The sequence below is a fragment of the Seonamhaeicola algicola genome, assembly GCF_007997385.1.
In the GTDB taxonomy this organism is placed as follows: Bacteria; Bacteroidota; Bacteroidia; order Flavobacteriales; family Flavobacteriaceae; genus Seonamhaeicola; species Seonamhaeicola algicola.
This window is the reverse complement of sequence record NZ_VOSC01000019.1, coordinates 144,025-201,695: the sequence shown is the minus strand read 5'-3', so window position 1 is coordinate 201,695 and position 57,671 is coordinate 144,025. Positions and strand designations below refer to the sequence as shown.

Annotated in this window: 50 protein-coding genes (1 of these 50 running past the window's edge); 23 read left to right on the top strand and 27 right to left on the bottom strand. The window is 33.9% G+C overall.

Annotated features, from left to right (window positions below; all coding sequences use genetic code 11):
• The 4 genes from FUA26_RS06265 to FUA26_RS06250 form a co-directional block, all read right to left on the bottom strand.
• Positions 1-688: the 5' portion of a phenylacetate--CoA ligase family protein gene (locus tag FUA26_RS06265; RefSeq protein ID WP_147133148.1), read on the bottom strand. The gene continues 593 nt to the left of window position 1, outside the view; 688 of the gene's 1,281 nt are visible here — the first part of the coding sequence; it begins with the start codon at positions 686-688; its stop codon lies beyond the left edge, outside the window.
• A 25-nt stretch (positions 689-713) separates the two neighbouring features.
• Positions 714-1,997: a GNAT family N-acetyltransferase gene (locus tag FUA26_RS06260; RefSeq protein ID WP_147133146.1), complete on the bottom strand. Its 1,284-nt coding sequence runs from the start codon at positions 1,995-1,997 to the stop codon at positions 714-716.
• Positions 1,958-3,103, bottom strand: a complete 1,146-nt coding sequence (locus FUA26_RS06255; protein WP_147133143.1) for a glycosyltransferase family 4 protein — start codon at positions 3,101-3,103, stop codon at positions 1,958-1,960. The genes FUA26_RS06260 and FUA26_RS06255 overlap by 40 nt, the downstream gene beginning before the upstream one ends.
• Before the next feature lie 590 nt (positions 3,104-3,693).
• A complete protein-coding gene (locus tag FUA26_RS06250; RefSeq protein ID WP_246109090.1) occupies positions 3,694-4,173 on the bottom strand; it encodes an HU family DNA-binding protein in 480 nt (159 codons plus the stop codon).
• Between the two features lie 506 nt (positions 4,174-4,679).
• On the opposite strand from FUA26_RS06250, the gene FUA26_RS06245 reads away from it, so the two are divergent.
• Entirely contained in the window at positions 4,680-6,755 is a 2,076-nt protein-coding gene (locus tag FUA26_RS06245; RefSeq protein ID WP_147133140.1) for a right-handed parallel beta-helix repeat-containing protein, read from the top strand.
• A 52-nt stretch (positions 6,756-6,807) separates the two neighbouring features.
• On the opposite strand, the gene FUA26_RS06240 is transcribed toward FUA26_RS06245, so the two are convergent.
• The 14 genes from FUA26_RS06240 to FUA26_RS06175 form a co-directional block, all read right to left on the bottom strand.
• Positions 6,808-7,896 (bottom strand): glycosyltransferase, encoded by a 1,089-nt coding sequence (locus FUA26_RS06240; RefSeq protein ID WP_147133137.1) that lies wholly within the window; start codon positions 7,894-7,896, stop codon positions 6,808-6,810.
• The gene (locus FUA26_RS06235; protein ID WP_147133135.1) at positions 7,893-8,783 is read right to left on the bottom strand and encodes a glycosyltransferase family 2 protein; all 891 of its coding nucleotides are present in this window, start codon (positions 8,781-8,783) and stop codon (positions 7,893-7,895) included. Before FUA26_RS06235 ends, FUA26_RS06240 begins: the two co-directional genes overlap by 4 nt.
• A 4-nt stretch (positions 8,784-8,787) precedes the next feature.
• On the bottom strand, positions 8,788-9,882 hold the full coding sequence (locus FUA26_RS06230; protein ID WP_147133132.1) for an EpsG family protein: 1,095 nt from the start codon (positions 9,880-9,882) through the stop codon (positions 8,788-8,790).
• Between the two features lie 27 nt (positions 9,883-9,909).
• Positions 9,910-10,479 (bottom strand): serine acetyltransferase, encoded by a 570-nt coding sequence (locus FUA26_RS06225; RefSeq protein WP_246109088.1) that lies wholly within the window; start codon positions 10,477-10,479, stop codon positions 9,910-9,912.
• Between the two features lie 2 nt (positions 10,480-10,481).
• A complete protein-coding gene (locus tag FUA26_RS06220; protein WP_147133129.1) occupies positions 10,482-11,603 on the bottom strand; it encodes a glycosyltransferase family 4 protein in 1,122 nt (373 codons plus the stop codon).
• Between the two features lies 1 nt (position 11,604).
• Entirely contained in the window at positions 11,605-12,708 is a 1,104-nt protein-coding gene (locus FUA26_RS06215; RefSeq protein ID WP_147133126.1) for a glycosyltransferase family 4 protein, read from the bottom strand.
• Positions 12,701-13,813 carry a polysaccharide pyruvyl transferase family protein gene (locus FUA26_RS06210; protein WP_147133123.1) on the bottom strand — a complete coding sequence of 371 codons (1,113 nt, stop codon included), beginning with the start codon at positions 13,811-13,813 and terminating at the stop codon, positions 12,701-12,703. Before FUA26_RS06210 ends, FUA26_RS06215 begins: the two co-directional genes overlap by 8 nt.
• Before the next feature lie 8 nt (positions 13,814-13,821).
• The gene (locus tag FUA26_RS06205) at positions 13,822-14,985 is read right to left on the bottom strand and encodes a glycosyltransferase (RefSeq protein WP_186826871.1); all 1,164 of its coding nucleotides are present in this window, start codon (positions 14,983-14,985) and stop codon (positions 13,822-13,824) included.
• Positions 14,986-15,018: 33 nt separating this feature from the next.
• Positions 15,019-15,660 carry a CatB-related O-acetyltransferase gene (locus FUA26_RS06200; RefSeq protein WP_147133117.1) on the bottom strand — a complete coding sequence of 214 codons (642 nt, stop codon included), beginning with the start codon at positions 15,658-15,660 and terminating at the stop codon, positions 15,019-15,021.
• Positions 15,657-17,162 carry a lipopolysaccharide biosynthesis protein gene (locus FUA26_RS06195; protein WP_147133114.1) on the bottom strand — a complete coding sequence of 502 codons (1,506 nt, stop codon included), beginning with the start codon at positions 17,160-17,162 and terminating at the stop codon, positions 15,657-15,659. Before FUA26_RS06195 ends, FUA26_RS06200 begins: the two co-directional genes overlap by 4 nt.
• Before the next feature lie 12 nt (positions 17,163-17,174).
• Positions 17,175-18,542: a nucleotide sugar dehydrogenase gene (locus FUA26_RS06190; RefSeq protein ID WP_147133111.1), complete on the bottom strand. Its 1,368-nt coding sequence runs from the start codon at positions 18,540-18,542 to the stop codon at positions 17,175-17,177.
• A gap of 12 nt (positions 18,543-18,554) precedes the next feature.
• Positions 18,555-19,934: a nucleotide sugar dehydrogenase gene (locus FUA26_RS06185; protein ID WP_147133108.1), complete on the bottom strand. Its 1,380-nt coding sequence runs from the start codon at positions 19,932-19,934 to the stop codon at positions 18,555-18,557.
• A 15-nt stretch (positions 19,935-19,949) separates the two neighbouring features.
• Positions 19,950-20,933, bottom strand: a complete 984-nt coding sequence (locus FUA26_RS06180; protein ID WP_147133105.1) for an SDR family oxidoreductase — start codon at positions 20,931-20,933, stop codon at positions 19,950-19,952.
• A gap of 109 nt (positions 20,934-21,042) precedes the next feature.
• A complete protein-coding gene (locus FUA26_RS06175; RefSeq protein WP_147133102.1) occupies positions 21,043-22,071 on the bottom strand; it encodes an NAD-dependent epimerase in 1,029 nt (342 codons plus the stop codon).
• A 530-nt stretch (positions 22,072-22,601) separates the two neighbouring features.
• Between FUA26_RS06175 and FUA26_RS06170 the strand changes: the two genes are divergently transcribed.
• The 4 genes from FUA26_RS06170 to FUA26_RS06155 all read left to right on the top strand — a co-directional run bounded on the left by FUA26_RS06170 (position 22,602) and on the right by FUA26_RS06155 (position 28,896).
• Positions 22,602-23,735, top strand: coding sequence for a DegT/DnrJ/EryC1/StrS family aminotransferase (locus FUA26_RS06170; RefSeq protein WP_147133099.1), 1,134 nt, complete (start codon positions 22,602-22,604; stop codon positions 23,733-23,735).
• Positions 23,732-25,693 carry a polysaccharide biosynthesis protein gene (locus FUA26_RS06165; protein ID WP_147133096.1) on the top strand — a complete coding sequence of 654 codons (1,962 nt, stop codon included), beginning with the start codon at positions 23,732-23,734 and terminating at the stop codon, positions 25,691-25,693. The genes FUA26_RS06170 and FUA26_RS06165 overlap by 4 nt, the downstream gene beginning before the upstream one ends.
• 128 nt (positions 25,694-25,821) lie before the next feature.
• Positions 25,822-26,508: a polysaccharide biosynthesis/export family protein gene (locus FUA26_RS06160; RefSeq protein ID WP_246109087.1), complete on the top strand. Its 687-nt coding sequence runs from the start codon at positions 25,822-25,824 to the stop codon at positions 26,506-26,508.
• A 15-nt stretch (positions 26,509-26,523) separates the two neighbouring features.
• Complete coding sequence (locus FUA26_RS06155) at positions 26,524-28,896, top strand: GumC family protein (protein WP_147133090.1); 2,373 nt, start codon at positions 26,524-26,526, stop codon at positions 28,894-28,896.
• Between the two features lie 120 nt (positions 28,897-29,016).
• Here the strand turns inward: FUA26_RS06155 and aroB are convergent, their stop codons facing one another.
• Complete coding sequence (aroB, locus tag FUA26_RS06150; protein ID WP_147133087.1) at positions 29,017-30,084, bottom strand: 3-dehydroquinate synthase; 1,068 nt, start codon at positions 30,082-30,084, stop codon at positions 29,017-29,019.
• A gap of 96 nt (positions 30,085-30,180) precedes the next feature.
• On the opposite strand from aroB, the gene FUA26_RS06145 reads away from it, so the two are divergent.
• Complete coding sequence (locus FUA26_RS06145) at positions 30,181-31,356, top strand: proline dehydrogenase family protein (RefSeq protein ID WP_147133085.1); 1,176 nt, start codon at positions 30,181-30,183, stop codon at positions 31,354-31,356.
• A gap of 28 nt (positions 31,357-31,384) precedes the next feature.
• Here FUA26_RS06145 and FUA26_RS06140 read toward each other — a convergent pair whose 3' ends face one another.
• The 4 genes from FUA26_RS06140 to FUA26_RS06125 all read right to left on the bottom strand — a co-directional run bounded on the left by FUA26_RS06140 (position 31,385) and on the right by FUA26_RS06125 (position 34,807).
• Complete coding sequence (locus FUA26_RS06140; RefSeq protein WP_147133082.1) at positions 31,385-32,449, bottom strand: SDR family NAD(P)-dependent oxidoreductase; 1,065 nt, start codon at positions 32,447-32,449, stop codon at positions 31,385-31,387.
• A 180-nt stretch (positions 32,450-32,629) separates the two neighbouring features.
• Positions 32,630-33,223, bottom strand: a complete 594-nt coding sequence (locus tag FUA26_RS06135; RefSeq protein WP_147133079.1) for a sugar transferase — start codon at positions 33,221-33,223, stop codon at positions 32,630-32,632.
• A 1-nt stretch (position 33,224) separates the two neighbouring features.
• On the bottom strand, positions 33,225-33,578 hold the full coding sequence (locus FUA26_RS06130) for a hypothetical protein (protein ID WP_147133076.1): 354 nt from the start codon (positions 33,576-33,578) through the stop codon (positions 33,225-33,227).
• Positions 33,579-33,607: 29 nt separating this feature from the next.
• Entirely contained in the window at positions 33,608-34,807 is a 1,200-nt protein-coding gene (locus tag FUA26_RS06125; protein WP_147133073.1) for an alanine dehydrogenase, read from the bottom strand.
• A gap of 184 nt (positions 34,808-34,991) precedes the next feature.
• Here FUA26_RS06125 and FUA26_RS06120 point away from each other — a divergent pair, with 184 nt between their 5' ends.
• Positions 34,992-37,418, top strand: a complete 2,427-nt coding sequence (locus FUA26_RS06120; protein WP_147133070.1) for a TonB-dependent receptor domain-containing protein — start codon at positions 34,992-34,994, stop codon at positions 37,416-37,418.
• A gap of 1 nt (position 37,419) precedes the next feature.
• Here the strand turns inward: FUA26_RS06120 and FUA26_RS06115 are convergent, their stop codons facing one another.
• The 4 genes from FUA26_RS06115 to porX form a co-directional block, all read right to left on the bottom strand.
• Positions 37,420-37,941: a hypothetical protein gene (locus FUA26_RS06115; protein ID WP_246109086.1), complete on the bottom strand. Its 522-nt coding sequence runs from the start codon at positions 37,939-37,941 to the stop codon at positions 37,420-37,422.
• The gene (locus FUA26_RS15675; protein ID WP_186826870.1) at positions 37,904-38,047 is read right to left on the bottom strand and encodes a hypothetical protein; all 144 of its coding nucleotides are present in this window, start codon (positions 38,045-38,047) and stop codon (positions 37,904-37,906) included. The genes FUA26_RS06115 and FUA26_RS15675 overlap by 38 nt, the downstream gene beginning before the upstream one ends.
• 207 nt (positions 38,048-38,254) lie before the next feature.
• Positions 38,255-38,671 carry a tRNA (adenosine(37)-N6)-threonylcarbamoyltransferase complex ATPase subunit type 1 TsaE gene (gene tsaE / locus FUA26_RS06110; RefSeq protein WP_394344912.1) on the bottom strand — a complete coding sequence of 139 codons (417 nt, stop codon included), beginning with the start codon at positions 38,669-38,671 and terminating at the stop codon, positions 38,255-38,257.
• A gap of 82 nt (positions 38,672-38,753) precedes the next feature.
• A complete protein-coding gene (gene porX, locus FUA26_RS06105) occupies positions 38,754-40,307 on the bottom strand; it encodes a T9SS response regulator signal transducer PorX (protein WP_147133061.1) in 1,554 nt (517 codons plus the stop codon).
• A gap of 69 nt (positions 40,308-40,376) precedes the next feature.
• Between porX and FUA26_RS06100 the strand changes: the two genes are divergently transcribed.
• From FUA26_RS06100 to hisA, 16 genes are all read left to right on the top strand, one after another.
• Positions 40,377-41,600 carry an HD domain-containing protein gene (locus FUA26_RS06100; protein ID WP_147133058.1) on the top strand — a complete coding sequence of 408 codons (1,224 nt, stop codon included), beginning with the start codon at positions 40,377-40,379 and terminating at the stop codon, positions 41,598-41,600.
• Between the two features lie 96 nt (positions 41,601-41,696).
• A complete protein-coding gene (gene lpxD / locus FUA26_RS06095) occupies positions 41,697-42,707 on the top strand; it encodes a UDP-3-O-(3-hydroxymyristoyl)glucosamine N-acyltransferase (RefSeq protein ID WP_147133055.1) in 1,011 nt (336 codons plus the stop codon).
• A gap of 2 nt (positions 42,708-42,709) precedes the next feature.
• Entirely contained in the window at positions 42,710-44,116 is a 1,407-nt protein-coding gene (locus tag FUA26_RS06090) for a bifunctional UDP-3-O-[3-hydroxymyristoyl] N-acetylglucosamine deacetylase/3-hydroxyacyl-ACP dehydratase (protein ID WP_147133052.1), read from the top strand.
• A 57-nt stretch (positions 44,117-44,173) separates the two neighbouring features.
• Positions 44,174-44,959 (top strand): acyl-ACP--UDP-N-acetylglucosamine O-acyltransferase, encoded by a 786-nt coding sequence (gene lpxA / locus FUA26_RS06085; RefSeq protein WP_147133049.1) that lies wholly within the window; start codon positions 44,174-44,176, stop codon positions 44,957-44,959.
• A 4-nt stretch (positions 44,960-44,963) separates the two neighbouring features.
• Positions 44,964-45,530, top strand: coding sequence for an elongation factor P (efp, locus tag FUA26_RS06080; protein WP_147133047.1), 567 nt, complete (start codon positions 44,964-44,966; stop codon positions 45,528-45,530).
• Between the two features lie 77 nt (positions 45,531-45,607).
• The gene (locus tag FUA26_RS06075) at positions 45,608-46,552 is read left to right on the top strand and encodes a UDP-3-O-(3-hydroxymyristoyl)glucosamine N-acyltransferase (RefSeq protein WP_147133044.1); all 945 of its coding nucleotides are present in this window, start codon (positions 45,608-45,610) and stop codon (positions 46,550-46,552) included.
• Between the two features lie 94 nt (positions 46,553-46,646).
• Positions 46,647-47,519 (top strand): succinate--CoA ligase subunit alpha, encoded by an 873-nt coding sequence (sucD, locus tag FUA26_RS06070; RefSeq protein ID WP_147133041.1) that lies wholly within the window; start codon positions 46,647-46,649, stop codon positions 47,517-47,519.
• Positions 47,520-47,682: 163 nt separating this feature from the next.
• Entirely contained in the window at positions 47,683-48,429 is a 747-nt protein-coding gene (gene fabG, locus FUA26_RS06065) for a 3-oxoacyl-[acyl-carrier-protein] reductase (protein ID WP_147133038.1), read from the top strand.
• Positions 48,430-48,510: 81 nt separating this feature from the next.
• On the top strand, positions 48,511-50,547 hold the full coding sequence (locus FUA26_RS06060; protein WP_147133036.1) for a VWA domain-containing protein: 2,037 nt from the start codon (positions 48,511-48,513) through the stop codon (positions 50,545-50,547).
• 10 nt (positions 50,548-50,557) lie between these two features.
• Positions 50,558-51,373, top strand: a complete 816-nt coding sequence (locus FUA26_RS06055) for a prohibitin family protein (RefSeq protein WP_147133033.1) — start codon at positions 50,558-50,560, stop codon at positions 51,371-51,373.
• Positions 51,374-51,695: 322 nt separating this feature from the next.
• Positions 51,696-52,553, top strand: coding sequence for an ATP phosphoribosyltransferase (gene hisG / locus FUA26_RS06050; RefSeq protein WP_147133030.1), 858 nt, complete (start codon positions 51,696-51,698; stop codon positions 52,551-52,553).
• 99 nt (positions 52,554-52,652) lie between these two features.
• Complete coding sequence (gene hisD, locus FUA26_RS06045; protein ID WP_147133027.1) at positions 52,653-53,936, top strand: histidinol dehydrogenase; 1,284 nt, start codon at positions 52,653-52,655, stop codon at positions 53,934-53,936.
• Between the two features lie 78 nt (positions 53,937-54,014).
• Positions 54,015-55,061 (top strand): histidinol-phosphate transaminase, encoded by a 1,047-nt coding sequence (hisC, locus tag FUA26_RS06040; protein WP_147133024.1) that lies wholly within the window; start codon positions 54,015-54,017, stop codon positions 55,059-55,061.
• Between the two features lies 1 nt (position 55,062).
• Positions 55,063-56,205 (top strand): bifunctional histidinol-phosphatase/imidazoleglycerol-phosphate dehydratase HisB, encoded by a 1,143-nt coding sequence (gene hisB / locus FUA26_RS06035; RefSeq protein ID WP_147133021.1) that lies wholly within the window; start codon positions 55,063-55,065, stop codon positions 56,203-56,205.
• A gap of 78 nt (positions 56,206-56,283) precedes the next feature.
• The gene (gene hisH / locus FUA26_RS06030) at positions 56,284-56,877 is read left to right on the top strand and encodes an imidazole glycerol phosphate synthase subunit HisH (protein WP_147133018.1); all 594 of its coding nucleotides are present in this window, start codon (positions 56,284-56,286) and stop codon (positions 56,875-56,877) included.
• A gap of 15 nt (positions 56,878-56,892) precedes the next feature.
• Positions 56,893-57,648 (top strand): 1-(5-phosphoribosyl)-5-[(5-phosphoribosylamino)methylideneamino]imidazole-4-carboxamide isomerase, encoded by a 756-nt coding sequence (gene hisA / locus FUA26_RS06025; RefSeq protein ID WP_147133015.1) that lies wholly within the window; start codon positions 56,893-56,895, stop codon positions 57,646-57,648.
• Positions 57,649-57,671 lie beyond the last annotated feature (23 nt).

Here is a 57,671-nt window from a genome sequence, read left to right as displayed (position 1 = left end):
TGTAGGGGTTTAGGCTTTCAGACATGGTGATGATGCCCTTTAAGCGCGGTATTTGTATGGGGGTTGCTTTGGTACGGTCTAAATAACGTACCACCATATCAAAAGCCGATGCGTAACCCTGCCATATTTTAGGGCTCGGGTCATTTTTAAGCTGTGTTAAACGTTGTGCTATATGCGCATCGTTAAGGTCTAAAACTTCAATGGGCACTATATTTTGAAGTTTGTACGCCCAAGCTGGTTTTTTATAATGGTCTAGCCAATGCCGCATATAATACAAGCGGTCGCCCACCATATACTGTATTTTACGGGCATAATATAAGGTATCGGCCGTATTACGTTGTACTTTTTTGCGGTTATGGGTTATTTGTAAAGGCGTCCCCGTAGAGCCGCTGGTTTTTACCGTTTTTAGTGTTTTATTTACAAAATTACACGCTTTAAAATCGGATAGCTGGTTGCGAACCGTATTCTTGGTAATAACCGGAAATGCTGATAAAGGTTTGTTTATATACGGGGCGTAAAATGCCGTGTTACTGCAAGCCTGCTGTAATAAAGCTGTTAGGGCTGTATTGTTAGGGGGGTACTGTTGTGTGGTTTGTATATGGTGCAAATGGGTTGCAATACAGTTGTTTAACAGGCGGTCTTTCAGCCAAAAACTTCGGCGTCTTAAAACGTTTAATAGGGTGTACATGTGGGTACTTAGGGTGTTTAGGTTTTTAAACAACCTGTATATGTAGGTAGGTTGTTTGCGCTTGTAATATAAAGCTTTTTTTACTGTGTTTGGTTTTAAAAACTGTTAAAGCCGTTTCGGGTGTGCACCCTGCAAACAAGGTGTTGTATATAGTCGGTTTTAAAAAAGCGTAGGCCGTGTCATTATAATCAATAGGTAGTAATGTGTTTGGGTTGGGTAAGGCCTCTAATGGGGTTACGTGTAGCTGTGGTTGTGGTGTTTTTTTATGTTTTAGTGTAAACATCCATTTGTTAAATACCTGGTCTATATGTTGTTCGCGCAACCATTGCTTGCAGCGGTATGTAGTAGCTATGATACCTGCTAGTAAGCGCGATGTGATAGCTGTTTTATTGTAAATAATATGGTGGTAAAAGAGGTATGGAGCATCTGCCAACCGTTTTTTATAGTTGTAATGCCCTTTGGAAAAATCGAAGGTCTCTATATGGTTATCTATACACCACGCTAGTTGTTTTAAAAATCCGATATAGCCTAGGTTGAATTTTTCAAAATCGGTATCAAACACAGGTGCTCCCAATATCATACGGGTATTGCTCAGATAGTTAAAGGTTACACTAATGGGGGTATGTTGTTTGTATATTACAAATACAATGGCTTTATGGTCTTTAAGTAACGTCCATAGAAGCTCTTTTAAAAACGCTTTTTTATGGGGCAATAGCCAATGGTTAAAACGCTGTTGCTGCAGTGTCCGTTTTTCTAATAAGCTATAATAACTCTCAAATAGCTGTATAAAGGTACTTTCTGTAATAGCATGACCTTTAAGGGCTTCATAGCGTATATTAAAACAGGTTTCTAAACGTTTTTGGGCCCGTTTCAATTTCCAACGGCTTTTGCTACGCATGCGGGTATGCATGTACTGCTGTATAGATGCATAGTTAGCTACCTCTACAACATACCCGGGGTATTGTTTAATTTTTTTTAGCCCTATATGTTTTGTGGGTGCTGTTTCTGGTATTGGGGCGTGTTCTGGTACATCGTATACCACATGCACCTGCTTGTTTTGTGGTGCGTAGTTGGCTGTTATACCATAGCTAACCCCGTGGGTAAGCGTAGCGCCGGTATTTTTTAATAGGGGCAGGCGGGTAGGTTTAAAAAAAAACAGCCCTGTAATACCGGGTACCTGTATGTTTGGGCGGTTGTTATTAAAATGCCTGTTCCAAACGTTTAAAAACGGAGCTGTTGTAAATAGTGCGTTAGTAGGTGTATGCGGCATTATGTTAACTGTTGGTATTCTTCTAAAATAGCATCCCATACCTTTTGGCGTTGGTAACGGTCTACAATTAACTGGCGGCACTTTGCGGTGGTGTATTGGTTAGGGCGTATGTAAAACGCTTTCATTTTTTCATACAGTAGCGTACTATCTTTTACGGGTATAATTGTGCCGTTTTCACCCTCAATAATAATTTCGTTACAGCCGTTAATATTGGTTACAATGGCAGGTAAGCCCATAGCGCCTGCTTGCATCACCACATTAGGGAAGCCTTCGCGGTAACTGGGGAAGGTTAGTATATTGGCAATAGCAAAGTAGGGGCGTACATCGTTTACCCATCCGGTGCTAATAATATGAGGGTTGGTATTAATAATGTCTAAGGTTTCGGGTAATAGCGGATCTAATGCAGTTTCATAATCGCCCACCAGTAACAGTTTGGTATTGCTATGTAAGCCTTGTAATCGGTTAAAAGCGGTTACTAATTCATTCACGCCTTTATCGGCTACCATACGGCCAACAAACACATATACCACATCATCATCTTGAATATTTAATTGGGCGCGGGTGGCTTGTTTGGTCGCGTTAGTGTATAAGGCAGGGTCAAAGTGGTTGGTATCAATACCGTTAGAACTACCACTAGCCAATACCTTTAACTTGCCCTTATGGGTAAATTTGTTTTCTAGAATAATAGCAACCAAGCCATAGGCGTTGGGATAAATTTTAGTAGCGCAGGCATACGTTATTTTTTCAACAAGGTTTAGCAACCGCCTTTTGTTACCAGTAGCCTCTACTAAGGGTAAGCCAGCTATGGTGTGTAACCGGTGGGGTACCCCTGCCAATTTAGCAGCTATCATACCTAAAGTACCCGCTTTTGGGGTGTGCGAATGTACAATAAACGGTTGTTCTTTTTTAAATAGTTTGTAGAGTTGATATACGGCTTTAAGGTCTTTAAGCGGCGTTATTTTTCGGGTCATAGGCACGGGTATGGTAGCTACACCCTCTTGTTGGCCTACCTGTTGTAGTTTATTATCAAGGCCAGGGTCTGCAACGCCTAATACCCTGTAATGCTGTGTCATAAATTGCAATTGGCCCTTTAGTAATCCGCCTAAGGAGTTTGGTATGGTCGTAATTCTAATGAGTGTTTTCATAGTTTTTGCTGTGTCAACCGGTTAATAGCAGCGCAAATATAGAAAAGTAATACGGTAAACCGCCTTAAAAATTAGTGCTATGGTACACTTTTTTAGACCAATGGTGGTAGGCTGTGTATGTCTGTTGGTAGCCCGTATTTTGTATTTTTTTATGTTAAAATTACATATATAGCTTGCTATATTAGTAATTTGCATGTATTTTTGATGTAGCTATGACAGCTATCGAGTAGGTGAGACTATTCAAGACCTTAATACAAACAGCTCAAAAAACCGCGGGATTCTAAGCAAATTTTTGAGCTTTTTTTATGTTTTTTTGCCAAACATCACGGGTTTTTTCAGGTTTTTTTGTAAGATAACACTTCTTTTTAAAAGCGTTTTTATGCTAATTTGGGAGTGTTTTTCAGGTATTTGTGGGTGTTTAAAATCATCAGGACGGTTATTTTGAACGATGCGGACGCTTTAAACGGTTCATGCGGACGGTTGATTTTATTCGTACGGACGGTTTTTTGGGGCTAAACCCCATAAAAAAAGGCCTTACGTGGTGAGACACGCAAGACCTTAATACTAAAAATTCAAAAAACCGCGGGATTCTAACTACGGGCTTTTCTAAAGGACAAGTTTTTAAGTAACTGTCTAAAACTTTTACCGGGGCGGAACAAAATACGGGCTTTTGTAATAGCCGATGCATCCAGTTCTTCAGCTGTATCGCGCCCTTGCGAGCTAATACCTACTTGAAAATTGCCCAAGTGGCCTAATTTAACAATGCGTCCTTGTTTTAAGGCATCTACAATGTTGCGTTCTAGGGCCATAAGTACCGCATAACAATCGGGTTGTGTTATGGTACATTGGTAGGCAATTTGCTCCGCGAGCGTTTCCATGTCTACACTGCCATCTCCTATGGCAGCTGCGTAAAACTTCTCAGGTAACGTGATGTCCTGAGGGTTTCTTCTTTGCAATACTCTAAACAATATTGACATAAAAAAAAAAATTAAAAATTTATAAATTAAGTTTTGCGTAGTACACTGTATGTCAGTGCCTATATGCCTTACAAAGTTGCTTATAATTTTCATTAGTTTTACAATTATTTTAAAAACCTTTTCAACAAGTATTTAACAATTGAGTACGCTTTAACTTACATTTTTAGTCTTATTTACTTATTTTAATTTATATATATCATAACGTATTGATTATGAGTGTTTTTTAATTTAATAGCGTTCATCACATTAATTTTTTGTTACCTACCTATTACCAAGGTGTTACCCCTGTAGTTATTAACAAGCATTGTTAACAACTCCTGCTTAATTAGCCCCAATTAAGTACTTAAACCACAGGACGTTTTACGTATTTTTACGGCGCTAAAAAAAAATAGGGGATTACAACGTCTAAATTTTGCATTTGGTCGTATATAAAAGCATTTGTAACCTTTTAAATTGTAAAGAACTGTTAAAATTGTATTTCATCGACTACAAAACCATGGAAATCATGTATTTAATCGAAAACTTTTGTCGTTTTAACGATACTTTTAAAAAAACACATACTTTTAAACCATTAATGAATGCCCCAAAAATTTAGAACCATGAAAAAGACATTTGTATTATTACCCCTATTAGCCTTATGCGTGTTTAGTTTTAATGTGGTTTCTTGCAACAATGAAGAATTGTTTGTTGAAGAAACCCTTATTGAAGAGACCCCCGAAGAAGAAGCCGAAGAGACCCCAGAAGATACTGAGGAAGATCCTACAGAAGACGATACTGACACTACTGAAGAAACGGTGGCTGCAGACCCTACCCAACCTTGTGATTTTACCTTAACCAATTTAGCGCCCAACAGTACCGTTATTATTAATTGTATTATGGATTTAGAAGGTGCCACGGTTGATATTCCTGCAGGTGTTACTATTGTGTATGAAGGTGGAGACATCATTAACGGAACGCTTAACTTTTTAGGCGATGCCGAAATAGGCGGTGAGCTGCTCAATGATACTTTTACCATTACAGGAACCACCCCACAAGTGAAAGCCGATTATTTTCAATTAATTCCGGAACGTTGGGGGATTGTAGAAGGTAAGGTGAATGATGAGGTTGCTAGAAATAATAGAGATATATTAGAGGCCACCTTTTTTAAATTGCACGATTTAGGTATTGCTACGGTTAAAATTGATGCAATGGATGCCTATTTTAAAGTTGATGGTTACCTAAACGAAGGAGTACCAGAAGTACATGCTGTTAATTTACCTTCAGATTTTACCCTCGAAATGACAGATAATACACATTTACGCATGCAGCCAAATGGTCATTTTAGAGCAAGTTTAATGGCTATTTATGATGAAAAGAATATTACTGTAAGAGGAGGGTTTCTTCATGGAGAACGTAATGAGCATAATTATAATTCTGGCTTTGTTGATTCTGATGGAACTACAAGTGGAAGTCATGAATGGGTTCATACTATGGCTATTAAAGGGGGTGAAAATATAGTTATAGATGGTGTTACTTTTCAAGATGCCACTGGAGATGGTATATCGATATCAAGTATTTATTTTTATTTTGATTCAAGACATATTCGTTCAAAAAACATTAGAATCATAAATAATAAATTTTTAAGAGCGCGACGTATCAACCTAACGTTGGTTAATTGTGAAGATATATATATTGAAAACAATGAATTCATAGATGGAGGTGTTGATACACCTAACTCTAAAGGAACAGCACCTTCTTGTCAATTTAATATTGAACCTGTAAGGCATTGGGATAATGGTACTTTAGTAGAATATGAGCGCGTAAGTGATGTGTATATGCGTAATAATAAAGGTATTTTAACAGGAGCTACAGGAGGTGGATTTAATATATCTCATGGTAATGGTCCTATTATATTTGAGAATAATACTATTGATTCTTCAGTGTCCTATACAACTGCAGAAGGCGTTATTATTAGAAATAATGTTGTAAATAAATATATAAAAGCAGGTAATCCATCCAATTATAACCGAACTGATTTTGTGTTCGGAAATAAAGTATATGGAAATAAAGTATATGGCGGTATTGTTGTTGGAGGGAACGGTGTCGATATTTATGATAATGATATTGAAGGAGATATAGGTATTTATCTAGGCGCAGGGGCTAAAGATAGCAGCTTGGGCGTTTCTAATACCACAATTACCAATAACAGCATAAAAGCTAAAAGCCGAGGTATTATGGCTATTAATGCAACTAATAACACATTAATTGAAGGCAATACTATAGAAATGTTAGAAGGTAGTACATTTGCTTTAAATTTGTATAACACTTGGTCTGAAAATAGTAGCTCTAATTTTGTAGTAAATAATAATATTGTTACTGGAACTAGAACAAATGAAAGTGGAGCACACACAAGTCTTATTGGTGCTAATTCCATTCGTGTGACCAATAATAAATTAGGTTGTACTATAATTACAGGCGGGCAAAATACTGTTTTTACAGGTAACGTTATTGATGCAGAAATTAATAAAGATGGTTTGGTTTTTAATGAGGATTGTCCTAATTCTTCTTTTACTGATAATACGATTATTTTGTACACATCAAAAACACCTTTAAAAATAAAACCTATAAATTATAAGGACGGCTTAACGTTATCTACTTCTGTACAGATATCCAATAATGAAGTTGTTGAAAAATAGAATACATTATTATAGAGTATAAAAAAAGGCTTAATTTTAAGCCTTTTTTTTATTAATTTAATCTTTTATAAAGTTGGATATGTTCTTGAATCATTTTATGTATATCAAAATCTGCCGCTCGTTTTAAGCAATTGGCTACGGTTTGTGTATACAGTGCTGGGTTATCTAGCAAGGTTGTAATATGGTTGGCTAAGGCTTCAGCATCGGCATCAGGAAATACCAAACCATGGTGTTTTACAATGGCACCTAAGCCGGGGGTATCACTGGCAATAAAAGGAGCGCCCGATGCCATCCCTTCAATGCAGGATAATGATAAACCTTCGTAATGTGAAGCTAATACCACCACATCGGCTGTTTTTAAAAGCTGCGGCACGTCATCACGTACGCCTAAAAAGTGTACCCGTGCCGTTAGGTTTAAGGCGTGTACCTGGGCTTGCGCCGCTTGCAGTAAAGGGCCTGTACCTACCAAAGCTAATTTTATATGCGCAGGTACTAGTGTGAGCGCTTTAATGGCGGTGGCTTGGTCTTTTTGCGCGGTAAAGCTAGCCACTTGTATAACCAGTACATCGGTTGCAGCTAGCCCTAGAGCTGTTTTGGTATAGGGTTGGGCATTGGTAAATGCAGCCACATCTACACCGTTATATATTTTAGTGATTTTTGGATGAAATGCTGCGCCTAAGTGTGTTTTTAAGCTGCTATCAACCGCATCCGATATACTAATGATACTATCAAATTGCTTGTAAATATAACGGTCTAATAGTTTGAATACGGTTAACTTGCGGCGTCTGTTGGTGGTGTTATGTTCCGTATAAAGTAGTTTGATGTTTGTATGGCCCCATAATTTTGCCAAGGCTAGCCAATAGGCGGTGGGGAATAAGTGCGCATGTACTAACGGAAAGGGTTTTAACAGCCGCCTTAACTTTAGTATGTTTAAGGGGTTGTAAATACTTTTACCTACAGCATTAATACTGAGTATGGGTATGTTATGCGCCCGTAGCTTAGTATGTAAAGGCGTAGGCGTGGGGTCTAGTACCAATATAGCCACGTCTATCCCTGCGTTTTTATAGTGTATGCTGGTATTGGCTACCAAAGTTTCAGCGCCTCCAGCTCCCAATGAATTTATAACTTGTAAGAGTCTCACTTTTTTAGTTTGTTTATATGTAACACATATAGGTGTAATAAAATACCAAAAGGGATCATGGCCACGGTTAGTAAAGGCTTGGGTGATTTTCGTATGCAGTTAGCATCCCGTAATTGGATGCTATGCGATATGTAGTGGATGGCATTTTTTACCCGCACTTTAAAAAAGCGGCTGTGTTTTAAGTATAACCTACGGGCGTACTGAAAGCCTTTAGGGTGCCTGTAATACTGTTTAATGATATTGCGTGAGGAGCCGTCTTCCATATATTCCACCACACACAAAACCTCGTTAAGGCATAATAGGGTATAGTCTTGGTCTATCAACAAATACAAGGTACCTAAGGGTACAAAGCGTTCGTTAGGAAATATGGGGTAGGGCGGGTATTGCTTAACCACGGCGGTACGCAATACTAATTTTTTATCGCCCGTCACCTTATGGATATTGTGCAAGGCTTCTAAGGTAGTTTCTGTGCCCTGTTTGGGCAGGCGTTGCCCAATAATAGTACCATCTTTATAGGCATCTAAGCCAATAAAACCAGCAATGGTGTCTTTTTTAGGCGTACTGTTCCAAAAACTAATAATATGCTGTACGGCCTCTGGGGGCATAAAATCGTCACTATCAATACACACGTTTAATTCCGTATCAATTAAGCGGTAGGCCGCATTATGCCCCCCGTGCATGCCTTGGTTGTTTTGGTAGTGGTAGCGAATGCTGATCTTGTTGTCGGCTATCCAACCTTCTACCAAGGTTTTGGTGTCATCGGTAGAGCCATCATCAATAATTAACCAGGTAAAATCTTGGTTGGTTTGGGCAACCAAACTGTTATAACATTGGTGCAAGCAATAGGCACGGTTATAAGTAGGAGTAAAAACGGTGAGTGTTTTCATAAGGTTAGCGTTTATCGGCGTAATAAATAAAGAACATTAAAAAGGTAAACATAAAATAAGCTATTAATACTTTGGCTAATGTTAAATGATGGTTTTTAAATAGGCGTGTTTTTAAAAAAGGATAAAAAATAACTATTGCCATCATAAACCAAGAGAGGTAGGCAAAACGGTTGGAAAAGTTGGCCCGTATCACCAAAATCCAAAAGGCATTACAAATTAAATAGGTGTTTAATAGTTGGTTATAAAACCTATCCTTAAACTTCTTTTTGAAAATAAAATACCAGCCTGCAAAAACAGCAAAAGAACTATAAAAAATAAAATCCCAACGGAAACTAGTAGTACCAGTTGTGCTTCCTGCTAAATAGCCAGACAATCGGTCATCAAAACCTAAACTTGCAAATATACCAATCCAAACACTACCCATTACTAAAGAAAGAGGTATGGCTACAAACCAAGCTATTAAATAACTTTTAGGGTTATTATATAAATATGTTAATAAATACGCAATAACAGGTAGCGTTATGGTTTTATGAAACATAATGGCCCAAGCAAAAAGTAAAATCATAAGCCATTTTTTATCTTTATAACATAAGCCCCATAAAAATAAAGAACCAGCAACACCATTTCTAACACCATTTACACCATAGGTATAAAAGGAAAATGACACCAAAAATGCAAAAAAACAATAGTACCAATATTCTTTAAAATACGCTTTACTAACTTTATATAATGGGAAAATATAAAGAAAAGCACAAATAGTAAAAAAAGTATGAGCAGTAGTGAAAGTTGCTAATGATTTCATAAATAATTGCCATCCTAAATCTTTAACTTCTTTGATAGGGGCTCCTTTACTAAAAGCGTCAAAAGCTTTATAATAATTGGCTGTATCACCAAAGCCATAGCGCGATGTAATTTCTCTTTGTCCAATAAATAAAATAAAGAAAACTAAAAGGCTGTAACCTACAGTGTTTATGAAGGCAACGTTTTTTAAATCATGAATACGTAAAATGAGGGCATGAATTAGTGTAAATACTAATAAAAATAAACATAAATATATATATGTTTCATAGTGGTATATAGATGGTATTAAATTAGACATAATTACCTTTTACTACTAAATTAATTATTAAACATCATTAGGCTGGAGTAATATTTTGCCAGGGTTACCAACTACTGTAGCATTATCAGGAACATCTTTAATTACAACAGCCCCAGCACCCACTTTTACATTATTACCTATGGTAATACCTCCAATAACAATAGCGCCTGTAAATATAGAAACATTATTACCAATTATGGGCTTTTTTCCATCAACCTCACCAACGGTCACCAAGTGATTTACATAGAAATTTTCACCAATTGAAACCGCATTCAGAATTGTAGCATAAGGATGTCCTGTAAGTATACCACCTCCTAATTTAGTATTAACATCTATTGTAAAGTTTTGCTCACCTTTACAATATAGTTTTAATATGTGTTTTATGGAATTGTTGATTCTAAAATAGAAAATAGTTCTGAAATCTTTAGAGTGTGCTAAAAAATGTAATAATAGTATAGCCTTTACGCCTTTTATTTTTTTTTCTTCACTCCACCTATTTAAATCTAAGTCAATTAAGTATTTATTACGAGATGTATAGTACATTAATAAATGCGGTAACAAGGTCAATTTGAAAATAGCATATAAAATTTTTCGCATATTTAAATATTAGTTAATTGGTTGAACACACTTTTCCATTTGTGCATTATTTTATCTTCACTATAATTTAATGCATTTAACCTAGCAGCTTTACCAAGTGTTTTTCTTAAATCTGGCTTATCAATCAAATTAATAATAGATTTTGAAAAATCTGTTATATGTTCTTGTAAAATTAAAATACCATTTTTATCATTGATTATATTTTGAGGACCATGAGGACAATTGTAGGAAATTATAGGTAAACCACAAGCTTGTGCTTCTAATAGGACCAGTGGAAAACATTCATTCTTAGAAGTCATTAAAAACATTGAAGCATTTAGCATTTTATCTTTTATTTTATTAGTGGCTCCTTTCAGAATTATATTATTATCTAGCTTATAATTGGAAATTTTATATTGTAAATTATCCAATAAACCTTTATCTCCAGTTCCATATATATGTAATTGCCATTCCTTTTTTTCTTTAGCTACTAAATTCCATATTTCAATTAGTTGATCAAATTGTTTAACGGGTGCAATTCTTCCTGCGGCTATTGCAATTTTTGAGGAATGATTTGATATTGTGTCGGGAAAAAAAGTATTAGGATTAGGTATTACAATTGTATTATTTGACTTGTAATATGTAGCTTCGTCTTTATTTAGAACAATAATTTTATCATATTTTTTATCTATGTAATCTGCAAATTTTAAAAAATATCTTTTTTTCGATTTATTACCTTTTGTTCTATAAGGAATTTCTATTGATTTTGAAAAATGATATTCTTTTATTTTAGGAGTTCCCTTTAATAAAAAAGGAACAAAATAAGTATCAACACTGTGACTACAAACAACTACTATATCAGGTTTAAGTTCTTTTAAATACTTACGTAATCTATATATGTGTTTAGGTATTTTTAAAACATTTAAAGGATTAAAATATGATATTTTTCTATCATAATTAATATTTAAATCTTTAAAATTGATGGCTTCATCAAAGTAATAGCATGGTTTTTTACCTTTTTGTTCTGAAGTAATAATGTTTACTTTGTTCGTTTTGTCTGCAGCAAAGTAGTTAGCCTTTATAGATAAAACTCTTTCTATACCTCCATGTAAGTACACCTGATCTATAATAAATACAATGTTCATACTAAATTTTTAATAGAGTTTTAAATAACACATCCCATTTATTTACAATATTTTCAGCCAAATATTTTTTTGTAGATATTCTGGCTTCTTTTCCAAAAGCTATTCTTAAGTTTTGGTTTTTTATAAGTTCTTTAATCTTTTGACTCAATAATGCACAATCTCCATTTGTTACCAAAAATCCGTTAATATTGTTCTCAATTATATCACTAGGTCCATATGGGCAGTCAAATGACACACAAGGGACACCATAAGCCATAGCCTCTGTTAATACCATACCAAATCCTTCATATCTTGAAGACATTACATAGATTGAAGCTTGTTCATATTTCTCAGCAATATTTTTTACTGGATTGTGAAAAGTTACAGTTTTAGAGATATTAAGTTCATTAGCTAATATTTCTAAATTTTGATTTTTGTTTATGGTTCCATAAATATTTAAGCGCCAATCAGGATATTCATCTTGAATAGCTTTCCATGAATGTAATAGTCGATCATAACCTTTTTGAAAACTTTGTTTGCCAACAGCTAATACATTTTTATTTTTAAGAGTGCTTACTTTATTAGGGTAAAAAGATAAAGGATTAGGGATTACTTTTATATTTTTTATATTCCATTCATTTTTGTTTCCATTAGTTAATACTACAAATGTATCGTATTGTTTAGCACCAATATCCATAAGTTTAAATTTTATAGTTTTTATAAGCTTTTGGAATATATTTGGGTTATTTTTTTGTAGTTCTGCATTTTTTGATACATGACGTTCATATATCATTTTACAGGGCTTTCCAATTATAAAAGGTAATAGTAACCCTTTTAAACCATCATCACAAACTAAAATAATTTGCGGGTTTATTTTTTTTATAAGATTTTTTAGACCTTTTCTGTATTCATTGAAGTATTTAATATAATTACCCTGAGCTGAGATATTATGAAATGTAATTTTACTGCTAAAGTTGTAAAAAAGGTCTTGAGAGTATTGATTTAATGTAGCTATATTTACATTATAATTATATTCATCAGCTAATAAACTTGCTTTAATAGAAAGTACACGCTCTAAACCACCAGGGCCGTTAATACCATTGGTAATGTATAACAAGTTAGTCATTTTTTAAAGCCGTTGTTAAAAATTCCTTTGAAGACGTAATTAATTTATTTAATTTATTTTCACTATTACTGTAATTAATGCTATTTATTTGATGAACATCAATCATCTTTTCGTCTGTCATTAATAAATCCAATAAGTCTATCGAATTCAACATATCCCTCATGCGGGTATTAATTTTATATAATCTGTTAAAAACTACAAAATCTTTCTTAAAAATAATAGAGAAAGCAACAGCATGAAAAGAATTAGATATTACAAAGCTGGCATTATAAACTAGATTCAAAAAGATATCAGGTCCTTCTAAATGGAAGTTATTATCGGCATAATTAATATTTGAATTGACTGTGATAATATCCCAATTATGGTCATTTTTTAGTTTGTTAGCCATTTTTTTTATGAGAGGATTAGAGTCAAAATCATAGACAAAGATATAAGGCTTTACGTGTTTATATTCAGCCATAAGTTTTAACCAGTTATCATGATTTAATAAAAAAACAGGGTCTAAAACTTGTTTGGCACTTTTAATGTTTAGCTCTTCTAATATTTTTAAACCAGAAGATTCTCTAACTGAAATAGCATTTAATCTAGATACCTTTTCTTTTACAAACGGTTTTATTGAATCCTCCAATTGATCAATGGCAAAACTAGCAGCATATGATATTTTAAGCTTGTTGTCAGGCACAAAATCAAGGTAAAAAGATGGATCTTTTCCGTTTTCAAAAAATGAATTCCAAATTTGATCACTCCCGCAAATGTAGGCATCTGCCTCAGGTATATCAGATTTTAACTCATCATTATTTTTATATAACTTTTGTGTTGACTTTATATATTTTTTAGAAAAAGCATCAAAATTTCTTTTCCTTCCAAGCATTTTATAGCGTTCAGGAAATTTAATAATAAGATAAATGGCTTTTAAGAATATGTTTTTTTCGAAGCGTGGGTTTGATATACGCCAAAAATTAAAATGATTACTTAAATAGTGGGGTTTATAATGAATAGTTTCTGAGTCATGCCCTAAAGATTCCAAATATTTTAATAAGGCATATTCCTGGAGACTAGCTCCATGATTATAAACTTCGTGACAGGTAATAGTTTTGATTTTCATTCGTCCAATTAATTTTTTAGAAGTAACTCATTAACTTTAGCTAAAGATAGCACCTTATCGTTATTTTTTTGTTTTGATAAGTTTTCTGTAAATTTATTTACAAGCTTAGGGCTTGTAATATATTCTTCAATTGAATTTGCTATGGCATCTGCATTCATGTCACAAATTAATCCAGTTCTTCCATGCTCAATTATTTTACTTGCTGTAGGAAAATTAGTTGTAACAATAGGTTTTTGTAAAATTGAAGCTTCTATTAAAGTAAGCCCTAAGCCTTCAAAAAAAGATGTTTGAGTATATATATTACATGATTTTATATAAGGGTATGGGTTTTCTTTATAACCCAATAGAATAAAATATTTAGATATATCTAACTTGTTTATAAGGTGTTCTAATTCTTTTCTTTTTGGACCTTCACCAATTACATACCATTTTATATTATATTTTTTTTGTCTTAATATATGGCAAGCTTGAATTGCTAAATCTAAACCTTTCGCATCTGCTAGTCTACCAACTGTTAAAATTATTTTGTTGTTTTCTTTATCTGTAAATGGGTATTCTACTTCTTTACTTAATTGATGAATTAAACGGTCATCAACGATATCTTTTATAACTAACGTAGAAATTGTTTGTTGTTTGTTTAGCGATTTTAATAAAGAGTGTCTATTCTCTTCAGACACACACACAACATCATCAAAATTTTTATAAAACTTATAATCAAAATTAATATTATAGTTAGCTTTAATATAATCTGTATTAAGCCATGCAATTTTTTTTCTAGCTTTTATTTTCTCTGACACAAAATAGGTAGCAAATCCTTGATTATAAGCAATTGCAACATCATATAAAGTATTAATTTTACTAAAGTTATTGTTTTTGGATTTCCAAAAAACTTGCGCAGGGTGGTACTTGTTTTTTTTATTTAACTTATTTAGTTTAGTGAGTGCTCTAAATTTTACTGTTTTTAGTATTTGCTTAATGAAGTTTGTTTTATTAATTGTTATTGTTTTTACAGTTACTTCATCAGGGATAAATTTCTGGAATTCACCGTTTGTAAGGAGTAAATATAAACTGACGTTGTATTTGGTGTAATCTAAATTTTGAAGTAATGTAACTAAACTTTTTTCAGCACCACCACAATGTAAAGACTCTATAACAAAAGCTATTTTTTTCAATTTTAAAATTCAGTTTTTTATTTATACTTATTTTTATTTGTACTTACTTATAAACTCTTTTACATTGGTAGAGTAAAAACTACCTATGTTGTCTTTAATTTTAGCTTTATCCCAATTCCACCAAGCAATTTTGTTTAAATTAGATATAGTTTCATCATCATATTTAATTTTAGTTGTTTTAGCAGGAACTCCTGCAACAACATGATAATCAGGTATGTTTTTAGTTACTACAGCGTTAGCTGCAATGGTTACGCCATTGCCTATGGTAACACCAGGCATAATGAAAGCTCCCATGCCAATCCAAACATCATTGCCTATGGTAATACCTTCTTTTTGTTTTATATTGTTTATAATATTATTGGCTAAACCCTCTGATTTGAGAGTAATCTCATCTTTGAATAAATTATTTACCAAAGGAAAGTTGGTAATAGGTGATGCTTTATGATAACCTTCATCTACAATAAAGCGTACATTATTTGCAATACTACAGTAATTACCAATTTTTAAAGGGGCTTTTGTCCAACGAAATACCAAGGCGCCATTGTTATAGGTACCTGTTCCCATGGTAGTATATTTATCTCTTTTTAAAAATACATAGTCATGTATACTTAGTGTGTGATTATAATCAACACCTAAAAGTCTCCATAAGTAATTTCGAATATGAGCTATTATCATTTTCTTTTAAAGGCTTTATTAAAGATATTTTGAAATAATTTTTTTTCGTAATTATTTATTCCAATTTTATAGATAACAACAGAAAAAATAAGAATATATAATGAACATTTTATTATAAAATTAAACCAGCTGTTACCAGGTATAAAATTTAGTATATAACCTAAAATCATTACTATTATAAAAGAAACTAAGGTCTTTCTGAATAGCTCTTTAAAGAATTTAAAGATATTAAGATTTAAAACTTTATGATAAAATATATTCATAACATTCTGAGCTACAAGCCATCCAATTGAAGTCCCAATAATCATACCTATTCCCTTATAATCTAGTGCTGCATAATATCCAATAGTTGTTCCTATAATCATGAACAATAAGTAAGTAAGTGATTTAAAAGCAACTTTATTTTGAGCTTCTATTAATGGCCCTGTAAAACCTTGAACTAGGGGAATTGTGTATACAAACATTATTAATAAAGCAATAACCCAAGATTGATAATAATTTTCTCCTACCCATAAATAGATAAATTGTTTTCCATATAAAGTAAACCCTCCAAGAATAAATAAAAGTACAATTAGTGAAACTCTACCAACTTTTATCATCATTGATGTTAATTCTTCGGAACTAGCTTTATTGATGGTCATTTGAGTAGCACGAGGTAGCAATACTCCTGTTATAGCAGAAGAGAATGCGCCGTAATAACTCCCTAGCATAACTCCGATAGCATAAACAGCAAGAACCTCAGGAGGGCTGATTTTACCAAGAACTATATGACCTGCTTTCCATTGAAATTGAGAAACCATACCATAAACAAAAATCCATATAGAATAATTAAAAATTACTTTTATGTAATTTTTATTTAACTCAATAAGTTTGAAGCGTACATTTAATTTAAAATGAATGTAATAAAATGTTAATAGAATTATTAGAAAGTTAAATATTGTATCTATAATTACAAGAGCTATTGCTTTTCCTCCAGAAAGTAACACTAATACAACTACTAAACATCTTAAAACATACCTAATTATATCTAATGTTTTTGGAAAAACAAATGATTCATAACCAAAACAAATAGCTTTGAAACTTCCACCTGGTATACCTACGGCAAGATTAATTATTAAAAGTATGAATATAGTTTTCGCAACTTTAATTTCGTTATTATCCATTTCTGAGAAATAGGTCTCTAAATGATTGTAAAACAAAAAACCTAATATCAGAATAACTACAGAAATAACTAAATAAATCAGCATTACTGTAGCTAAAAAATTTTCTTCTTTCTGTCTGTTTTTTTCAGCCTTATATTTAGCTACGAATCTAATAATAGTGTTGTTTAAACCAAGATCTAGTAAAGATATAGTTCCAACTAAAGCCCCAATAGCTGTGTATACTCCATATTCTGCTTGCCCTAAAGATTTCAGTATAAAAGGAGTCAGTAATAGACCAACTACATTCGTCAAAATGATAGTTGTGTAATTTAAAACAACTCCTTTTTTAATTTGACTCATGCTATAGCGGTGTTATAACCTTCCGGTAGTTTGTGTGGGGTCTAACACGCCTTTAACATCATATAACACGCCCTTGGGTGTTAACAAGCTGTGTAGGTGCAGGTTTAAATAGTCCTGATGCGCTACGGTGAGTACAATGGCATCGTATGTGGGGTGTTCTTCGGCAGGCTCAGGATGACTTTCGGTAGGCTCATTTTGCGCTTCGACAAGCTCAGCGTGACTATTGGCAGGTTTAGCGTGACCCAGTGTTTGTGTGGTTGTTAAACCGTATTCATGCATGACCTCCTCAGGGTTTGCCCACGGATCGTATATGGTGATGTTAGTACCATAGCTTTGTAATTGTGTGATAACATCTACGGCTTTGGTGTTACGTACATCGGGGCAATTTTCTTTAAAGGTAATGCCCAATACCAATATGTTGGCGTTTTTAATGGTAATATCGTTTTTAATCATCAATTTAATAACCTCAGAGGCTACATAATGCCCCATACCATCATTAACGCGGCGGCCTGCTAATATAATTTCGGGGTGGTAGCCTACTTCTTGAGCTTTTTGTGCTAAGTAATACGGATCTACCCCTATACAGTGGCCTCCTACCAAACCGGGTTTAAAAGGTAAAAAATTCCATTTAGTACCGGCGGCTTCTAATACCGCATGGGTATCAATGCCCATAAGGTTAAAAATTTTAGCCAACTCATTCACAAAGGCTATATTAATATCGCGTTGCGAGTTTTCAATCACTTTAGCTGCTTCAGCTACTTTAATAGTAGGTGCTAAATGGGTACCGGCCGTAATAACGCTGGCATATAAGGCATCTACTTGTTTGCCAATGGCAGGCGTAGAACCTGCGGTTACTTTTAATATTTTTTCAACGGTATGTTCTTTATCACCAGGGTTGATACGCTCTGGTGAGTAGCCTACGTAAAAATCGGTATTGAAGCTAAGGCCGCTAACCTGTTCTAAAATAGGCACACATTCATCTTCTGTAACCCCCGGGTATACCGTAGATTCATAAATAACCACATCGCCTTTTTTTAAGACCTTGCCCACGGTTTCACTGGATTTGTATAAGGGTGTTAAATCGGGGCGGTTATTTTTATCAATAGGCGTAGGGACGGTTACGATGTAATAATTACAGTGTTTTATAGCATCTAACTGTGTGGTACAGTATAAGCCGTTGTTGGTATTGGCTTCGGGTTTAATAACGGCTTGTAATACGCTGTTTTCAACCTCTAAAGTACTATCAACCCCTTGCATAAGTTCTGCAACGCGGGCCTCATTAATATCAAAGCCAACAACAGGGTATTTGGTGGCAAATAAACGGGCTAGGGGCAAGCCCACATAACCCAAACCTATAATAGCAATATGTGGTGTATTCATGGTATGTATGTATTATTGGCCAATGGCATGGTATTCAAAACCAATGGCTTCCATAGTGTGTTTATCTAATATATTACGGCCATCAAAAATAAAGGCCGGTTTTTGCATGGTGCTGTAAACAGCTTCCCAATCTAAGGTTTTAAAGGCATCCCACTCCGTCATAATTGCAATGGCATGGGCGTCTTTAACAGCATCGTAGGCATTGGTATATACGGCTACGTTGTTTTGGTTTTCAGCCTCGGTACGGGTGTTTAGGTAATTGAGGTCGGTATATACTTTTTCTGCAGGCACTTTAGGATCATGTACCGCTATGTGCGCCTGTTCGTTTAATAAATGATCGGTTACGTAAATGGCTGCAGACTCTCGGGTGTCATTGGTGTCTTTTTTAAACGCCCACCCCAGTACGGCAATTTTTTTACCCGATACGGTATTGTATAAGGTTTTTATAAGCCTATCGGCGAACCGGCGTTTTTGATGATCGTTCATAATAATAACCTGTTCCCAATAATTGGCTACTTCATGTAGGTTGTAGGAACGGGCAATATATACCAGGTTTAAAATATCTTTTTGAAAGCATGAGCCCCCAAAACCTACAGAGGCTTTTAAGAATTTAGGGCCTATGCGCGAATCAGTCCCGATGGCTTTGGCTACTTCATCTACATTAGCACCTGTAAGCTCACACAGCTCTGATATGGCGTTGATAGAGGATACGCGTTGCGCTAAAAAGGCATTGGCCGTAAGTTTTGATAACTCTGACGACCATAGGTTGGTTTTTAAGATGCGTGCTTGGGGCACCCAACTTGCATACACGGTGGCTAAACTGTTAATAGCCGCCTCGTTTTCGCCCCCTATAAGGACACGATCGGGCTGTAATAAATCATCAACCGCCGTCCCTTCGGCTAAAAACTCAGGGTTTGATAAAATATGGAAATTAATACCATTGCCTGTATTGTGTAAAATACTTTTAATAGCCTCGGCGGTACGTACCGGTAAGGTTGATTTTTCTACCACTATTTTATCGGTAGTAGCAACTTTAGCAATATTACGAGCACACAATTCAATGTATTTTAAATCGGCCGCTTGCCCTTTGCCTTTACCATAGGTTTTAGTAGGGGTGTTTACGGAGATAAAAATCATATCGGCCGCATCAATAGCTTGGTCTATGTCTGTTGAAAAAAACAGGTTTTTTCCACGGGTAGCGCCTACAATAGCGGCCAACCCTGGTTCATATACTGGTAGTTTGGTAAGGTCGGCATCATTCCATGCGGCAATACGGGCAGCATTAATATCTACAATGGTTACCTTTATGTGTGGGTTTTTTTGCGCAATAACGGCCATGGTAGGGCCTCCTACATAGCCAGCGCCAATACAACAAATGTTTTTAATAGTCATGTAATTATGGTAATATTATAAATGATCCCAATACCAACGTACGGCGGCTTTTAAGCCTTGGCTTACGCTGTATTCTGGATTATAATTAAGTAGTGTTTTTGCTTTTTCTATAGATGCTAACGAGTGCGGAATATCGCCGGCTCTGTTATCACGATGTTTAATAGGTACATCGGCTATTTTTGGATCAAACTCCGATAAATAGTTTTTTAATAGTGTTGTGAGCTCTAAGAGCGTTGTGCGTTCGCCATAGGCGACGTTATACACTTGGTTTAGTGCCGCTTGATTAGACGTAGTAATGGCCTTTAGGTTCATTTGCACCACATTATCAATATACGTGAAATCACGTGAGTAGCTACCATCGCCATTAATATACGGCGATTCATGTTTTACCAATAGCTGCACAAATTTAGGGATTACCGCGGCATAGGCCCCGTTAGGGTCTTGACGTTTACCAAATACATTAAAATAGCGTAACCCTATAGTATCTAGTCCATAGGTTTTATGAAAAATATCGGCATATAATTCATTGACATATTTAGTAATGGCGTAAGGTGAAAGCGGTTTGCCAATGGTGTCTTCTACTTTAGGTAAGGCTTCATGGTCACCGTAGGTAGAGGAGCTGGCGGCATATACAAAGCGTGTTACCTTGGCATCTCTAGCCGCAATAAGCATGTTTAAAAAGCCTGAAATATTCACATCATTGGTGGTAGCCGGATCATTAATAGAGCGAGGTACAGAGCCTAAAGCAGCCTGGTGCAACACAAAATCAACGTCCTTACAGGCGGTGTGGCAGTGGTTGATGTCTCTAATATCACCTTCAATGAGGGTGAAATTAGCATGGTTTAGAAACGGCGCGATATTGGCGCGTTTGCCTGTGGCAAAATTGTCTAAACAAACGGTTTTAATATTGTTGTGTAATAAGGTTTCAATAAGATTTGAGCCTATAAAGCCGGCGCCTCCAGTAACGAGTACAGTTTTGCCTTGTAGTGCTTGTAACATGCAATTTGGGTTTTTTTAATAGCTGCGGCAAATATGTGAAAAAATATTAAACCAGCATACTTATTATGTTAATTATACATTTTTTCCGACGAAATCCCTGTGTTAACATTTAGGTAACATTGTAATACGTTTTATACCAATTAATGAACGCTTTAACGCCATTGCTAATAGGTGTTTGGGGTTTGTAATTGTAATCGCGCATTAAATCTGTAACATCTGCCCAGGTTTGTGCGACATCACCCGGTTGCATAGGGAGCATGTGCTTTTGAGCTGTTGTACCTAAATGTGTTTCAATAGCTTCAATAAAATCTAAAAGTTTTACGGCGTTGTTATTACCTATATTATACACTTTATACAGTTGATTGGTAGTGGTTCTGGGGGTGGTGTCTTTTTCAATAATACGTACAACACCTGCAACAATATCATCTATATAGGTGAAATCGCGTGCCATCTGGCCATTATTAAACACCTTTATGGGTTGCCCTTTTACAATGGCATCTGTAAATAAAAACATGGCCATATCGGGTCTGCCCCAAGGGCCGTAAACGGTAAAAAAGCGTAATCCTGTGGTAGGAAACTTAAATAAATGGCTATAGGTATGCGCCATAAGTTCGTTACTTTTTTTACTAGCGGCATATAAACTGATGGGGGTATCTACCTGATGGTTGGTAGCAAAAGGTATTTGGGTGTTAAGCCCATATACACTAGAGCTGCTGGCGTATACTAAGTGTTTGATGTGGTGATGGCGGCAACACTCTAAAATATTTAAAAAACCTACAATATTAGCATCAATATAGGTTTCAGGGTTTTCAATGCTATAACGTACGCCTGCTTGTGCGGCTAAATTGCATACCACATCAAAATTTTCGGAAGCAAAAAGCTTAGGGAGCGCCTCCCGATCTTCCAAATGCATTTTAACAAAGCTAAAGTGCGGGTAAGTTCGGCTGCTGGTGTGTTTTAAAAATACCGCAGCATCGTCTTTAGAAATACCAAGTTGCTGTAGGCGTGCGTATTTTAATTGCACATCATAATAATCATTGATATTATCTAAACCAACAACGTGGTGTCCTTGTTCTAAAAGGCGGTTACATACGTGAAAGCCTATAAAACCCGCAGCACCTGTAACGAGTATTTTCATAGTGATAGAAGTATTGAGAGTTCAAAGATGCTAAATTGTATTGAGTTATGCTTGCAAAAGCCTAAAAAATAACAATTGTAGTATATTACCTAGTATTATTTAGGCGTTTGTGTGGTGCTTAGCCCATGGTACTATCGACCATCCGCTAAAGAATACCTATCTAACACATGCCTTGATGTATTTAACCGAAATTAATATAGCTTTTGGCGAAATAAGTAAAAACCCTGTTTTGCACATAAAAACTATTACTAAATTTACACCCGGAAACAAACAAGATTGAATTGATTAATAGCAAGTTGATTTAATTGTTTAATACAGTACTTAAAAGTTCTTTTAGATTGAAAAGTCTCTCTAGGTTTATGTTTCATGCTGCAAGCGCGAAGACTTTTTAGGTATTATTAACAGTTATAGATATAAAGATTTGATATTAATTTATTTATGATTAAGAGGGAACATATTACAAGCTTTTATTTTTTACTACCTAGTGAACAGTTGGGTTTACATGTTTTATCTTACAAAAATATATGTAGATGCTAACCAAAACCAGAATTTATTTATCATCACCTCACATGGGCGGCACTGAGCGCCAGTATGTGAATGAGGCTTTTGATACGAATTGGATTGCGCCATTAGGACCTAATGTGAATGGTTTTGAGGATGCTATTAAAGGCTACTTAGGCAACACCAAGCATGTAGCGGCTTTAAGTGCAGGTACCGCAGCTATCCATTTAGCATTACAATTATTAGACGTTGGTGCAGGTGACGAGGTACTATGCCAGAGTTTTACCTTTTCAGCCTCTGCAAACCCTATAGTATACCAAGGGGCTACGCCTATTTTTATTGATAGTGAAGCTGATACTTGGAACATGTGTCCTGCCTTGTTGGAAGCAGCTATAAAAGACCGTTTAGCTCATAATAAAAAACCAAAAGCCATTATAGCGGTGCATTTATATGGTATGCCATACAACGCAGACGCTATTAATGCGGTTGCTAAAGCCTACGATATTCCTGTAATTGAAGATAGTGCTGAAGCTTTAGGTAGTACCTACAAGGGGCAGCCTTGTGGTACCTTGGCCGATATGGGTATATTGTCATTTAACGGTAATAAAATAATAACCACATCGGGTGGCGGTGCTTTAATAACCAATACACAGGCTATGAAAGATAAGGCGGTGTTTTTAGCCACACAAGCCCGCGATGATGCACCACACTACCAGCATTCTGCTATTGGGTATAATTACCGTATGAGTAATGTGGTTGCTGGCATTGGTAGAGGCCAAATGGAAGTTTTAGACGACCGTGTAGCGGCCAGACGCCACAACTATGATGTTTACAAACACCAGTTATCACATTTAGAAAACATAACGTTTTTAGAGGAACCTGCTGGGTTTTTCTCAAACCGTTGGTTAACGTGTATTAAAACCGATAGTTTTGAAACACGCGAAGCCATACGTTTGGCTTTATTGGCAGACGATATAGAATCGAGACCTTTATGGAAACCTATGCACACCCAACCAGTATTTAAAGATTGTGTGCATTATACCAACGGTGTATCTGAAGACCTTTTTGAAAAAGGCCTTTGTTTACCTAGTGGTTCTAATTTAACCCCGAATGATTTAGAACGTATATTACATATTATATTGAAAACCCCTAATTTATCATGATACAAAACTACCTATTTAAGTTATCACAACGCTATGCCTCAAAATGGCTGGTGTTTTTAATTGATTTATCAATTGTATTAGCTACCTTATTTGTAGCGTACGTTATACGCTTTAATTTTACACTAAACTTTGATACGAATCAATTTTTTGTACAATTACCATTTTTAGCCTTTGTAGCTGGTGTGAGCTTTTTAATAGTAGGCTCACATAAAAGTGTGATTAGACATACCGGTTTTACCGATGTGGTTAATGTGTTTAAATCTGTAACACTTATAGCGGCCATTTGTGGTATAAGTGTATTGGTTAATAGAGCGTTTGGTTTGTTACCTAAGTTTACCATTCCTTTAACCATTATTGTGATTCATGCGTTATTAAGCTTTGTAGCATTGGCTGGCAGTAGGTTAGCGTTTAAGTTAATTTACAATACGTTAAAATGTAAGTTTAAAACATCTAAAAATATATTAATTTATGGGGCAGGCGATTCGGGTATTGTTACTTATAACGCCTTATTAAGTGGTACAGATAAAAAGTTTAACATTATTAATTTTATTGATGATGATGCCAAAAAACGTGGTAAATTAATTAATGGTATTAGTATAGTACCTTCAAAAAATGTAGATACCCGTTTTATTAAGAAGCATGCTATTGATGAAATTATTGTAGCGGCGCAAACTATTGAACCCAGACGTATTATACGTTTAGTGGATAGTTTAACCGCTTTAGATGTAGAGGTTAAAAAAGTACCACCAATTGAAAAGTGGATTGATGGCGAGTTTAGTGCCAACCAAATTAAGCAATTCCAGATAGAAGATTTATTAGGGCGTAAACCTATTGAGATAGAAAACCCTAATTTATTAAATGAGTTTAAAGGGGAAACGGTTATTGTAACGGGTGCTGCAGGATCTATTGGTAGTGAGTTGGTTAATCAAATTTCAAACTTTGATGTTAAGCATTTAATTTTAGTAGATCAGGCAGAATCTGCGCTATACGATGTAGAACAAGGTTTAAAACGTGCTGGGAAACATAATTTTACAGCCATAGTAGCCGATATTAGAGATGGGTTACGTATGGATGCTATTTTTCAGTATTACAACCCTACTATGGTGTTTCATGCGGCGGCTTACAAGCATGTGCCTTTAATGGAAAAATCGCCTTATGAGGCTATCAAAATTAATGTGAATGGTACGAAGCTTTTAGCAGATACAGCATCGCGCTATAATGTTAAAAAGTTCGTTTTTGTATCTACTGATAAAGCGGTAAATCCTACCAGCGTTATGGGAGCTACGAAGCGTATGGCTGAAATGTATATTAGCTGTTTACAAAAAGAAAGTAAAACGAAGTTTATTACCACACGTTTTGGTAATGTTTTAGGTTCTAACGGTTCTGTCATTCCATTATTTAAAAAGCAAATTGAACAAGGCGGGCCTTTAACATTAACTCATAAAGATATTACGCGTTATTTTATGACGATACCAGAAGCGTCACAGTTAGTGTTAGAAGCAGGTACTATGGGTAAAGGTGGCGAAATATTTATTTTTGATATGGGTGAGTCTGTTAAAATATTTGACCTAGCCAAAAACATGATAAAACTATCAGGCTTACATTATCCTGATGATATTGATATTAAAATTACGGGCCTAAGACCTGGTGAGAAATTATACGAAGAATTATTAGCGAATGGTGAAAACACGTTATCAACTTACCATAAGAAAATAATGATTAGTAAAACCAGAGATTTAGACTATGCCCAGGTAAAAGCGCAAATAGAGGAGCTGTGTATTACCAATCGTTTCCAAAACAATAATATTGTTTTAAAAATGAAGGAACTTATACCAGAGTATAAATCAAATAACTCAGATTATGAGCGTTTTGATAAGCGTGTGCAAATATACAAGAAAGCTAAAAGTTTAGCGCAAACGCAGGATACCAAAGCAAACAAAACCTCAAAGAGCCTTTAATAACTGGTTTAAAATTATTATTTTCCCCAAATATTTTTAATTGTATGATCACCTATTTTAATAGATGCAAGGTGCTATGCCTTTGCATTGTTATACTAACGCTTACATCGTGCTATACCAAAAAAGATGTGGTGTATTTTCAAAATGCTAAAAATTTTGAAACCATTGTGGATACTGATACCTTTAAAGCCAAATTAAAAATTGGCGATATTTTAAGTATTAATGTATCTACTTTAAACCTTGAAGTCACCAAACCTTATAATTTAGTGGAGGCCACTGGTGGTGATGGTGGAGGCCAGTTAATTGATTATCTTATTGATGCCGATGGTAATATTGATTACCCCGTGTTAGGTAAGATAAAAATGATAGGCCTTACGGTTGAAGAAGCCAAAGCACTTTTGAAAAAGAAATTTGAACAAGGGCAATTATTAAAAGATCCGGTGGTAATTATGCGTATAAAAAATTACCGCGTAAGTATTTTAGGTTGGGTAAATAACCCTGGTGTGTACCCTATAAGTGGTGAACGTATTTCTATATTAGAAGCCATTGCTATGGCAGGCGACCTTAATATAAATGGCAAGCGTAAAGATATTATGGTTATTAGAGACTTTAATGGCACGAAAACTTACACTGAGATAGATTTAACGAGTAAAGAAGTATTTAATTCGCCCGTGTTTTATTTAACACAAAATGATATTGTGTATGTAAAACCAAACAAAGGCGGTATTAGTAGAGCATCTGGAGATTCACGTATTGGCGTTATATCATCAGTGGCCGGTATTATAGTTAGTTTAGCAGTTATACTTACCCGATAAGACAATTACTATTATATGGAACCTTTAAACCAAACACCTAAAGGAAACGGATTTCAAAATTTTGATCTTAAAAAGTTTATAAGCGGATATACCAAACATTGGAAGTGGTTTGCACTTTCGGTATTAATTTGTTTAGTATTAGCCTATTTTCAAATGCGTTCTTTAGTGCCTGAATATACTGCCATGGCTAAAATTATGGTGTTAGACGATGGTGAAAATGAAACCGGAAAAGCGGCTATTAAAGATTTAACTATTTTTTCAGGCGATGATGCTGCTAAAATAGATGACGAAATTCAGGTTATAAAATCTAGAGAATTTTTAAGAAATATTGTTGATAAACTCAATTTAAACATTCAGTATTTTTCAATTGGTCGTGTTAAAGATTACGAATTATACACCAATAAACCGTTTCAAATAAACTTTATAGCTTCTGATTCATTAATTAATGAAGTGGGTTTTACGTTTTATGTTGAAGCGACATCTAATACAAACTTTAATTACAGACTGCATGAGGACGATGCCCCCAAACAACTGGCGTTTGGTGAAAAGGTAGACACGCATTTTGGCGGCATGATTTTAACCCCTAATAATAATATTAGTGGGTATGTTAATCAAATTATTAAAGTAAATATTATACCTGTAGAGCGTGTTGCACAAAGTTTAAAAAATAGAATAGGTGTGTATCCTAGTGGGGAATCATCAAAGGTATTGAATATTACTATGGATGACCCCGTAGAGAAAAAAGCCATTGATATTATTGGGACACTTATTGATGAATATGACACGGCTTCTATTAATAAAAAACGACGACAAGCTATAAATACTGCCAACTTTATTAATGAGCGTGTGCAATCTATTGCCTCTGATCTTGAAAATGTAGATGATAGTATTGTAGGATATAAATCGCGCAACCGTATTGCTGATATTGCAAGTACTTCTGAACAAGCATTTACGTCTAGTGTTCAAAATGAAGAGCTTATTCAAAATGCGAAAACGCAATTACGCTTGTTAGATTATATGGGAGGTGCTTTAGGTGATAACCCGTATGAGAGTATTCCATCAAACATTGGTGGGGGTGATGCCGCTATAAACAATATGGCAAGCCGCTATAATGAGTTACTAGCGCAACGTAGTAATTACCTAAAAAGTGCCGGTGAAAATAATGCCGTTGTGGTTGAGCTAGATAATACGTTGGGACAAATTCGTGGAAATTTAATGCAAAGTATTAATAATACCAAGCAAACCTTAAACATACAATTAGGAGCTTTACAAAGTAGTTCGCGTAAAATAAACTCTAAATTATATTCTGCGCCTAACCAAGAACGTACACTGCGCTCTATACAACGTAAGCAAGGCATTATAGAATCTATGTATATTTTTCTATTAGAAAAACGTGAAGAGGCCCACATATCTATTTCGTCCATTTCACCTAAAATTAAAATAGTTGAAAGTCCGTATAGTTTAGGAAGTTTTATAGCACCACAACCTACGGTGCTTATTTTTGGCGCCTTCTTTTTAGGCTTGTTTATTCCGTTTAGTATTATATATGTGAAAGATTTATTAGATACTAAAATTCATAATAAAGAAGATTTACAGCAGGAAATTTCTAATATGACCGTTTTAGGAGAAATACCAAACTTTGGAAAGAAAGCCAATGGTTTGGTAAGACGAAACGACCGCTCTATCATGTCGGAGTCTTTTAGAATTATTCGTACCAATATTGATTTTATAACTAAAGGCAGACAGGTTAAAGATAACGATAATGTTATTTTTGTTACCTCTACTATTAGTGGTGAAGGGAAATCGTTTGTAAGTTTGAATTTGGCCCTTACCATGGCTAATTCTGGAAAGCGTGTATTGCTAATTGGTGCTGATATTAGAAACCCACAAATTTTTGAAGCTATTAAAAGTAAAGTAAATACAGAAGCGGCTGAAACGGGTTTAACCGATTATTTGGTGGATGATGCTGTAACCATTAAAGATACAGTAAACTCTTACACTATGAATGAGGTTACTATAGATATTATGCTGTCTGGTAAAATACCACCAAACCCTGCAGAGTTGTTAATGAGCAACCGTATGAAAGCATTATTTGAGAATGCATCAAAAGAATACGATTATGTTATTGTTGATACAGCTCCTGCTATGTTAGTTACCGATACGTTGTTGATAAGCCAGTACGCCGGCCATACTATTTATGTTACTAGAGCAGGCTACACTGAAAAGCGTATTTTAAACTTTGCTAAAGAACTGCATGCTGATAATAAGTTAAACGGTATGATGCTTGTAGTGAATGATGTACAAGAATCTAATTTTGGATATGGTGGTAGTTATGGGTATTATGGTACTCCACAAAAGAAAGGCTGGTTTAGAAAAGGGAAGGCTTAAAAGCTAAGGATAATTATAAATAAAAAAACGTCTGTGATTTTATAATTGCAGACGTTTTTTTGATTTTTAAAGTATTGGATTGCTTTACGGTGTTAGTAATGACGACATTATTGTTACTAATTAACTGGCGTAATATTCAAACGCATCAATAATGATATCATTATCAACTTTGCAATCTATTTTTGGTTTACCTATAGCTTCTAACAATACAAAATTGATATTGCCATGGTTGTTCTTTTTATCATATTTAAGAAGCTCCATGATAGGTGCGTATTCATCTTTGTTTATAGTGACTTTTCCGTAGTAACTTATAAACAGTGTTTTTATACTATCAGTTAATGCCTTAGGAAAATTAGTTAATTCGGTAGAAATATAACAGGCTAAAATCATACCTATTACAATAGCTTCACCATGTAAAAGTGTGGTTTTATTGGGGTTGCTTAAAAAATACGACTCTATAGCATGACCAAGTGTATGGCCGTAGTTTAGGGTTTTGCGTATACCATCTTCAAACGGGTCTTCGTCTACTACGTTCTTTTTAATAATTACCGATTCATAAATCAGCATATCTAAATCTGCTAATGTTAATGCCGATAACTCTTGAAATTTTTGCCAATACGCATCACTGCTAATGAGGCCATGTTTTAACATTTCGGCTAAACCAGAACGCATTTGGTTTGCGGGTAATGTATGCAAAAAGTTAGGGTCTATTAGTACCATATCAGGATCACTAATAACACCAATTTGATTTTTTAAGTGCCCTAAATCTACACCCGTTTTACCACCCACCGATGCATCTACCATTGATAATAGGGTAGTAGGTACATTAACATAGGCAATGCCTCTTTTAAAAGTGCATGCTACAAAACCGCCAAGGTCTGTTATAACACCACCGCCAATGTTTATCATTAAACTTTTTCTGTCGGCATCCAAGTCTGATAGTGTGTTCCATACACCCACACAGGTATCTATTGTTTTGTGTATTTCGCCAGATTCTATTTCAATAATTTCAATAGCTATATCAGTATGTAATTGTTCTAAAAATAGTGGTAAACAATGGGTATGGGTGTTTTCATCAACTAAAATGAATATTTTAGAAAAATTATGCTGTTGTATATGCGCATTTATAGCCGTATAACACGTTGTATTGAAATGAATTTTACAATTTTTGTAAGTAATAGAATCCATAAAAAAAGTTAAAATTTTTAAAGCTGTGAAATTACGGCGTTTTTATATAAAATGGTAACATAAGGTTAATTATATTTGCCGAAAATTTTAAAGATAATGCAACAAAACAATCAAATTTTTGATAATACTGAAATTGCTTTTTCATTAAAGAACGATGCGCAATTAGAACGTGCTTATTTTTTGTTTAAAATGATTTCTATTGAACCCTTGGTTAGAATAGGTACAGCGGCTACTAATTTTGCATTAAAAGCCCATTTGCCCATTGAAGGTTTAATACGTTCTACAGTGTTTGATCATTTTTGTGGTGGTGTTAATGAAAACGATTGTTTGCCCGTTATTAATGCTATGTATGATAAAGGGGTGAGTTCTGTTTTAGATTATTCTGTTGAAGGTAAAAACAACGAAGCGCATTTTGATACAACCCTAGAGAAAATACTATACATTATTGAATTCGCTAAAAATTTAGAGGCCATACCCATTGCTGTTTTTAAGCCTACGGCTTTTGGTAAAATTAGTTTATACGAAAAAGTAGGCGCAGGTACCCCCTTAACTGAAGTAGAACAAGAGGAGTGGCAACGTATTGTAAACAGGTTTGATGCTGTTTGTAAAAAAGCGAAAGCTTATGATGTGGCTATTTTAATTGATGCCGAAGAAAGCTGGATGCAAGATGCGGCCGATGGGTTGGTTACACGCATGATGAAAACCTACAACACAGAAAAAGCCCTTATTTTTAATACCTTACAAATGTATAGGCACGACCGTATGGCGTTTCTTAAAAAAGAACATGAAAAAGCTGTTGCCGAAGGCTATTTTTTAGGGTATAAACTGGTACGTGGTGCGTATATGGAAAAGGAAAATGATAGGGCTGAAGACCGTGGTTATACATCACCTATATGCAAAGACAAATTTACAACTGATGAAAATTTTAATGCGGGTTTAAAATACATTATGGAACATATTGATACCATTGCCTTATTTGCGGGTACACATAATGAGAATAGTTCTTATTTACTTATGGATTTAATGAAGGCGCATAATATTGCTAATAACGATCCTAGAGTTTGGTTTGGACAATTATATGGTATGAGTGATCATATTAGCTTTAATTTAGCACACCGTGGTTATAACGTGGCAAAGTATGTACCTTTTGGCCCTGTGAAAGATGTGATGCCGTATTTAATTAGAAGGGCTGAAGAAAACACATCGGTTGCAGGACAAACGGGACGCGAATTGGCGCTGCTAACAAAAGAAAAAAAACGTAGAAAGACCTAATGTAGCGTGGTGATTACTACCTTATAACTTATAAGGATGCTTGTAATAACGCTTTGATACTTTGGGGATTTGTATGGGGTTTTACAGATTTAAACACCGCCATATCAATATTTTTATTGGTTGCTGTGTCTGTTTCAACTTTATAAATTGCCTTGTTTTTGGTAGGTATTAAGGTTTCATTATCAGCAACTAATGTTTCTGAAAATTTTTCACCAGCTCTTAAACCTGTAATGGTAATGTTTCCGTGTATGGTTTTATTGTGAAGCTGTAAAAGCTTGGTAGCAATATCTATAATTTTAATAGGTGCCCCCATATTAAAGCTATATAGTGTATAAGCTTTGTTGTTAAAGCTAGCTATTTGCAAAATACCTGAGCAAGCATCTTGTATAGCTATGAAATAGCGCGTAATATTTTCGTCTGTAAGGGTTAACGGCACACCCAAGGCTATTTGTTGTTTAAATTGGCATACCACCGAACCATTTGAACCAAAAATATTACCAAAACGGGCTGTTGTAAAGCGTGTGCTGCTTTTATGGGATAATGCTTGTATATAATTTTCGGCTATTTTTTTGCTCATACCCATAATACCAGACGGATTTACAGCCTTATCGGTAGATATAAAAACAAAGGTTTGTACCTTGTATGTGTGCGCTACATCGGCTACATGTTTAGTGCCTAAAATATTTACTCTTACAGCGTTGTAAGGAGCGCTTTCCATAAGCGGTACATGCTTATATGCCGCTGTATGAAATACCAGTGTGGGGTTGTGCGTTTTAAATAGGTTTTCTAAGGCTTCGGTATCTAAAATATCTAAAAGCACATACGTTATATGCTTATTTGTAGTATGTTCTAAAGCTTTACTAAGGTTGTATAGTGGCGATTCTGCAATATCAACGGCTATTATTTTTTTTGCATTTGAAGTAGCCAAACGTTTTGTTAACGCACTGCCTATTGTGCCAGCAGCACCTGTTATTAAAATGGTATCTTCAGAAAAATTAAACGTGCTATTTTGTGGAATATTTGGGATTTGTGCAGCACCCTCTTCGCAGGTATTAAAAAGGTGGTCTAAATAATGGGATGTATTTGGGGTCATGTATATTTTAAAATTAAATGGCGCTTGTTAGGATAAATATACGATGTTTTAACTTTAAGTGTGTTGGCTTTGAAAAGAATGTGCTATCTCAAGATGTTATATTCACATGGATTTAACTAGTAATGATTTTTTTACAAACAACGCTACATTATAGTGTTTAAAAAGGGTTTTATTGAAACGCTATTTGGTAACAACGGTTATAATAGTTTGTAAAATGAGCTTTATATCTAATAATAAACTTTGTTGTTTGATATAGGTTTTGTTGTAGCGAAGTTTATCAGGCATAATGGTATGTATAAAATACTGCTCTGGGTTATCGGCGGCCTCTAAAAGTTCTACTTCATTGCGGTATTTTAATGACGCGAGCCCCGTAATACCTGGGCGAACAGCAAAAATTTTCATATCATCTTCACTATAGAAATTAACATAATACCGTAATTCTGGTCGTGGCCCTACAAAACTCATATCGCCTTTTAAAATATTGAATAACTGCGGAAATTCGTCTAATTTATAGCGCCTTAAAATATAGCCTACTTTGGTTATTCTAGTATCATTATTACCAAGCGTTAACAATCCTGAGGTTTCAGAACGTACGCGCATGGTTCTAAATTTATAAATATTAAAGTCTGTATTGTTTTTACCAACACGCTCTTGTATAAATAATATAGGGCCTTTAGAGTCTAATTTTATAAGTAGTGCAATAACAGCTAATAAGGGCGCTGTTACAATGATACCTAGTGCCGAAAAAACAATATCAAAACCACGTTTTAGCATGTTACGGGGCGTGGTTAAAATGCAAAACTGTGGCAGTGCTATCACAGTTTTGTATGGTTAATTCATACATATAATCATTATGCTGGCCTTCAATAAAATAAGTGCCACAAGGTGTTTGCCTTGGGTTGCTTTTTGAAAACACCACGTTGCCTGTATTTAAAACCTGTTTAATAGCTACAGAATCTTTAATAAATGTTGGGGTATAATCTAAAGTTTTTGCATGTATGTTTTTTAAAACACGTGCTTCAGGGCCGTAGCTACATGATGTTTTTTTGCCGCTTAAAAAAAAAGCTAAAATGATTAAACCTACTGAAAAGCCACCCAAATAGTAGCCTAAACGTTGCATTAATTTCATGTATTGTGTATTACTTTTGTAAGCGCTATTTAAAAAATGAGCAAATTGGCATCGTTATAGCTTAAATCAAACCATTCACCAACGGGTTTGCTTGTTAAAATGCCGTGGTAAAAATACAATCCATTTCTTAAACCACGGTCTATTCGCAATGAATTTTCTAAGCCACCATCTTCAGCAATTTGCATTAAATAGGGTGTAAAAATGTTACTTATTGATACTGAGGCTGTTTTTGGGTATCTAGCAGGAATGTTAGGTACGCAATAATGTACAACACCATGTTTTTCAAAGGTAGGATTTTTATGTGATGTTACTTCACTGGTTTCAAAACACCCGCCCATATCAATACTTACATCAATAATAATAGCCCCTTTTTTCATGGTTTGTACCAAGCTTTCAGAAACTACTATAGGCGATCTGTTTTTACCTCTTACAGCTCCAATAACCACATCGCAACGTTTTAAAGCTTTGGTTAAGTTTTTGGGTTGAATGGTAGAGGTGAAAAATGGACGCCCCAAATGTGTTTGAATACAGCGTAGTTTGGTTATAGAATTATCAAAAACCTTAACGTTTGCTCCAAGGCCCATGGCACCTCTTGCTGCAAATTCGCCTACAGTACCAGCGCCTAAAATAACTACTTCTACGGGTGGTACACCACTTATATTGCCAAACATAAGGCCGTTACCTGTATGCGGGTTTGATAATAACTCGGAAGCAATTAATACCGAGGCTGTACCAGCTATTTCACTTAACGATTTTACGGCAGGATATGTGCCGTCAGCATCTTTAATGAATTCAAAAGCAAGTGCCGTAATGCGTTTTGCTGCAAGGGCTTCAAAATATTTTTTCGTTTGTGTTTTTAATTGTAGTGCCGATATTAATATAGTACCTGGGTTTATAAGTTTTATTTGTTCTAACGTAGGTGGTTCTACCTTTAATATCATGGGGCAAGCAAAAACCTTGGCAGTATCTTTGGTTATTTCTGCACCAGCTTCACTATAATCTTTATCAGTAAAACTAGCACCTTCGCCTGCGCCAGCCTCCAACAATACTCGATGCCCATTGTTTACTAAGGCATAAACAGCATCGGGCGTTAAACAAATGCGTTTTTCTTGAAAAGCGGTTTCTTTGGGGATACCAATAAATAAATCACCTTTCTTTTTAAAAATTTCTAGCGTTTCTTCTTGAGGTATAAGCTGTTGCTTAGTAAAAGGCGATAATGGATTTGACATGGTTTAGTTTGTTTATAAAAATCAAATTACAAATAATTTTTTGAATGCTAATTAAAACAAAATATATTTATTTACTAAAAAAATAATAATATGATAAAAGGTATAGTTTAATTGATGTATTCTGTGGTTTTTCCGAAGTGCTTATGTGTTAAATTATGTATTTTTGTAATTAGAATTTAACCTAATGATAAAAAAAATACTACTCCTCTCTATTATCTTTCTTAATAATATAGTGTTTTCTCAAGCATATACAGTAACAGGTAAGGTTCTAGACGAGAAACAAACACCTGTAGCGTTTGCTAATGTTGTTTTAATGCAGGATGCTATTGTTATTAAAGGTACAACGACTCATGAAAATGGTGATTTTGTATTTGAAAACATTAATAAAGGATCATATAAACTTAAAATAAGTTTTTTAGGTTATGAAGCGCACCAAAAAAACCTACAAATATTTAGCACTACTAGTTTAGGTGTTGTTACATTAAAAGATGCTACAGAAGCACTTGAAGGTGTTACAGTGGTGGCTAAAAAACCAACTATAAAGCGTATGGTTGATAGGTTGGTTTTTAATGTTGAAAACTCTACATTATCAAACAATACCATGTTAGATGTGTTAAAGCATACACCCGGTGTTTTGGTGTTTGACGGCCGCATAACTATTAAAAATTCAAACCCCACGGTTTATATAAACGACCGTAAAGTACATTTATCGGCTAGTGAAGTTATGCAGCTTTTAGAGGCTACACCTGCCAATACCATAAAATCTGTTGAAGTTATTACCAATCCGCCCGCAAAATATGAAGCCGAAGGTGGCGCTGTTTTAAATATTGTAACAACTAAAAATTTAGTAGCTGGGTATCATGGTAGTGTTTATGGTAATTACAAACAAGGTTTTCAGTTTCCTAAGTTTTCATACGGTACGAGTCACTTTTTTAAAACAAACAAATTAAACACGTATCTTAATTTTAGCGATAGCCCGCAAAAGGCCTATAGAAACAATGATGAGTTTGTGAATTTTTATACTAATAACACCCTAACAACTTCTTGGGAAACAGACTATAAACGCACCAGGCAATCGGCTAATAAAACAATAAATGCTCATATTGATTATGACATTGATGCTAAAAATAGTTTGAGTTTTAACACAAACCTGCTGATTTCTCCCAGAACACCATCGCAAACAGATGTAGATTCATTTACAGAAGTTTTTGATGCTAATAAAAATTTAGATTCTACATTTCATACAACAAATAATGCTGTGTTAGAGCTTTTTAATATGGCGTTTACGTTAGATTATAAACACCAATTTAATAAAGAAGGCGCACAATTATCGGCTAGTTTGCATCATACTAATTACGATTTTTCAAATTTTCAAGATGTAAATACAGGGTATTTTTTACCCAATGCCATTACTGCTTTTAGAAATAATAAATTCCAAACCTTTTCAAGTCAGGTTATAAAATTAAGTACGGCACAAACTGATTTTGAATGGCCATTACCTAATAATGCCTTGTTTGAAACAGGGGTGAAGGTATCTACTATTGATTCAGAAAGTGTTTTAAATCAGTTTTCATTTGAAAATGATATTAAACAAGACGATATTGATAACTCTGATGTTTTTAATTATGATGAAACAAATTATGCTGCCTATGTAAGTTTTGAAAAAGATTGGAAAACGTGGAGTTTTAAAGCCGGTTTTCGGGGTGAATACACCGATATTTCTAGTGTATCAGCATCACTGCACCAAACGAATACCAATAACTATTTTAAGTTATTTCCATCATTCAACCTTTTACATAGAATACATGAAAACCACGAAGTATATTTTAATTATAAAAAACGGATTTATAGACCAAGATATAACCAATTAAATCCGTTTAAATTCTTTTTGAATGATAACACGTATATAAGTGGAGACCCTAATTTATTACCGCAAATAGACGATGTATATACGTTAGGGTATAATTTAAATAACACATTTACATTTGAATTGTATTACCGTTATGAAAATAATCCTGCTTTAGAAGTGAGTTTTCAAGATAATGATGAAAACCTTATTAAATACATTAGTACTAATATTGATAATAGTGTATCATACGGGTTTGACTTTACAACTTATACACCAATAATTAAAGATTGGAGTGTGTATGTGTTATCTAGTATTTTTTATTATGATAATAAGTTTGTGGCTTTAGAAAGTGATAATGCAGTATTAAATTTTGAAAAGTGGACATATTTAATGCAGATGGTAAATTATTTAAGCTTTTTAAAAGATAAAAGCTTGAGTGCTGAAGCATCATTGTTTTATATCTCGCCAATAGTTGATGGCCCATCGGAAGCAAGCTCTCGATTGGGTGTGGATGTGATTTTTAGAAAAGCCTTTTGGAACAATAAGGCCTCTGTAAGCCTGGGAGTTACTGATATTTTTAATACGCTTAATTTTAATTATAGTACCAATTATTTAAACCAAGATATTTTAACAAAATCTAATATTGAAAATAGACTTTTTACTTTAGGATTTCATTATAAATTTGGTAATACCAAACTAAAAACTAATAAGCGCATTATTGAATTGGAAGAACGTGACCGTTTGGAACGTAATGATAAATAAATTAAAAGTATTGCCTTATTTTTTGCCAGAAATTTTTTGGTGATAATTTTAACTCATCTTCTAATTCTTCTAAAGATTTTTCAGCATCGTTAATTTTATTAAAAATACGTGCTCTAATTAAATATATTGAAGGAATAAAAACAGCCATAACAGGTATTAAATATACAAGTTGGTTAGAATCAAAATATACTTGGTCTTCATTTAGGGTGTTGAATAATTGGTAAGCATACATGGCTATGGGCACTAATAATACATGGTACCACCAATGCCTACACGTAAAAAACCATAAAACAAGTAAAATTAAGGGAATAGATTTACTTGTAATAATCCACATAGCCACATTGGCGTCTTCATAATAACCACTGTTGTATGTAAATAAAAAAGTGTTCCAAACTTTTTCGTTTGGAACACTTTCATATAGGTAGAATAAATAAGGCGTACTAGCTATTATGGTAGCAACAATACTGCCTATTATTAAGCCTTTTTTATCCGTGTGTTGGAACTTTGATTTTTCTTTTGTCAACTTTTGCTGTTTCTGCTCCATTATCGTTAAAAGAATCAGCTGCTTGTGCTAAAAATACCATTCCTCCGAAAATCGCTAAAGCGATTAAATACTTTTTAGTTTTCATGTTTTTAAGGGATTTAAATTAATTAATTATTTACCCCAAAAGTAGCCAAAGACTAAACTTAAGTATGTGTCAAAATGTTAAAGAAATGTTAAAAAGAGGGTTTTTGTATAATTTCACTATGGTTTTTCCGTAAATCAAAAAAAAACACTTTAAAACATTTGGTTTAGCGTAACAAATTCAGCGTTATTCTGCTTTTTTTTTTGTTGGTTAATGTAATTTTAATGTTCTTGAATTGTCAGGATTCATAACAATATCAATTCTATTAAAATGATCATCTATATTTTTTTCTATTAATTCTGGCCATTCAATTAGTTTGTAGTTTTCACTATATAAATAATCTTCAATGCCAAAATTATAGGCTTCTTCAATATCTTTTATTCTGTACAAATCGAAATGATATACTAACGTATCAGTATTTGTTTCATATTCATTAACAATTGAAAACGTAGGACTGCTCACTTCATCATTACTTCCTAAACATTTTACTAAATGTTTTACTAATGTGGTTTTACCCACACCCATGTTACCATATAGTAGTATTGTATTGCTAGTTAAATTGTTAACTACATTTTGTGCTATAGCCGCAATGTTTTCAATGGTGTAATTAATTTCCAAAATGCACATATTTTAATGCAATTATAAGCATATAATTTTAAATTTCCTAGTTAAAATTGTATTTCATCGGATATTTTATGCGTTACATGGATTATTTTGGGTTTAATACTGTAAATGGAATTATCATTTCTTCCATTGAAATACCACCATGTTGATACGTGTTTCTGTAGTAACTTACATAATGGTTGTAGTTATTGGGGTAGGCAAAAAACGAATCGCTTTTAGCAAAAATGAAAGAACTACTCATGGTTATAGACGGTAAATGCAATGCTTTGGGGTTTTTAACTTCAAAAACTTCTTTGGGGTCATAGGTTAAACTTCTTCCGGTTTTGTAGCGTAAATTTAAACTGGTTTCCCTATCGCCAATAACTTTTGATGGGTTTTTAACGTTTATAGTACCGTGGTCTGTTGTTAAAATAAGTTTAAACCCTAATTGTTGCGCTTGCTGTATCATATCTAATAAAGGCGAATTTTTAAACCAACTTTGGGTTAAAGACCTGTAAGCTTTATCATTTGAAGCTAATTCTTTTACAACTTCCATTTCGGTTTTAGCATGCGATAGCATGTCAACAAAATTGTAAACTACCACCGTTAAATCGTTGTTTTTTAAAGCACTGAAGTTTTCTGCTAGTTTTTTTCCGTTTTTTAAATTGGTTATTTTGTGGTATTCATAGTTTAAGTTGTTTAAACCTAGACGTTTCATTTGTGCGTTTAAAAAATCGGCTTCATGTAGGTTTTTGCCTCCATCATCGGTGTCATTTTTCCAAAATTGCGGAAACAAGGTTTCCATATCACTTGGCATTAAACCTGAAAAAATGGCATTTCGCGCATATTGTGTTGCTGATGGTAAAATGCTAAAAAAGGCGTCTTCTTTTTCTTTTTTGTAATAGTTACTTATTATGGGTTCAAATGCTTTCCATTGGTCGTACCGTAAATTGTCAATAACCAACAATAATGTAGGTTGTTTGGGGGTTATTTCGGGCACTACTTTCTCTTTAAATAATGTGTGAGACATTACGGGGGCATTAGTATTAGCCTCAAACCATTTGGGGTAGTTTTTCTCTATAAATTTACCAAATTGTATGTTGGCTTCGTTTTTTTGAGATTCTAAAATTTCAAACATTCCGGTGTCTTCAATATCTTCTAATTGAATTTCCCAGTAAATTAGCTTTCGGTATAATTCCACCCATTCATCATAGGTGTTAACCATGGCCAAATCCATAGCTATTTTTCTAAATTCTTGTTGGTAATTAGACGTTGTTTTTTCAGAAACCAGTCTAGAATGGTCTAAATTCTTTTTTAAACTTAAAAGTATTTGGTTAGGATTCACAGGTTTTATTAAATAGTCTGCTATTTTATTACCAATAGCCTCTTCCATGATGTATTCTTCTTCACTTTTAGTAATCATTACAACGGGTAGGTTGGCTTTTTTTTCTTTAATTTCATTTAAAGTTTCAAGGCCTGTTAACCCGGGCATGTTTTCGTCTAAAAAAACAATATCAAAAGCTGTATCATTTAAAGCATCTAAAGCTTCGGTGCCGCTTTTACATGTGGTAACTTTATAGTGGCGTTGTTCTAAAAAAATAATATGGGGTTTTAGTAAATCTATTTCATCATCAACCCAAAGTATATGTATTGTATTCATTAAAGCTTTCTATTATATGTTATTGTAATAATTATATTTGTAAAATATAACCGCAATTTTTTTAAAAGTTTGAATAAACTTAAAATATTAAACGACCCAATTTACGGATTTATTACCATTCCAAATTCGTTAATTTTTGATTTAATTCAGCATAAATACTTCCAAAGACTTAGGCGAATAACCCAAATGGGTTTATCGTATTTAGTATATCCAGGCGCTCATCATACCAGATTTCATCACGCTATTGGTTGTATGCATTTAATGCAGCAAGCTGTTAATGTGCTTCGTTTTAAGGGTGTTAGCATTTCTGATGACGAAGAAAACGCCCTTTACATAGCCATTTTATTACATGATATTGGCCACGGACCCTTTTCGCATGCCATGGAGCATAGTATTGTAAATAATGTATCGCATGAAGAAATTTCGTTGCTTTTTATGGAGCGTTTAAATGAAGAATTTAACGGAACTTTAACGCTTGCCATAGCTGTTTTTAAAGGCGAATATCATCGTAATTTTTTATGTCAGCTTATTTCAGGACAGTTAGATATGGATAGAGCCGATTATTTAAAGCGCGATAGTTTTTACACAGGCGTTGCCGAAGGAAACATAAACAGTGAACGTTTAATAACCATGCTAAATGTAGTTGATGATGAGTTGGTTGTAGAAGAAAAAGGTATTTACAGTGTTGAAAAATTTATAGTTGCAAGACGTTTAATGTACTGGCAAGTGTATTTACATAAAACTAGTTTAGTGGCCGAACAATTATTAATTAGGGTGTTAAAACGCGCTAAAGAGCTTCATGAAAATGGCCATAAATTATATGCTAGTAAAGCGCTTGTGTATTTTTTAGATACAAAAATAACCAAAACTAATTTCACCACAGAAACATTAGATATTTTTGCGCGTTTAGATGATTACGATATTATTTCGGCAATGAAACAATGGCAATATGAAGATGATTTTGTTTTAAGAAACCTTTGCGAAATGATTATTAATAGAAATCTTTTAAAAATTAAACTTAAAAAGAAACCTGCTAAAATTAATAATTTAGAAAACCACATGCAGGCATTAATGCAAACCTATAATATAACCAGTTATGAAGCTGCTTATTTTGTGTTTACGGGTAGTATTTCAAATCAGGCGTATCAATTAAAACACAAAGGTATTAATATTTTATATAAAAATGGAAAGATTGAAGACATTGTAAAAGCCTCAGATCACCTTAATTTAAAAACACTTTCAAAACCTGTAACTAAGTATTATATATGTTTCCCTAAAGCAGGTATTAAGTAAATAAAAATTAATAAGAAATGGTACATAGCAAATTTTAGTACATTTTTTCTATTTTTGCGCTACCAAACTAACAAGTAACTACAAACTCAAGACAGTGTGAAATTTACAGCACAACAAATTGCAGGTATTTTAGAGGGCGATGTAGTAGGTAATCCAGACGCCGAAGTATCTAAACTATCAAAAATAGAAGAAGGGACCGAAGGCTCATTAACCTTTTTGGCAAACCCTAAATACACCTCACATATATATACAACAAAAGCCACAGTTGCTATTGTTAATAAAAGTTTTACACCCGAAGACACTATAAGCACCACCTTAATTAAGGTTGATGATGCTTATAAATCGTTTTCAAAACTTTTAGCGTACTATAACGAGGTTAAAAATAATAAAGAAGGTATAGAGCAACCGCATTTTATAGCAAATACAGCGTCTTACGGCAGTGGTATTTATATTGGTGCGTTTGCATATATAGGTGAAAACGTAACAATAGGCAACAACGTTAAAATTTTTCCAAATTCATATATTGGTGATAATGTAAGCATAGGTGATAATACCGTAGTATTTGCCGGTGCTAAAATATATTCTGAAACCATAATTGGTAATAATTGTGTTATAAACTCTGGCGCTATTATTGGTGCTGATGGTTTTGGGTTTGCACCTAATGAAAAAGGCGAATACCATAAAGTACCTCAAATAGGTAATGTTATTTTAGAAGATTTTGTTGATATAGGTGCAGCCACTACTATTGATAGAGCTACCTTAGGTTCAACAGTTATTCGTAGGGGTGTGAAATTAGACAACCAAATACAAATAGCACACAATGTTGAAATTGGAAAAAATACTGTAATAGCAGCACAAACAGGTGTAGCGGGTTCTACTAAAATTGGTGAGAACTGCCAAATAGGAGGGCAAGTTGGTATTGTTGGCCATATTACCATTGGTAATAATGTAAAAATACAAGCACAATCTGGTATTGGCCGAAATGTAAAAGATAACGAAGTACTACAAGGCTCACCAGCGTTACCGTATTCAGATTATAACAAATCATACGTACACTTTAAAAACTTACCAAAAATAGTTAAGCAACTAAACGATATAGAAAAATAATAATGGGAATTATAAACACTGATGTAAAACAGAAAACCATTGAAAGCGAGATATCTTTAACAGGTGTTGGTTTGCACACCGGTAAAGATGTTACACTAAAATTCACACCAGCACCCGCTAATTTTGGGTTGGCTTTTAAACGCGTAGATTTAGAAGGCGCTCCAATAATTGAAGCCGATGCTAATTATGTTACCAACACACAACGTGGTACCTGTTTAGAGAAAAATGGCGTTAAAATTCAAACCTCAGAACATGTTTTAGCAGCATTTGTAGGATTAGATGTTGATAATGCCATTATTGAACTAGATGCTTCTGAACCACCAATTATGGACGGGTCTTCAAAGTTTTTTGTTGAAGCTATTGAAAAAGCAGGTATTGTTGAACAAGATGCGTTTAGAGAAGAATTTGAAGTCACTGAAATTGTATCTTACACTGATGAAGAATCGGGCAGTGAAATATTAGTAATGCCTTCAAAAGCGTATCAAATTACCACTATGGTTGATTTTGGTACAAAAGTTTTAGGTACTCAAAACGCTACTTTAAAGCACATGTCTGATTTTAAAGAAGACATAGCAAACTCTAGAACCTTTAGTTTTTTACACGAACTAGAAATGCTTTTAGAGCATGGCTTAATTAAAGGAGGCGATTTAAATAATGCTATAGTTTATGTAGATAAACCTTTATCTGAAGAAACCATGGAAAAACTAAAAGTAGCATTTAAAAAAGATAGTATTGCTATTAAGCCCAATGGTATTTTAGATAATTTAACGTTACACTACCCAAATGAAGCTGCAAGGCACAAATTACTTGATGTTATTGGAGATTTAGCTTTGGTAAGAACCCGTATAAAAGGTAAAGTTATTGCTAATAAGCCAGGACATTTTGTAAATACACAATTTGCTAAAAAATTAGCAAAAATTATAAAAAATGAACGTAGAAACAACGTTCCTAATATAGATTTAAACCAAACGCCATTAATGGATATTACCCAAATAATGGCTATGTTACCTCACAGGCAACCATTCTTATTAATTGATAAAGTTTTTGAGCTTACTGATAATCACGTTACAGCCACCAAAAACGTTACCATGAATGAGGAGTTTTTTAAAGGACATTTCCCAGGAGCTCCTGTAATGCCAGGTGTGTTAATAGTTGAAGCTATGGCACAAACCGGTGGAATTTTGGTTTTAAATACCGTACCAGACCCTGAAAATTATCTAACGTTTTTCATGAAAATGGATAACGTAAAATTCAAACAAAAGGTAATGCCAGGTGATACTTTAATTTTTAAATGTTCATTAATTACGCCTATTCGTCGTGGGATATGCCATATGCAAGGGTATGCTTATGCTAATGGTAAATTATGTGCAGAGGCAGAATTAATGGCGCAAATAACAAAAGTTAAATAGTATTAACTTTACACGTTGCGTTACAACATTTATACTTACTTAATAAAAAAATAGAAAATGAATCAACCCTTAGCGTACGTGCACCCAGGTGCAAAAATTGCTAAAAATGTAGTAATTGAGCCTTTTACTACCATTGATAATAATGTTGTTATTGGTGAAGGCACATGGATAGGAAGCAATGTAACCATTATGGAAGGTGCTCGCATTGGTAAAAATTGTAATATTTTCCCAGGTTCTGTTATTTCTGCAAACCCACAAGACTTAAAGTACAATGGTGAAGATACCATAGTACAAATAGGTGATAATGTTACCATTAGAGAATGTGTAACCATAAATAGAGGAACAGCTGATAGAATGAAAACTGTTATTGGTAATAATTGCCTTATTATGGCATATTGCCACATTGCACATGATTGTATTGTGGGTAATAACTGTATTTTTTCAAACAATAGTACACTAGCAGGCCATATAACTGTGGGCGATTATGTGGTGTTGGCAGGTATGACGGCTGTACATCAATTTGTATCTGTTGGTAATCATGCGTTTGTAACAGGCGGATCTTTAGTAAGAAAAGATGTGCCTCCGTTTGTAAAAGCTGCTAGAGAGCCATTATCATACGTTGGTATTAATTCTGTTGGCTTAAGAAGACGTGGGTTCGATACAGAAAAAATACGTGAAATTCAGAATATTTACAGAATTCTGTACCAAAAAAATTATAACAATACCCAAGCTTCAGAAATAATTGAAGCTGAAATGGAAGCAACACCAGAGCGTGATGAAATTCTTCAATTTATAAAGAATTCTCACCGTGGTATTATGAAAGGATATTTTAAATCAAATTAATTATATGGCAAGTACTAGTGATATTAGAAACGGATTATGTATACGATACAATCATGATATTTTTAAAATTATAGAATTTTTACATGTAAAACCTGGAAAAGGACCTGCTTTTGTGAGAACAAAACTTAAAAGCGTAACTACAGGTAAAGTTATTGATAATACATTTTCTGCAGGACATAAATTAGAAGACGTAAGAGTTGAAACGCATAAATTTCAATATTTATATAACGAAGGGGAGACCTATCATTTTATGAATACTGATGATTATTCGCAAATAGCATTGCAAAAAGCCACTTTAGATAGTCCTGATTTAATGAAAGAAGGTGAAGTTGTAACCGTTTTAATTAATGCTGAAGATGGTTTACCATTATCAGTAGAAATGCCTGCTAACGTAATTTTAGAAGTAACACATACAGAACCAGGTGTTAAAGGAAACACAGCAACAAATGCTACAAAACCTGCTACAGTTGAAACAGGTGCTATTGTAAATGTACCCTTATTTATTAACGAAGGTGATAAAATTAAGGTTGAAACAGATAAAGGTACCTACAAAGAACGTATTAAAGAATAATATTTTAATGGGCTATTTTTAAGTATTACCACTGATTGTTTATCTTTAAAACAGCCCGTTTTTCATCTATTTAAAGCATGAAATTTCCAAAACCACACACCTTAAAACAAATAGCGGAATTAATTGATGCAGACTTTGTTGGTGATGCAAACTTTCCGGTATTAGGCATGAATGAAATTCATGTTGTTGAACCCGGAGATATTGTATTTGTTGATCATCCAAAATATTACGATAAAGCACTACAATCGGCCGCAACAATTGTTTTAATAAATAAAAAAGTGGCGTGCCCTGAAGGAAAAGCACTGTTGGTAAGTGATGATCCTTTTAGAGATTTCAACAAACTATCAAATCACTTTAAACCTTTTAAAGCAGCTAATACGCAAATTTCAAATTCTGCAAAAATAGGTGATAACACTGTTATTCAACCCAATACATTTATTGGTAATAATGTGGTTATTGGTAAAAATTGTGTCATTCATTCTAATGTAAGTATTTATGATGATGTTGTTTTGGGTGATAATGTAACCATACATGCAGGCACTGTTTTAGGTGCTAATGCCTTTTATTACAAAAAAAGGCCCGAAGGTTTTGATAGGTTGCTATCATGCGGAAGTATCCGTATAGAAAACCATGTTGATATAGGTGCTAATTGTACTATCGATAGAGGTGTTACCGGAGATACTACTATAAAAGAAGGTACTAAAATTGATAATTTAGTACAGGTTGGCCATGATACCATTATTGGTAAAAAATGTTTAATAGCATCGCATGTTGGTATTGCCGGTTGTGTTGTTATTGAAGATGACGTAACCATTTGGGGTCAAGTGGGTATTACTAGCGGTATTACTATTGGTGCAAAGGCTGTAATTTCAGCAAAATCAGGTGTTAGTAAATCGTTAGAAGGACATAAAAGCTATTTTGGTGTTCCTGCCGATGATTTTAGAAGTAAATACAAAGAAATAGCTTCTATTAAAAAAATTCCAGAGATTTTAGATTATATAAAAACACAGGCAAAGATTTAGTTTTTTTCTAAAAATAATTGCATTATTCCTTTAAAAAATTAATTCAAAAAATTACATTTGCTCGTATTTATTCAATAACTTCAAATAGTCACGTATGAGTGTTTTAGTAAATAAAGATTCAAAAATAATAGTTCAAGGATTTACTGGTAGTGAAGGTACATTTCACGCTAGCCAAATGATAGAGTACGGTACCAATGTGGTTGGTGGTGTTACACCCGGTAAAGGTGGGCAAACACACCTAGATAAGCCCGTTTTTAATACAGTTGCTGAAGCTGTAAAAGAAGTAGGTGCAGATACTACCATTATTTTTGTTCCGCCAGCATTTGCTGCCGATGCCATTATGGAAGCTGCTAATGCAGGTATTAAAGTAATTATAACTATTACAGAAGGTATTCCTGTTGCTGATATGATTAAAGCAGCAGATTATATAAAAGGAAAAGATTGCCGTTTAATTGGCCCTAACTGTCCGGGTGTTATTACACCAGGTGAAGCAAAAGTTGGTATTATGCCAGGTTTTGTTTTCAAAAAAGGAAAAGTTGGTATCGTTTCTAAATCTGGTACATTAACTTACGAAGCTGCAGACCAAGTTGTAAAACAAGGTTTAGGTATTACAACAGCTATTGGTATTGGTGGAGATCCAATTATTGGAACAACTACTAAAGAAGCGGTAGAGTTATTAATTAATGACCCAGAAACTGAAGCTGTTGTAATGATAGGTGAAATAGGTGGGCAATTAGAAGCCGATGCTGCCAAATGGTACAAAGAAAGCGGTAGTAAAAAACCAGTTATTGGTTTTATAGCTGGTGAAACAGCGCCTGCTGGCCGTACAATGGGGCACGCTGGTGCTATTGTTGGTGGTAGTGATGATACCGCGCAGGCTAAAAAAGCTATTATGAGAGATTGTGGTATTCACGTAGTAGATTCTCCAGCAAAAATTGGTGTAAAAGTAGCCGAAGTTTTAGCATAATAAAACAAGGCACAACAATAATACAAATCCGTTGATAACTTAAATCAACGGATTTTTTTATTTACAAATAAAATAGTGTATTAATTTTACAATTTTGTTATTTCATACAGCATGTAATTAGTATATTTGATATCAACTATTTTAAAAATTACATATAATTAAAATGAAATTATTAGAAGGAAAAACGGCTATTATTACTGGCGCTAGTAGAGGTATTGGTAAAGGTATAGCAGAAGTATTTGCACAACATGGAGCAAATGTAGCGTTTACATATAGCTCATCAGTTGATGCAGCCAAAGCTTTAGAAGACGCATTAACAAAACTAGGTGTAAAAGCAAAAGGTTACCAAAGTAATGCTGCTAGTTTTGATGAAGCGCAAACCTTAGCCGATGCAGTTGTAAAAGAATTTGGCAGTATTGATATATTAGTTAATAACGCTGGTATTACTAAAGATAATTTATTAATGCGCATTAGTGAAGAAGATTTTGATACTGTTATTGAAGTGAACTTAAAATCGGTTTTTAATATGACCAAAGCAGTACAACGTACTATGCTAAAACAACGCAAAGGATCTATTATCAATATGAGTTCGGTTGTAGGTGTTAAAGGTAATGCAGGCCAAACTAATTACGCTGCTAGTAAAGCAGGTATTATAGGTTTTTCAAAATCTGTTGCTTTAGAGTTGGGCTCAAGAAATATTAGAAGTAACGTGATTGCTCCTGGTTTTATAGAAACTGAAATGACTGCTAAATTAGATGAAGACGTTGTTAAGGGATGGCGTGCCGGAATTCCATTAAAACGTGGCGGATCACCTGAAGATGTAGCTAATGCTTGTGTGTTTTTAGCTAGTGATTTATCAGCGTACGTAACAGGGCAAACGTTACATGTTGATGGCGGAATGCTAACTTAAAATTACGAATTTAGATTGCCTACATACAATTTATATATTATTTTAAAGGTGCATCAAAATCCGTAAAACTTGAATTTATTCATGTCTTCAGAAACAGTAATTTATATCATTATATCTGGAATAATAGCGCTATTTATAGCGCTTTTTCAGTATAAGTATAAAGCAAAATTAAAACACAAAACGCATACTGTTATTTTCACCTTTTTAAGGTTTTTGTCAGTGTTTTCGGTGTTATTACTGCTTGTAAATCCTAAGTTTAATAGTGTTAAATACCATACAGAAAAACCAAATTTGGTAATTCTGGCCGATAATTCTTCGTCTATTAAACATTTAAAAAGAGACGCACAAACAGTTCGTATTTTTAATAGTTTAAAAAATAATACAGCACTTCAAAATAAATTTAACATTGCAACATACGTTTTTGGTAGTGATTTAAAAGCTTCTGATAGTTTACAATTTGAAGAAAAAGAAACCAACATACATGCTGCCTTACAGCAAATAGCGCATGTATATAAAAATACTAATACGCCTACAGTTTTAATAACCGATGGAAACCAAACCTACGGTAATGATTATCAGTTTATAACATCTCGTTTTAAACAGCCCATTTATCCTGTAATTGTTGGTGATACCGTAACGTATACCGATATAAAAATTGAGCAATTAAACGTTAACAAATATGCTTATTTAAAAAATAGGTTTCCTATTGAGGTCATATTAGTGTACAAAGGCAATGCCACAGTAAATACTAAATTACAAATTTATAAAGGGGCCACTGTTGTGCATTCTGAAGCTGTTAGGTTTTCAAAAGCAAACAATTCAAAAATTGTAAATCTTACTTTACCCGCAAATTCTATTGGTACAAATACCTATTCGGCAAAGTTAGTTCCTATAGAAAACGAAAAAAACACCATTAATAACGTTAAAAATTTTGCTGTAAATGTTATAGACCAAAAAACAAACATAGCCATTGTTACTAATATATTACATCCGGATGTTGGTGCTTTAAAAAAGAGTATTGAAAGCAATGAACAGCGTGCGGTTTCAATAGTAAAACCTGAAACTTATGTAGCGCAACAAAATGATTTTCAATTAGCTATTCTATATCAACCAGATGCCGATTTTAAACACGTTTATACATTGTTAAATAGTTTGAATTTGAATAGATTAGTGGTTATTGGCACTAAAACCAATTTAGCTTTTGTTAATGAAAATACTTCGGCATACAGCCATGAATTATTACCACAAATTGAAGAATATCAAGCCAATTTTAATAGTAATTATGTGCCTTTTCAAATAGATAATATTGATTTTGAATCGTTTCCGCCTTTGCAATCAAACTATGGGTCTGTTAATTTTTATGTACCGTATCAAAATATATTAACAAAACGTGTTGGAGATGTTGCTACAAAAGAATCGTTATTGGCAACTATTGAAAATGAAAGTAGGCGTGAGGCTGTTTTGTTTGGTGAAAATATTTGGAAATGGCGTGCACAAAGCTATTTAAACACAAAATCTTTTACCGATTTTGATAATTTCACAGGAACGTTAGTACAATATTTAGCTACAGCTAAAAAAAGAAATCGTTTAAATGTAGATTTTGAATCGTTTTACATAGGTAATAGCAATGTAGTTATTAATGCGCAGTTTTTTGATAAAAATTATGTGTTTGACACTAGAGAAACCCTTACAATAACTGTTACTAACACCAAAACTGATGTTAAAACAGAATTTCCGTTGGTGTTAAAAAACAATAATTATCAGGTAGATTTAAGTAGTTTGCAAGCTGGCTCATACAATTTTACTGTTAAAGCGCATACAGCAAATATTAGTAAATCAGGTAGTTTTACAATTTTAGAATATCATGTTGAGCAACAATTTTTAAATGCTAATGTAACAAAATTACAACTATTAGCTACTAATAGTAATGGTAAAGGTTATTTTATTGACTCAAGCAACGCTTTGGCTGAAGATTTAATTAATGATCAAAGATATACAGCCATTCAAAAAAGTATAAAAACCACTATACCGTTAATTGATTGGAAAATTTTATTAGCAATAATAGCCTTAGCGCTAAGTGCAGAGTGGTTTTTAAGAAAATATAACGGATTAATATAAATTATAAAAAATGAACAAATTACCCAAAATAGCATTTCCTGTAATTATTGCAGCAGTTGTATTATTTATAATATTAGTAAAATCGGCCGTAACCATTGGTTCTGGTGAAGCAGGTGTTTTATATAAAACTTTTGGAGGCGGTGTTGTAACAGAAGAAGAACCTTTAGGCGAAGGTTTTCATGTGGTTGCTCCTTGGAATAAAGTATATATTTATGAAGTACGCCAACAAGAATTATTTGAGAAAATGAAGGTGCTATCTTCTAACGGATTAGAAATTCAAATTGATGCCTCTGCTTGGTATCAACCTGTTTATGGCGATTTAGGAAAACTGCACCAAACCTTAGGTGAAAACTACTTACAGCGTGTAATTCAACCGGCCATTCGTAGTGCTGCACGTAGCGTGGTTGGCCGCTATACACCAGAACAACTATATTCTAGTAAGCGTGATGCTATTCAAGATGAAATTTTTGTTGAGACTAAAAAAATTCTTGAAAAACAATATGTACAATTAAACGAAGTTTTAGTGCGCGATGTAACACTTCCTTCAACAATAAAAGAAGCTATTGAACGTAAGTTGAAACAAGAACAAGAATCTTTAGAATATGAATTTAGGCTAGTTACTGCACAAAAAGAAGCTGAAAAACAACGCATTGAAGCACAAGGTAAAGCCGATGCTAACCGCATTTTAAGTGCATCGTTAACCGATAAAATTTTACAAGATAAAGGTATTGAGGCAACCATGAAATTATCAGAGTCTTCTAACAGTAAAGTAATTGTTATTGGTTCTGGAGATAGCGGTTTGCCAATTATTTTAGGTAATCAGTAACATACACCATATATATTTCAGCATTTCGCTGTATAGTTTTTGTTTTTTATATAAATATTTCACAAAAATTTAAAAATTGTGAAATGTTAAAAAATATACACTTTAGAGTTTGAAATTTTATTTAAAATTTTGATATTTGCTGAAGAAAACAAAAAGACATGACTTTTATTCAATTACATCATCATTTTTACATTTGCTCTCAAGCGAAGTAAAAATGTATTGAATAAACTGAAAATATATTTAAACCCGTTTGAGACAATCAAGCGGGTTTTTCATTTAAAAAAATCAACAAGATTGTTTCAAACTCATATAAACAACAACAATGAGTAAACTAAAAATTGCAGTTCAAAAATCAGGACGATTAAACGAAGAATCGTTAGAATTACTTAACAATTGTGGCATTTCTATCGATAATGGTAAAGACCAATTAAAAGCCGAAGCTAGAAATTTCCCTATGGAAGTTTTATACCTTCGTAATGGCGATATTCCGCAGTATTTACGCGATGGCGTTGTAGATATTGCCATTTTAGGCGAAAATACATTAATTGAAAAAGGAAACGATTTACCTATTGTAGAGCGTTTAGGCTTTTCAAAATGTAAAGTATCTATTGCTGTACCTAAAAATGCAGAATATAATTCTATTGAAGATTTACGCGGTAAAAAAATAGCAACATCTTACCCAAATACCGTAAATCAATATTTTGAAAAGAAAGGCGAAAAAGCCGATATTCATGTTATTAATGGCTCTGTAGAAATTGCGCCAAATATTGGGTTGTCGCATGCCATTGTTGATATTGTTTCAAGTGGAAGCACACTTTTTAAAAACAATTTAAAAGAAGTAGAAGTGCTTTTTAAAAGTGAAGCCGTTTTAACATCGGCTCCAGAATTAACTGAAGACAAGCAAGCCATTTTAAATAAGCTATTATTTAGAATGAAAGCGGTTTTAAAAGGCAAAAACTCTAAATACGTGTTATTAAACGCACCAAACGATAAGTTAGATAAAATTGTGAGTTTGCTACCAGGAATGAAAAGTCCAACGGTACTGCCTTTAGCACAAGAAGGTTGGAGCTCGGTACACTCGGTTATTAATAAAAACGATTTTTGGGAAGTTATTGATGAATTAAAAGCCAACGGTGCCGAAGGTATTTTAGTTTGCCCAATAGAAAAAATGGTGCTTTAATATAATAGCTTTTTGTATTTCCGTGAAAACGGACATCTCAAATTAAATTTACACACTTTAAGATTTCCGCTTTTGCGGAAATGAAGAAAAGAAAGTTTTATGCAAATAATTAACAATCCAGATAAAAACACATGGGCAGATATTTTAAAACGCCCAACACAAACCGTTGACGATATTGAAGGTATTGTAAGCGAGGTGTTTAACGATGTTAAGACTAATGGTGACAGTGCTATAAAAACATATACCGAACGTTTTGATAAGGTAACGCTTGAAAACAATTTAGTGTCTACTGAAGACATTGAAGAAGCTGTTAAAAGCATTCCTGAAGCGTTAAAAACTGCAATTGCAAATGCTAAAAGCAATATTGAAGCATTTCATGCGGCCCAAAAAACAGAAAAAATTGCATTAGAAACCACAAACGGGGTTCAATGCTGGCAAGAAAAGCGCGCCATAGAACGCGTTGGTTTATATATTCCAGGAGGAACTGCGCCTTTATTTTCTACAGTTTTAATGCTGGCTGCTCCTGCGAAAATTGCAGGTTGTAACGAAATTGTATTGTGTTCACCACCTAATAAAGCAGGTAAATTAGCTCCTGAAATTTTGTATGCCGCCAAACTATGTGGCGTAACTAAAATATTTAAAGTTGGTGGTATTCAAGCAATTGCAGCCTTAACTTTTGGTACAGAAACCATTCCACAAGTTTATAAAATTTTTGGTCCTGGCAACCAATTTGTAACCGTGGCAAAACAATTAACCACTAAATACGGCGTGGCTATTGATATGCCTGCTGGCCCAAGCGAATTGTTGGTTGTTGCCGATGATACCGCTAATGCAAGCTATATTGCATCAGATTTATTAAGTCAGGCAGAACATGGTGCCGATAGTCAGGTAATTTTGGTAGCGACATCAAAAGCTTTAATTGAAAAAGTTTCAGAAGAAGTTGAAGCGCAATTACAAGTGTTGCCGCGTAAAGAAATAGCCGAAAAAGCCATCGCCAATTCAAAATCTATTTTTGTTGAAACCGATGACGTTGCTTTAGATTTAATTAACCAATACGGGCCAGAACACTTCATAATTTGTTCTAAAAATGAAGATTTTTATGTTGAAAACATAAGAAATGCGGGTTCGGTTTTTATAGGTGATTATACACCAGAAAGCGCAGGCGATTATGCGTCTGGAACGAATCACACATTGCCAACAAACGGATTTAGTAAAGCATATTCGGGTGTGAATTTAGATAGTTTTATGAAGAGCATGACGTTTCAAAAAATATCAAAAGAAGGTATTTTAAATATAGGTGAAACTATTGAATTAATGGCTGAAGCCGAAGGTTTACAAGCACATAAAAATGCGGTTAGTATTCGGTTAAAAGATTTAAAATAAAATTGCTTTGTCATGCTGAACTCGTTTCAGCATCTCATAAAAAACAGATAACGACTGAATTCATTTCGGCATAAACCAATGAACAAATTTAATTTACAAAATATAATTAGAGAGAACGTAAAAGCCATGAAAGCCTATAGTTCTGCTCGTGACGAATATGTTTCCGATGGTTCTAAAATGATTTTTTTAGATGCCAACGAAAACCCGTTCGAAAATGGTGTAAATCGCTATCCAGATCCGTTACAGCGTTCGTTAAAAGCTGTTTTAGCAGAACAGAAAAACGTTGCTCCAAACCAGATTTTATTAGGAAATGGGAGTGATGAAGTACTAGATTTATTATTTAGAGCCTTTTGCGAACCTAAAAAAGATAACATCATTACACTGCCGCCAACTTATGGCATGTACACCGTTTTATCTAATTTAAATGAGATTGAAGAACGTAAAGTTGAGTTAAACACAGATTTTCAGCCCAATGTTGAAGCCATTTTAGATGCTATTGATGCCAATTCCAAAATGCTTTTTATTTGTTCGCCAAATAACCCAACTGGTAATTTAATAGCTTCAGAAAAAATAAAAACATTACTTGAAAATTTTAATGGTTTAGTGGTAATTGATGAAGCCTATATCGATTTTTCAAATCAAGACAGTTGGATTTCAGAATTAAATAATTATCCTAATTTAATCGTTACACAAACACTATCTAAAGCCTATGGTTTGGCAGGAATTCGTTTAGGGCTGTGTTACGCTTCCGCGGACATTATTTCAATTTTAAACAAAATTAAACCGCCATATAACGTTAACGAATTAACACAAAAACGAGCGCTAGAACGTGTTTCAAATTTAGAAGCGGTTACAAACGAAATTAATGCGGTTTTAAAAGAACGCCAAATTTTAATTGAAGCATTAAAAAACATCAATTTTGTAGAAACTATTTTCCCAACCGAAGCTAATTTTGTGCTCGCACGGGTTGATGATGCTACAAAACGTTACAATCAGTTACTCAAAAAAGGCATCGTTATTAGAAACCGTACCACACAACCACTTTGTGAAAACACGTTGCGTTTTACTGTAGGAACCGACGCTGAAAATGAAGTTTTAATTAAGGCATTAAAAGAATTAGACTAACATGAGCAAAACAAAAGTACTATTTATAGATAGAGACGGCACATTGGTGCTAGAACCGCCAGTAGATTATCAATTAGACAGTCTTGAAAAACTAGAATTTTACCCTAAAGTGTTTCAATACATGGCTAAAATTGCTAGCGAATTAGATTTTGAATTGGTTATGGTTACCAATCAAGATGGTTTAGGAACTGATTCGTTTCCTGAAGACACCTTTTGGCCACCGCAAAATAAAATTATTGATGCCTTTAAAAAGGAAGGTGTAGAGTTTGCTGAAATTCATATAGACAAAACTTTTCCGCATGAAAATGCCGATACTCGTAAACCTAGAACAGGCTTATTAACCAAGTATTTTTCTGAAGATTACGATTTAGAAAACTCTTTTGTTTTAGGTGATAGAATTACCGATATGGAACTCGCTAAAAACCTTGGCGCAAAGGGTATTTATTTGTCTGAAGATCCCGAATTAGGAGCCGATGAAATAGAGTCTTCTAAACAAGATATTTTAGATTGTATTGCTTTAACGAGTACCGATTGGAAAGAAATCTATGAGTTTTTAAAGTTAAAAGACAGGGTTTCAGAAATTACACGTAACACCAATGAAACTCAAATTTACATCAAATTAAATCTTGATGGTTCGGGTAAAAACGATATTGATACAGGTTTATCGTTTTTCGATCATATGTTAGACCAAATTGGGCGTCATGGTGCTATGGATTTAACCATAAAAGTAAATGGCGATTTAGAAGTAGACGAGCACCATACTATTGAAGATACCATGATTGCGCTTGGTGAATTATTCAATAAAGCTCTAGGAAATAAATTAGGTATAGAGCGCTACGGCTTCTGTTTACCAATGGATGATTGTTTAGCACAAGTAGCGGTAGATTTTGGAGGTAGAAATTGGTTAGAATGGGATGCCGAATTTAAACGCGAAAAAATAGGCGATATGCCAACCGAAATGTTTTATCATTTATTTAAATCGTTTACCGATGGCGCAAAATGTAATTTAAATGTAAAAGCAGAAGGTGTAAACGAGCATCATAAAATTGAAGGTATTTTTAAAGCTTTTGCAAAAGCTATGAAAATGGCCGTAAAACGCGATGCTAACAAAATGTTTTTACCAAGTACAAAAGGGTTATTGTAAAATAATTGTTTGTAGCTAGTTATTGGTTAATTGATTTCATTGACCAACAACCAACAACGAACAACCAACAACAAAATAATGAAATTAGTAATAATAGATTACGGTGCAGGAAATATAAAAAGTATACAATTTGCTTTTAAACGCTTAGGTGTCGATGCTGTTTTATCAAATAATGCTGAAGAAATAAAAGCGGCCGATAAAGTGATTTTTCCAGGAGTAGGCGAAGCAAGTTCAGCCATGAAAATGCTTAAAAAAAGTGGTTTGGATACTTTGATACCAACGTTAAAACAACCTGTTTTGGGCATTTGTTTAGGTATGCAATTAATGTGTTTACATTCCGAAGAAGGTGATACGGATGGTTTAGCAATTTTTCAAACAAAAGTGAAGCGTTTTTCAAATAGCGTAAAAGTGCCACAAATGGGTTGGAATGTTATAAAAGATTTAAAATCCGATTTATTTAAAGGCATCAAAGAAAACGAATACATGTATTTAGTACATAGTTTTTATGCCGAACATTGCAATGAAACCATTGCCGCTACCGATTACGAAATTAATTATGCATCGGCATTGCAACATGAAAATTTTTACGGTGTGCAATTTCATCCGGAGAAGAGTGGAAAAGAAGGCGAAAAAATTCTTAAGAATTTTTTAGAACTAAATACTAACAACTAGAAACTGACAACTATTTTGAGAATAATTCCAGCAATAGACATAATAGAAGGTAAATGTGTAAGATTATCAAAAGGCGATTACAACACAAAAAAAATATATAACGAGAATCCATTAGAAATTGCGAAACAATACGAAGCTCATGGTATAGAGCATTTGCATTTAGTAGATTTAGATGGTGCTAAGGCAAGCCATATTGTAAACCATAAAGTGTTAGAAACTATTGCGACTAAAACAAATTTAAAAATAGATTTTGGTGGCGGCTTAAAAACTGATGAAGATTTACACATTGCATTCGAATCTGGAGCAAAACAAATTACCGGTGGAAGTATTGCCGTTAAAAAACCAGAAGTTTTTGAAAGTTGGCTAACCAAATACGGAAGCGATAAAATAATTTTAGGTGCCGATGCAAATAATGAGAAAATAGCCATTAGCGGTTGGTTAGAAGAAAGTGATGAAGAACTCATTCCGTTTGTACAGAACTATATGGCTAAAGGTGTTAGCTACGTAATTTGTACCGATATTGCTAAAGATGGTATGTTACAAGGTCCTTCATTCGATTTGTATAAGAAAATGATTGCTGAATGTAACACAGAGCGCAGTAGAACTGAAAATGAATCAAATTTAAAGTTAATTGCTTCTGGAGGCATTTCTACATTTGATGAATTACCAAAATTAGCCGAAATTGGTTGCGAAGGCACCATAATTGGAAAAGCAATTTACGAGAATAAAATAAGTTTGAAACAACTTGAAAATTTTATAATAAATAAATAAGGTTGCTAGTTATTAGTTTTTTT

What these genes read in the sequence shown, in the direction of transcription:
- FUA26_RS06090 (WP_147133052.1), top strand. Translation starts at nt 42,710, where the DNA reads ATGGGAATTATAAACACTGATGTAAAACAGAAAACCATTGAAAGCGAG.
- FUA26_RS06135 (WP_147133079.1), bottom strand. Translation starts at nt 33,223, where the DNA reads ATGCTAAAACGTGGTTTTGATATTGTTTTTTCGGCACTAGGTATCATT.
- FUA26_RS06200 (WP_147133117.1), bottom strand. Translation starts at nt 15,660, where the DNA reads ATGATAATAGCTCATATTCGAAATTACTTATGGAGACTTTTAGGTGTT.
- FUA26_RS06195 (WP_147133114.1), bottom strand. Translation starts at nt 17,162, where the DNA reads ATGAGTCAAATTAAAAAAGGAGTTGTTTTAAATTACACAACTATCATT.
- FUA26_RS06235 (WP_147133135.1), bottom strand. Translation starts at nt 8,783, where the DNA reads ATGAAAACACTCACCGTTTTTACTCCTACTTATAACCGTGCCTATTGC.
- FUA26_RS06060 (WP_147133036.1), top strand. Translation starts at nt 48,511, where the DNA reads ATGTCTTCAGAAACAGTAATTTATATCATTATATCTGGAATAATAGCG.
- FUA26_RS06255 (WP_147133143.1), bottom strand. Translation starts at nt 3,103, where the DNA reads ATGAAAACACTCATTAGAATTACGACCATACCAAACTCCTTAGGCGGA.
- hisB (WP_147133021.1), top strand. Translation starts at nt 55,063, where the DNA reads ATGAGCAAAACAAAAGTACTATTTATAGATAGAGACGGCACATTGGTG.
- FUA26_RS06125 (WP_147133073.1), bottom strand. Translation starts at nt 34,807, where the DNA reads ATGTCAAATCCATTATCGCCTTTTACTAAGCAACAGCTTATACCTCAA.
- FUA26_RS06180 (WP_147133105.1), bottom strand. Translation starts at nt 20,933, where the DNA reads ATGTTACAAGCACTACAAGGCAAAACTGTACTCGTTACTGGAGGCGCC.
- fabG (WP_147133038.1), top strand. Translation starts at nt 47,683, where the DNA reads ATGAAATTATTAGAAGGAAAAACGGCTATTATTACTGGCGCTAGTAGA.
- FUA26_RS06220 (WP_147133129.1), bottom strand. Translation starts at nt 11,603, where the DNA reads ATGAACATTGTATTTATTATAGATCAGGTGTACTTACATGGAGGTATA.
- FUA26_RS06075 (WP_147133044.1), top strand. Translation starts at nt 45,608, where the DNA reads ATGAAATTTCCAAAACCACACACCTTAAAACAAATAGCGGAATTAATT.
- FUA26_RS06175 (WP_147133102.1), bottom strand. Translation starts at nt 22,071, where the DNA reads ATGAAAATACTCGTTACAGGTGCTGCGGGTTTTATAGGCTTTCACGTA.
- FUA26_RS06170 (WP_147133099.1), top strand. Translation starts at nt 22,602, where the DNA reads ATGCTAACCAAAACCAGAATTTATTTATCATCACCTCACATGGGCGGC.
- FUA26_RS06250 (WP_246109090.1), bottom strand. Translation starts at nt 4,173, where the DNA reads ATGAAAATTATAAGCAACTTTGTAAGGCATATAGGCACTGACATACAG.
- FUA26_RS06055 (WP_147133033.1), top strand. Translation starts at nt 50,558, where the DNA reads ATGAACAAATTACCCAAAATAGCATTTCCTGTAATTATTGCAGCAGTT.
- aroB (WP_147133087.1), bottom strand. Translation starts at nt 30,084, where the DNA reads ATGGATTCTATTACTTACAAAAATTGTAAAATTCATTTCAATACAACG.
- FUA26_RS06155 (WP_147133090.1), top strand. Translation starts at nt 26,524, where the DNA reads ATGGAACCTTTAAACCAAACACCTAAAGGAAACGGATTTCAAAATTTT.
- hisH (WP_147133018.1), top strand. Translation starts at nt 56,284, where the DNA reads ATGAAATTAGTAATAATAGATTACGGTGCAGGAAATATAAAAAGTATA.
- FUA26_RS06145 (WP_147133085.1), top strand. Translation starts at nt 30,181, where the DNA reads ATGCAACAAAACAATCAAATTTTTGATAATACTGAAATTGCTTTTTCA.
- FUA26_RS06230 (WP_147133132.1), bottom strand. Translation starts at nt 9,882, where the DNA reads ATGTCTAATTTAATACCATCTATATACCACTATGAAACATATATATAT.
- FUA26_RS06120 (WP_147133070.1), top strand. Translation starts at nt 34,992, where the DNA reads ATGATAAAAAAAATACTACTCCTCTCTATTATCTTTCTTAATAATATA.
- sucD (WP_147133041.1), top strand. Translation starts at nt 46,647, where the DNA reads ATGAGTGTTTTAGTAAATAAAGATTCAAAAATAATAGTTCAAGGATTT.
- hisG (WP_147133030.1), top strand. Translation starts at nt 51,696, where the DNA reads ATGAGTAAACTAAAAATTGCAGTTCAAAAATCAGGACGATTAAACGAA.
- hisD (WP_147133027.1), top strand. Translation starts at nt 52,653, where the DNA reads ATGCAAATAATTAACAATCCAGATAAAAACACATGGGCAGATATTTTA.
- FUA26_RS06185 (WP_147133108.1), bottom strand. Translation starts at nt 19,934, where the DNA reads ATGACTATTAAAAACATTTGTTGTATTGGCGCTGGCTATGTAGGAGGC.
- FUA26_RS06210 (WP_147133123.1), bottom strand. Translation starts at nt 13,813, where the DNA reads ATGAAAATCAAAACTATTACCTGTCACGAAGTTTATAATCATGGAGCT.
- FUA26_RS06215 (WP_147133126.1), bottom strand. Translation starts at nt 12,708, where the DNA reads ATGACTAACTTGTTATACATTACCAATGGTATTAACGGCCCTGGTGGT.
- efp (WP_147133047.1), top strand. Translation starts at nt 44,964, where the DNA reads ATGGCAAGTACTAGTGATATTAGAAACGGATTATGTATACGATACAAT.
- FUA26_RS06225 (WP_246109088.1), bottom strand. Translation starts at nt 10,479, where the DNA reads ATGCGAAAAATTTTATATGCTATTTTCAAATTGACCTTGTTACCGCAT.
- hisC (WP_147133024.1), top strand. Translation starts at nt 54,015, where the DNA reads ATGAACAAATTTAATTTACAAAATATAATTAGAGAGAACGTAAAAGCC.
- porX (WP_147133061.1), bottom strand. Translation starts at nt 40,307, where the DNA reads ATGAATACAATACATATACTTTGGGTTGATGATGAAATAGATTTACTA.
- FUA26_RS06140 (WP_147133082.1), bottom strand. Translation starts at nt 32,449, where the DNA reads ATGACCCCAAATACATCCCATTATTTAGACCACCTTTTTAATACCTGC.
- FUA26_RS06245 (WP_147133140.1), top strand. Translation starts at nt 4,680, where the DNA reads ATGAAAAAGACATTTGTATTATTACCCCTATTAGCCTTATGCGTGTTT.
- lpxA (WP_147133049.1), top strand. Translation starts at nt 44,174, where the DNA reads ATGAATCAACCCTTAGCGTACGTGCACCCAGGTGCAAAAATTGCTAAA.
- FUA26_RS06165 (WP_147133096.1), top strand. Translation starts at nt 23,732, where the DNA reads ATGATACAAAACTACCTATTTAAGTTATCACAACGCTATGCCTCAAAA.
- FUA26_RS15675 (WP_186826870.1), bottom strand. Translation starts at nt 38,047, where the DNA reads ATGAAAACTAAAAAGTATTTAATCGCTTTAGCGATTTTCGGAGGAATG.
- FUA26_RS06190 (WP_147133111.1), bottom strand. Translation starts at nt 18,542, where the DNA reads ATGAATACACCACATATTGCTATTATAGGTTTGGGTTATGTGGGCTTG.
- tsaE (WP_394344912.1), bottom strand. Translation starts at nt 38,671, where the DNA reads ATGTGCATTTTGGAAATTAATTACACCATTGAAAACATTGCGGCTATA.
- FUA26_RS06130 (WP_147133076.1), bottom strand. Translation starts at nt 33,578, where the DNA reads ATGAAATTAATGCAACGTTTAGGCTACTATTTGGGTGGCTTTTCAGTA.
- FUA26_RS06260 (WP_147133146.1), bottom strand. Translation starts at nt 1,997, where the DNA reads ATGGGATGCTATTTTAGAAGAATACCAACAGTTAACATAATGCCGCAT.